Below are 55,462 nucleotides of genomic sequence, written 5' to 3' on the forward strand. Positions count from 1 at the left end.
ACGGGTTCGTCTACCTCGTGTCGGTGGCCGACAGCGGGGAATTGACGCGCGCGTCTGCCGATTACGCGCGCGAGCATCTGCAGCTCGCTTACGCGTCCACCGTGCACGGTGTGCAAGGTGACACCGCCGACGCCTCCGTCGTCGGACCCGACGTGGATGCAGCCGGGCTCTATGTCGGTCTCACCCGCGGGCGCGAGTACAACACCGCGATCGTCGTCGCGCGGACGGAAGCTGACGCTCACAAACTCCTCGCCGACTCGATGCGGCGTGGCATCCCCGAGCTGACGATGCAGGATGCCTTGCGCGCAGCCCAGGCGGAGCTGTGGCGCGCGGCGCGTGAACGGGAGGCCGCGACGGTCACGGTGCCGGTGGTCGGGGCGCCGACGCGGGATGGGGGATGGAGAGATACGCGCCGGCTGGTCTGCCTCTTCAACCGCCCAGCACGCGGAGTAGTAGTCGTAAGCCAGCGGGAACGTGAGGCCAGGCAAGGCGATCAGCGCGGCGACACCTCATGCCATCCGGACTCGTCGCGCGCCCTAAACTTCGCGGCGCAGGGCGTCGAACGCGGCTACATCGGGGATCGAAACCGGATCGTTCGACCAGGTCGATCCTTCGCGAACTGCCGACGCGACTGCCGCAATCTGCGCCGGATCGAGGCGCGGCGGTTGCATCCTCAGCCACTGTAGAAGTTGGGGTGCGGCCAGCACCGTCACGTCCTCGGGTTGCTCACGAATCTTAATTTCCTTAGCGTCGACGATGACGATAGCGCCGCGCACAGCGACGTCCGTGCCAGTTCCACCACTACCCCAAACGCGGACATCACATTGCCGTTGCTTAGATATGTTGATTGATGCCAGTCATCGTGCACCGGGAGGCAACGTGGCATCGATCTCGTCGTGGAGTGTGGCGGACTTCAAGTCCCTTGGGTCAGCGACCCTAGCTCTTCCGCACCTAACGGTCCTTGCAGGAGCGAATAGTTCAGGCAAGTCTTCAGTACTGCAGTCGATCCTCCTCTTAGCGCAATCCATTACTCGCGGTGGGAATCTAGTCATGAACGGGCCACTGGTACGCCTCGGCGAGCCCGCCGACGTCGTTAGAGAGGGTCAGGCGGCGGTTGAACTTCGATTCACGGTACAAGGCGGGCCTCCCGCAGTGGTTGAGCCTCCGCGCGCGCTGAAGTTCGATGTCTCATTGTCGCTCGCCCCGTCGGACAACGGGGTTGCGCTAGTCCCCACCGCGTTCGAAGTTGTGGACCCGGAAGGGACGGTGCTAGTCGCGGCGACGTCCGAGCGGATGCGGCAAGCCGACATCGACGCGTTCTCGCACACCGCCCACGGCCTCGATCTCTCGTTCCTCCGGCTAACCGTGTTCGGCGGACGTAAGGCACCCAACAGGATGTACTTGGGCTTTCTCGGCGTGGCTCCAACCCTCCTCGCACGCCACATCGATCCTCGCGTGATCGTGCGTCAGATGGAGTCCACTCTCGACGACGTCTTGTCAACCGACCGGATGACATATGAGCTCGCGCAAGAGGTCACTCAGTTGGTGCCGAAGCGGAAGTTCTTCAAAGAGCTCCACATCGAAGACCAGCGCGAGCCTGCCTCGGTTCGTATCGCGCCCACGCCGCTGTGGTCCAAGCGAGACTTCGCCGCGCTCGACGCCGCTCAGCGGAAGGAACTCGTATCGCGCGCGGCGGCGAAGCGAGCCCGAGTCGAGTGGGCTGTGATCGGTCCCGGGCTTGGATACCTCGGGTCTCCACACCGTCTGAATCGCCGCTACTACTTCGAAGGTGGAGTCGTCGAATCTGCGCTTGCTGACGAGCACTCGCTCGGGTTGACCTTCTTGGGTGCGTTCGCCTCCGCGGTGGAGGACTTCGGCGGCCAGGTGAAGTACCTCGGTCCTCTTCGCGATGAGCCGCGGGTTGTACAAGGCGCTTGGGATGAGCGCGTTCGTGCTCTCCCTGTCGGAATCCGTGGCGAGTTGACGGCAGAGATTCTTACCCGAGAAAAGGATCGAACGATCAGGTTCAACGACTGGGATGGCCAACCGAGGGAAGGAACGCTGCCTGACGCTGCCGCTCTTTGGTGCAACTACTTTGGCATCGGAGAACGAATCAACGTTCTCGATCTTGGAAAACTCGGGCGCGGCGTCAATCTGAGAGTGGACGGAGTCGATCGCGACCTCACGATGATCGGTGTCGGCGCGAGTCAACTGCTCCCGATTTTGGTGGCGAGCCTTGCCGCGGAGACAGGCAGTTTGATCCTTATCGAGCAGCCTGAGCTTCATCTGCATCCGTCGGTCCAGTCGCGACTAGCGGACTTCTTTCTTTTCGCTCGCCCCGACGTGCGGTTCATCGTTGAGACCCACAGCGAATATCTAGTTACGCGTATTCGTAGGCGTATCGCCGAGGAACGCGCAACACCGCGCGACGTGGAGGTCATGTTCGCCGAGCGTCGCGGCGGCGCCACGGAGATCCGATCCTTGGCTCTTGGAAATGGTGGGGACTTCGACGAGTGGCCCGATGGCTTCTTTGATGCGCAGGAGATCGATTTGCGCCACATAGTGAGGGCGCTCGCCTCCCGTGTCGCCAAGGCTGACAGTTGACGACGATTGTCCTCCTCGACCCCGCAATTGTCCTGGACGCGTCAGACGAGCCAGCGTTGGAACGCCTCCTTGATTGGACATCCGACGCCCGTGTGAGGCTGGGGACTCGGGCTTGGGTCCGAATTGCGGAAGACTACGGCACGAATGCGCTAATGCTGCCCGCAGCCTTGATGAGACTTGCGCATCGCGGGATCGGCGAACTACTGTCGCGCCCTCCGCTTGAATCTGATGAAGGCGACTCGTCCAAATCGCTTTCGGCGCCTTACTCGGGGCAGCCGGCGACGCACAAGTTGCTGTTGCGGGACATCGTTGGCCTGGGTGAGGTCGACGAAGAGCTCGCACTCGGTACTCACGAGAGCCTTTGGGGCGGCCCCATTAGCTCGATTTCATGTGTCCCGCCGCCTCCTTCTGACCTGCCTGTTCACCTGAAGCCAAACCTGCCTACGCCTGCTGAACTTCGGCAGCGAGCCACGGAGTACTTCGAGCGTCGCCGCATACTGATCATCGGCGGCCAAATCGACGGAGACGTCATTCGCGCGCTCGGCGATGAACTTGGAATCAAGCAGGAACTTGTGCGTTGGGTTCCCAGCGAGAAGAACAAGCGGGCTAGAAACCTCAAGGACGTGATCGGAGGGCTTCCTGTCGACGCGATCGTTGTCTGCGTGGTGGGAAAGGTGGGCCACGATGTGAGCGGCGAAGTGAAGGACAACACGCAACGACGAGCTGTCCTCCTATGCGAGTCCCGCTTCTCGTCTCAGATCCTTGATGACTTGCGGGGACTCGTTCCGTAGAGCCGGCGCTGGCGTGTTCTCAGGCCAGCCGGGCGTGAAAAACACCTTCTCGTGCCCGCAACGTCCCATCCGCGAGCACTGCCCGTATGGGGATCTTCACTCGCAACCTCATGGGGATAGCGACGCATGCCGAGCTACCCGACCGGCGTGCCGAGACGAGGGTCACCGTCTTCGTCCGGGACGAGTACCTGGTCGCCGCGCTCCAGCGCGTCGAGCGTGAGGTCGATGTCGTGAACAGCGAGGTCAGCCAACTTGCTGGGGCCAACTACGACTACGTTGTCGGGACCCGCGACCAGGGCCACATAGTCGGTGTTCGGCAGCACCACAAACTGGAGCGCCCAGCCGATGGTGTTCCCAACCTCTTGCGCCCGTTCATTGATCGCGGCACCTCTGTCGGAGTGAGTCCCACGCAGCGACAGTACTCGCCTGGTCACACGTAGACAGCGCAGTGCATCTGGCCAGCACCGCGTAACACTCGGCGACTGCACGTGCCGGCCCCGCATCCGTGCAGTGCTCGGCTGGGGATCCTCGCCCCCGCTGCCTGGAGCGTGACGTTTAGGACATCCCTGCTTCATGGGCGTGACGCTCGCACCGGCCGAAGTGCGTGCGACGATGGGGGAACTCTTTCGAGATCTGTCCGCCGCAGACGACACAGATTCCGGGCGGCACATCGGCGAGCCGACTACCGGGGGCCTTCCTCGCAACGTGATACCCGTGCTGGCCGGGGACCCGGTCGAGGATCCCTTCCGTTCCCAATGCACTGAGCATCTTCCGCAATTCCCGTTCGATCGTGTTGACCGGGAGAGTACAGGGGTAGGTGAGGGTGAGCTCGCGCAACAGTTTGGGTGCGGTCAGCATCTCCTCGGGCCGGAGCGGGACGATCACGGTGCGTATCAGTCTCCACTTCCAGATTCGGGCGGGGATGCCGACCTGCAGGTCCCCATCATCGACGAACCAGTCCGGCAGAATCAGCTCACCGAAGTACTCAAGCGCGGGAGCACCTTCGGGGCTAGCCTCCCGTCTCATGAGAAGCTCAGTCTCCCGAGGGGCGTTGCGCTCCGCGTTCGCGGTCCGCGCCCCGGCACGCGCCTGCGCAGCACGAACCCGCGCTTGACGTGTCGCCTGGCGCTGACGGTCAGCTTCGGCGCGTGCTTGCTCTGCTGCGTCGATGGTGGCGAGTGCGGTAGACGTGTCGGCGTCCAACTGATCGAGGGCAGCGTTCGTATCCCGCCCCCCGTCAGGGTGGACGAGTCGAGAGGTTCGGTAGCGAACGGGGCTTCATCGCCCGGCTGCGGGTGCGTCGTCCAGGTGCGTCCACCGAGGCTCAATTGTCCGGTCCCGTAACCGACCTGCCGGAGGACGGGGTTCACCCACAGGAGCCGGCCGGTCTCTTCGAGGGCTACCCGGTGGACGGGTGAGAGTTTCACCCGGACGATGTCGTCTCACCCGGCCCGGAGGTGAACGCCGGCGTGGACGAACAGCCACACGTCGACGATTCCCGCATGCCGGTACCAGGAGTGCCGTTCTCTAAACCTCTCTACCGGGAGGGGGGAGATCTGCACTTCGATGGCGAACCGAGTGCCGTCCGGTAACGTCACGAACACGTCCGCGATCCGCGCCCCCGCAGCCAACACCTTCTCGAACGTGACGACCGCGTTCGGGTAGCGGGTGCGCGCGCACTCGGCGAGCACCTCCTTTGACTCGATGTGATGCCAGGTCTCCGGGCCGTGGTCGGTCGCCGCGTCGTTCCGCAGGTGTCGGAAGTGGTGCCGGCGGTCTCCGCCGACGGTCGTGATGCTGGGTGCCGGGCACCCAGGCACCGGGCACATGAGCGTGGTGCGCGTGAGCGATCCGTACGTCTCCGCCTCCCCGTCCGGGAGATGCACGAGACCTGGTCCTCCATCCCGGCATGCAGCGTAGATGAACCGGGGGTCATCAGCCGCGAACGCACGAAGGTCAGAGGTCACCCCGCGACCGTATCGGCGAGCGGGGACATCGGTCGGCACCGGGGTTAGCAACGAACCGTGGTTACGCGGTTGGCGACCCGAGGAAGACCTGAATATCGGCCGCGTAACAGACAAGCCGAGCGCGCCCGCGATGCCCCGCCAGCGTGCAATGCCCGCTTGCGCATCCGCTGTCCCTCGCGCAGTCGCCTGATCGATACTTACTCGCTCATCTGATCCTGGATGGGTCCCGGCGCTACGACGTCAGCGCTCTCTGACCGTGCGAGGATGTGGCTCGTGACCCGAGCCGACAAGTATCCCGACCAAGCCGAAGCCGACATGAACCGCCTTCAAGAGGAAGCGCGCGTAGCGGACGACGCCAAGGACGAGGCAGTCGCCCGCGCCGAAGAGCTAGAGCGTCAGATAGATTCCGCCTTCATCGCCGGAGACCACGCACTAGTCGAAACGCTCCAAGATCAGCACCAGCAAGCCGAGATCGAGATCGATAACACGAAGAGAGAGTTCGAGTCGGTGATGGATCAGGTGGGCAACTCTCAGCGCTTCTGGTACGAAGAAGAAGACGACGATGACGATGAGGATTAGCCATGGCGCGCTTCGATGACGTCGACTGGTTCTGCGACCGCTGCAACTCGCACCTGAATTATCAGCTTGGGTTCGATGACAACAAGTACACGTGGAAGTGCGCGCAATGTAGCCACAAGAACAGCATTTCTAGGGACAACATCTACGCGACGGAGCAAGACTTCCGAACAGGTGGAGATCCCATCGGGTACTAAAACTGCGCTCGGGAAGTGTCGCACTCCATTCGTGTGTCCCGGTCGCTCACTACGAATCCCACCTGGCCGCGCCCGCATGGGATCCTGAAGGGGATCGGCAGATCATTGACCGGGGCCACAGAAGCTCGCGGCAGTCAGCGGCTCGCTTCGCACACCGTGCGAAGCATCAAGTGCGCGAATTTGGCGAACGCATCCCCTCTATGGTTACTCTGTGGCGAAGAATCGGTTTCCTGGGAAGACTTGCGTCTTCTGCTCTAATCCCAGTGTCGGGGTCGGGGAACATGTCTGGCCTTTGTGGTTCCTTCAGGAGTTCCACGGCGAGGGACCGTTCACTGCCGCCCGCGCGGGCAAGCCCTATGTGAAGCGGGACAAAACAACCTACACATCAGACTCCCTCCAGGGTGTTCACGTGCCAGCATGCGCCGAATGCAATGCGATCCTCAATCGGACCATCGAAGAGCCAGCAAAGCCCATCATCCGGCGAATCCTGAAGCATGCCGACTCTAGAGACAGCCTGCCGCTGACCGCGCATGAATGCGCTGCAGTCGCTCGATGGCTCCTCAAGATTGGACTGCTCTCCGCCCATCCCGCTGCCGAATACGACCACCCAGGACTACAGCGGGATCTCGACATGCCGAGACTCGCGACAGTGCGGCCCGAATGGTTGGAGTGGATGCGTGCCCGAATTGACCCGCCCGATGGCTTCTCGGTGTATGTCACCCGACGGGATTTGCGTGGCGAGGACAGTGAGGTGGACGCGCCGCAGCAGATTCTCATTCCTCGAGTAATCGTGGATGGCGTGGACCTTGACTTCATGAGCAGGTCCTTCGGACTGACTGGGGTGAATGTCAACCTGGTCTGGCATCCGGGATGGCCAATCACGCATCCTCAGGTGGATGTTGGGCGAGCTGCGCGGCTCTGGCCTGAGCCGCACCCCGTGGACTTCGGCACGCTGCCGATCGTCGCCCCCAAAGAGTTCTCGTTCTGGGTCGGCGCCGTCGGTGAGCTGGCGTACACGACGGCGTCTTTCGCTCGCGCGTCTCAGCTCCCGCTCAGTGTCGACGCGGACCCCATTGCGGCATTTTTCGGTAACGCCGGCGAGGACGTGCAAGAAGGATCGCAACCGCCCGCTGTCGCTCCGTGATCGTGCGCTCCTCGTAAAGGGATCGAGCGCGGCACGCGTGCCGGTGAGGCTACGCGCCCGCTTCCATGAGCATGCTCGTTGCAGGCACTTCGAGAGCCTAATCGCCGCGCACGAGGAAGCGGCGCGCAGGCCACGGTTCGTCGCTGCTGCGCCCTAGGCTGCAGCTGGTCTCGACGGCGGGGACCGCCCCGCGACCAAGGAGTACCTGCGTGAGGTGTTGGGAAAGGTCGACGCGGCGGATCCGCTTCTCTGTCCCCACCGGCTTCTGCCCGGCATCCCGACGCGCATGAAGGACGAGCCTCGGCCGTTTCTCGATCCGCGTGTCACCATCCGACATGTCTTTGACGCCCCCGGCGACCACATTTGTGTCAGGTTCTGCGCGCAAACCCGGTGGAGAACGTGTCGGGCGGTCGTCTTCCGCGTGAACTCGCGGATCGGAGACCGATCGAATTACATCCTTGTAGTTCGTGGAGGTCGTTCTCTCCGCAGAATCCGACCTCTAAGCCTCCTCAAAGGCCGTCTACGCGACGTTCTTCCCAGGGTTGTCTACATGCCTATCCACGCAGTCGTTCGGCCGTTGTCGGAGCGTGTGCTTAAAGTTGGAGGGCAAGCAAGAAGCCCCGATCGCTGAACTCGAGCGGGGCTCGGAAGTTGCAGCAGATCGGGGCTGAGGTGTCTTGGTAGGACTCCTCGACTCTAGGGGCCCAGATGGCCTCGACCAAACGCCGGGCGGCTCGCCTGGCCGGCGGGGATCTGCTTCCTACCCGCAGGAAGGAAGCATCATGGCGAAGGCATCGACACGGTCGTCCGGGAAGCCCTCGAAGGCCTCGCTGAGCAAGGCGGGACGGACGCTCGCGTCCAGCTCGTCGAGCAAGCCGGCCAAGTCGAAGGCCGGCTCGACGCTCGGCAAGGGCTAGGACCCATGGGGCCAGCTGGACTTCGTTCCGGCTGGCCCTCCCTGCCTACGCTTCACGTGACGAGGCGCGTCGTGACTCGCTTCCACTCTCGCGGCTATCGCCCACCTGAGCGGCGAGAAAGCAGCACCATCATGAGTAGTTCCTTCTCCTTCGACGAAGACGCCTTCCGCAAGATCGCCGAGGAAGCCGTCACCAACGTGGCCGCGGAGCAGACACGCGATCTCGAGCGTCTCCGCAAGCAATACGCGGGTCGCCCGGTCGCAGAGATCAAGCCTGCGCTGCAGGCGCTATTTGCCGGGTACGACGGCTCGATCACCGACCCGGAGCTGTCGGAATGGGCGCAACTGATCTCGGACAACACCCGGATTGAGATGACTCCTGCGCCGATCGATTGGAGCCGCTGATGGGCGGCATCGATCCCGAGTACCTCAAGCACAAGTACCTTTACGTCCCGTGGGTTGATGGCAGCAAGGTGGACACGATCGAGGGCGGCAAGGCGATCGGGCTCTATGTTGCGCAGCACTTTAAGGTGCGTCCGACGATTCTCTGCCCGTTGAAGTCGAACGCGGCGTATCACGACGAGTTCAACAAGCTCACGGTCGTCACCGAGCGCTCCGGTTTCGTTGGGGAGAACGGTGTCGTGATCGCCTGGTGCCCGACCCGCAAGGTCATGCAGAAGCTACATGGCCGCCAGAACATCGTCGTGCTCGTCGAGTGGCCAAGCGAGCGCTCCAACGCCTGGGCGAAGCTGATGGGCGCTTACAACGTGGTCACCGGCGAGGTCATGAGCACGGGCTTGTCTGAAGCCGGCCTCAAGGCGCTAGAGGGCATCGTCTCGGAGGGGTGCAACGGTTGGCACGACTCCATCGCCGAAATCCTGACCACTGCGCACCTCGAGGAGCTCGCGGCGCTCGGCGAGTATGACCGTGCCATCGTGCTCGAGTACGCCGCGCAGCACCGCGGGGAGACCAGCATTCAGCGACTCGAGAAGATCCTCGACCGTTACGAGCGCGGACTGGCGGCTGTGTAGGCCGCCATTACGCCAGAGCGCCCCGGAACGTGAACTACTCCGGGGCTCCATGCTACGTCGTTAATGGATCGCGGTGAAGCGGGCGCGGTCTCGCACGCAAAGTGCCTCTATCGCGCACTGCCCGCGAGGGGATCGATCACGAGCGCCGGCCGCGCTTCTGTCGGTCAAGGCCGATGCCGTTGTTCGGATCGGCGACCCACCCGCGAGGCGCGTCGACGAGGGCGCAACGCGAACAGCCTGGCCGGCTCCACTTCGAGTGCGTCGCAGATCGCAGTGAGGGTGGTGAAGCGGATCGCCTTCCCTCGGTTGTTCTTCAATGCCGAGAGGTTAGCGATAGTGATGCCCGTCCGTTGCGCGAGCTCGGTGAGGGTCATCCCTTTCTCCTCGAGAACCTCATCGATGAGGATCAGAACACGATGCGCACCCGGGGGAGCCTCGGCGGCCTCAGATGACGCCATCGACGTCGTCCATCAGCTGGGCGCCCGAGCGGAACGCAGCGAGGAGGGCAACTGCGATGAGGCCTCCGATGATCAGCGGGATCGGCCATTGAGGAAGCCCGATGGTGAGGTCCGAGTAGTTCGCCCCGAGAAACGCCAGGCGGTCGGACCCGCTCACCGGGCCTGCGTTGATGATGAGGTAGATGCTGGCCACTGTGCTGAGTACCCCAGCAGCGATACCGCCACTCAGGAGCACGATTGCGAGCCGCCGCAGGCCCGCCACTACGGTCGACGAAAACGGCGTTGCACGCGCCACGCTTCGCAGAATCCTGAGCAGGAGCACCGCCGCGATTGCGGCGGTGGCCGCCTCGATTATGAGCGGCGAGCCGGCTCCGATTCGCAGCCACACGTCCGCATCGCGCAGATCTCCGGTCGCACCCGATGCGAGCTGTGCTGCGTCAATCATCGGCAGCCACGTCAGCGGCAGGCCGCCGCGAGTACCCTCACCAACGAACAGCGTTCGGCCTGCGATGGCCATTGCGCCTCTTCCGGCGTCGTTGACGATGGCGATCGCTGCCACCGCGGCAATGACCCCATGGATCAGTCGATTGCGACTGCCGATACCCGCGACCAGTTCGAAGCGCTTCTTCACCGTCGACATGCTTCCTCCCGAGTGTCATCGCTTACACGACCGCGCCCATCGCGCGTGCATGATGCAACATGGGATGACATGATACGTAGCGCCGGATGCATCAGACAACGTTCGGCCGCCAGACCGGTAGAGGGAACCGGAACGAACCTCGAGTTCCAGAGCAGTCGAACTGACTCAACTGTCGAGGCCAAGAATGCGAGGGCGGTCAAGCCTTGGAGGACCGACCACGCAGTACTGATTTCGACGACGGCTCACGGCTGCCGGTGGCACTTTCACGCGTCACCCCCTCGGGCGAAGGGCAGAGCTCACCCGATAAGGATGGTGCACGTGCTCACAGCAACAGTGGCTCGGTTCGCGTATCGGCGCGACCGGACGCAAATTCAGGGCGTCGAGGTCGGCCTCGGTCGGGGGAGAACCGTGCTCCTCGGCCCGAACGGCGCGGGCAAGACCACGCTTCTCAAGGCGATCGCCGGAGTGCTCGCCTACGAAGGCACCCTCGCGATCGACGGCATCTCTTACTCGACCTCGACCCGCCGACCCAGGTCATTCCGACGCGCGGTGGGGTGGTTGCCGCAGGACGTGACGCCTTTTCCGAACCTCTCGGTTCGAGAACACGTCGCCTACGCCGGCTGGCTGAAAGGCCTGCCCATGAAGCAAGCGTGGGACCAAGCCGAGGCGGCTCTGGATGCCGTTGGTCTCGAATCGCGGGCTCGCGAACGTGCCGGGAGTCTGTCGGGCGGGCAGACGCGGCGGCTCGGCATCGCAGGAGTGCTCGTACACGACGCCGCCTATCTTCTGCTCGACGAGCCGACGGCCGGTCTCGACCCGCGCGAGCGGGAGCGGTTGGTTGAAATCCTGCGACCGATAGAGAAGGAACGCGCGGTCCTCATCTCGACCCACGACACCGACTCGCTCATCGACGATGAATCGCGCATCCATGTACTCGCGGACGGAACCACGCGATTCACCGGGACGTACGAGCAGTTCGTCTTCGGCCAGACGGGCGACACTGCGGTGGACCGGGTGCGACGCGCGTACGCATCCCTGGTGCCGGAGGACTGAGTCCATGAGGCTTCCGATCCCACTAAGACGTCATTCGGTCTTCTGGCTGCTGCTACCCACGATTCCACTGATGTGGATCGTCGCGCAGTTCTCGCCTCCGATCGGGGTTCCGCCCCAGACCTGGACCTGGGTGATCGGTCACTCCGTTCTCCTCGTGCTGGTGCCCGCGGCTGTCTCTGCGACGGGTGCGGCGCTGGAAGCAGCTCGGCTCCGCACGCGGCGTCAGGAAAATGCCGTCAACGTGCGTTCCTCCGCGTCGATCGTGTGGAACGCGATCTGGCCGAGCTACCTCTGCGGACTAGTGGCACAGCTCATCGCCATCGGAATCGTCGCCCTCAGCACAACGGGAGGCGCCGGTCGCATCCCGTGGGGAATGCTCGGCGCCATCGGCGCAATGCTGCTGTTCCACACAACGCTCGGATTCTTCATGGGCAGCCTGGTTCGCCCCATCTTCGGCGTTCCAGCAGCGCTCGCGATGAGCTACATCTGGCTCGGCTTCACGGGCACCGTCCCGTACTTCGAGCTGAGGCACCTCGCCGGGCTCGTGCTCGAGACCTGCTGCTACTACGACCAGCAGCCGCGTCCGGCATCTTTGGCGTCCGTCACCGTGTTCTCGATCCTTGCTGCGATAGGCCTCGTACTCCCCGCATCAGCGGCTCTTCGGATCGTGGCCGGGCGAACCGTGTTGGCAGCATCCGTGGGTGCGGCGCTCGTCGTGGGCGCCTTCGGGGCGGGCCTGGTCGTCGCGAATGGTCTTCCACCGTCGGCGGCGGAGCCTCGCGACCGCGGGGAGCTCGTGTGCACCGACGGTGAGGTGACCGTGTGCCTGTTCCCTGAGCAGCAGGACCCCGTGGTCGTCGCGCGCACCCAGGAGATGGTTACGCGCGTGCGCGATCAGGGGGTGATGATCCCCGCCAGAGTGGAGGCGTCGAGCGGCGCCGAATACGACCGCGACCGTATTCGTCTGCGTGCGTTCGCGGGAATGTCCGACCAGCAGCTCGCGGGGTCGCTTGCCAGCGACCTGCCCGAGACGATCTGCGACGGCGACCCGGTCGAGGTGGCGATCGAACGTGACCTCGCGAGGTCGACCGCGGTGGTCTGGATGCAGGCGACGATGCTCGGTGTCGATCTGAGCGAGGTGCCCCTCAACGGCGCTGAACCGGGTCTGACTGCTCGGGTCGGCGCGCTCGGGGCCGAGTCCGAGGCCAGCCGAGTTGCCTGGGTGAACGAAGCGATCGCCTCGCTGCGGGACTGTGCGACGACCCCGCCGGGACTGCCGTGAGACTGGCGCTGAAGACCCACCGGGTCGTCTTAGTCGGGGTGGTCCAGTTGGTAGCAGCGGTGATCGCATCGGCCTTCGGAGACACGCGGCTCGCACTGCCGGGGCTCGGCGGTGACGGCCCGCTGTCGCTGCTGGTCGCGCTGATGGCCACGCTGACAACGGCGCCGGCACTCGTTCGGGCGTGGCCGACAGAGCGCATGAACGTGGCGCGTAACGCCGGCTTGATCTCGATCGCCATGCTCTGCCTGCAGCTCGCCCCGGCTGGAGTGACCGCGGCCATCTTCGCCGTCAGCGGCTCCTCCCATGGGATCGTCTATGTCGGGATACTGCTCTGGTTGCTCGCACTTCAGCTATCGACGGGCGTGCTGGTCAGTGCGACTTACCAGGGCATCGCTCCGGCGGTCTACGTGTTCTTGTGCGCGCTCATCGGACGGATCGACTCCGCCGTTCAGCCCTGGGCTTGGCCGCTGGCGGACCCCGGTGTGCTCGCAGCCATCGTCGTGGGCGGCGGCGCGTTCGGTGTCGCCCTCGGACTCCTCGCCTGGCTCGGTCTTCACCGCGACACGAGCAGGTGAGGCGGCGGCGGACGCCGGCATGGGATCCTGTGCGCTTAGGGCTAGGCGCTGTGCGTGGAACGCCATCGCGCGGGCCGGTATCCGTAGAAGCGTGTCGCGGTCACTCTGCGGCGGGCTGCGACATCGCCGATGGCTGATCACCGGTCTCGGCTGTTTCCAGTAGATCGAACGCCACGGCACGTCGCAACCGTTGGAGGCCCGGAAGCCATGGGCGAGGTGTGACCAGCGCATCATTTGGCCTCCGGAGCATTCCGATGCCGCGTCCGCAGCGCTCGGTAGAGTGACGAAGAACATCCCTGGGGAGGGCTGGCATGACGCGCGGCTTCGCTGTCATCGATCTGGAGACGACCGGACTGTTACTACAGAAGCACGACCGCATCGTCGAAGTGGCGATCGGCGACACCGTCGTGATTACGGGCGAGACCCGTCGAGAGCGAGCGGCATGGTTCGAGATGCTCAGCCAGCGCCAGTTCGCGCCGAAGGACAGCTTGGTCAAGAAGGCGAAAGTCCTCGTCGCCGCTGACCCCGACTCGATGTCGGGCAAGGCGAGGCAGGCTCGCGCGTGGGGGATTCCCATCATCAATGAAGCGGGACTCGAAAGATTGCTCGGACTGCCGGCGAGTGGCCGGCGATGACGGGCGAGCGGTCTCATGCGGGATTCACCGAGCTGTCGCCGATCACCCGTAATCGCACGCGCCTCCCTCTATGGGCCGGTCGCATGCGCCTCGTCTTCACCCTCTGCGCGATATTCGGCGCCGCGCAGTTCCTCGTTCCGTTGATCGCCCGCGTCGCGTTCAACGGTGGTCGCGTGTGGCCCACCGATGAGGAGCACTCGCTGTGGGGGTCGGTGATCGGGGACCGCGTGCTCGGCGTTCCAGCATGGCTGACGATCGCGACCGGCGCCGTCGGGATGGCCGCTGCCGTGGCGTACCTGATCGGCAGCCGACGCGACGCCGGAGCGGACGCCCCCTACGTGAGTCTGGTCTCGCTGCTGATCTTCGGCGGCTTCCCGTGGGCCATCGCCGCCCTCAACACGGACCCGACCGGGATCGTCCGCACGCCCGGGCCGGAGGGCTATCCCATCGGATGGCACTGGGTGCTGTCGCCGGTCGCGGCCGTGGTGCTGGCGGTCGGGATCGTCGTGTCCGTCCGATCGCGCCGGAACGCGCGCGGCGCCGGAGGATAGCGGCGAACTCCCGTGCCGAGTGGGGCGCGCCCGCGCCGCCCGTGGGCTACATCCTGCTGACCCCGACGGGCGCCGGCTCCCGGCGGCGGCGGGACGGAATCACCTGATGGCTCTGCTCGTCGCACGGTTCACAGCCGTCGGCCGTCCTGACCTCGACGCCGAGGCGCGCTCGACGGCCCGCCGGCAGCGGCGGCACTGACCGCGCGTCAGCGCCGGAGGCGCCGGGCGGCGGTCAGATCGATCACGAACAGCGCCGCCCCCTGCAGCACGACGGCCAGGCCGTGGCCGCGCGCGTCGGTGGGTCGCAAGCGGCCGCCGAAGGTCGGCGTCCGGACGGCGAGATGGGCGCCCGCGGCGACGTAGCCGACGTCGAGCGCGGCGTTCACGAGCAGGATGCGGCGCAGGGTCTGCGCCTGCGGGACCTTGTCCCTCCCGCGGGTGATCGCCGCGAGCGCGAGGTCGATCGCGCCCCACATCAGGGTCTGCAGTCCGAACGCGCGCGTCCGTCCCGGCAGCGCGAGCACCCCGCCGACGAGCATGGATGCCGTGCCCCACCGCGTCAGCCGACGGACGACGGTGCGGGTCACGGTGCGCGCGGAGCTCATGGACCCATCATGGTGCGGCGGCGCCACCGCATCCCGCCCCTGTCGTTCCGCCCGCCGGCGACCTAAACTGGCCCGCACCGTCAGCGCTTCAGCACGCGCCGCTCCGCGACCTTCCGGACGACCTCGAGCAAGCCGGGCGCGTAGTCGCTCCACGAATCGGTGACCTTCGAGACGTCGATCTTGCCGGTGTGCACGTTCTCGCACAGCCGCAGCCAGGCCTCGCCGGTCGCGGCGGTGAGGGCGAAGGCGACTCCGGCGTTGATGACGCTCCCCGCGCCGGGGATGAGCTTGATGAAGCTGCGGGCGAGAGCTTGCCCGCTGATCTGCACGCCGAGCTGGGCGAGGGCGCCCGCCGACATCATCGTCGTGAGCTCGAGGTCGTAGATCGCCGCGATCCGGCCCATCATCGCGAGCTGGATCGGCGCGAGAACCATCGCGTCGGCAACCGGAACGGGAACCGCCGCCGCTCCCGCTGCGGCGCTGGCGGCACCGGCGATGACGGGGCGGGCGAGTTCGCGTTTCCACGGGAGGTTGAGCCTCTGCGCGATGCGAAAGGCGTCCTTCTCGTTGTCCGGCGAGAGGGTCAGCGTCTCGGCCACGATCTCACCGAGGCCGTGCCCCTTGCCCTTCCCGTGCTTGCCGGCGGTGGACGTGAGGATGACGCGCTCGATCGGGATGTGGATCGGCCGGCCGTCTCCGTCGACGGGCTCCTCGAGCCATTCCTGGAACTCGGTCACGTCGTCCGGAGCGGTGCGCTTGCCCGTGATCGGGTTCTTCGACCAGTCGACCTTGGTGAGCACGAGGATGACGGGCAGCCCCGCGGCATCCAGCTCTCGGATCATGTCGATGTCGGGTTGCGTCAGTCGCGGCAGCTGCGAGAGCACGCAGTACCAGACGACGGAGACCCGCTCGATGGCCGGACGCTCGGAGATCGTCCGCAGATGACCCCGCAGGATGTCTGCCGGGGGAGCGGCGGAACCGATCTCGAACCCCTCGATGTCCCAGATGCCGAGGGAGGGATCGCTGTAGTACTTCACGCCCCGAGTGACGGGCAGCCCTTTGCCGACCTTCGCGAGGTCGCGACCGAACACCGCGTTGACGAGCGAGGACTTGCCGACGCCCGTGCCGCCGATGACGGCGAGGTTGAACCGCCCGTACCGCGACTTCGCCTCGGAGTTCGCCTCCGCGAATGCGCGCTCATCGGCCTCAGTGACCTTCACCGGCTTCTTCTCCCGCTTGGCGTTCACAGGTCGATCATCCTCTCCTCGCACAATCCGGACTGATGTCGTGAACCGGCTTCGCTTCGACGCTCCGCCGCATCTCAGGCGGTGCTGTCGAGGATGAGGCGTGCCGTTTCCTCCGGCTGGTCCCAGTGCGGGAAGTGACCGCACTTCTCGAACCAGTGCAGCGTGGCATCGGGGAACAGCTCCGAGGCCCGCGCTGCCTGGCTCGGGACAGTCACTCTGTCGTTCCGCCCCCATCCGATGACCATCCTCCCCTTGAGGGAACCCGCGGGTGCCCCCTCCTGACGGGGTCCGTGAATGAGAGCGTCAAGGGCGGGATCCAGGCTGGCCGATGTCTTGAACCCGCGAAGCTCGTGCAGCACCAGATCCTGCGGCAGCTTCCACGGGTGGTGGGAGAACTGCAGCAGCAGGGCTGTGCGGCCCACGGGGTTGCCCGTGAGGAACGGCAACGCCGGTTGGATGCGGCGCACCAGCGCAACGGATGCCTTGATGCTCGCGCCGAAGACCGCCACCTGGCGGTCGTTCCAGAATCCGCCAGGATCGAGTGCGACGGTGTTGCCGGCGTGCCCTCGACGCGCCATCTCCATCACTATCCGCGCGCCCATGGAGCTGCCGACCACATCGACGTCGCCCAACTCCGCGTCGCGGATGAAGGCCTCGACGGCGCTCGTCAGCGTGGCGATGGTGGTCTCGCCGATGAGCGGCGCGGACTCGCCGCACCCCGGGAGGTCGACGGCGATCACACGGCGTTCCGCCGCCAGCGCCGGGATCACCGGCGCCCAATTGCCACTGCTGGAGCCGAGCCCATGGACCAGGAGCAGAGGCCTACCGGAGCCCTGCTGGGTGGAGTGCAACATGGGTTCACCGTAAGCCGGAGGGGCGCGACGGCGGACACTGTTGCCAGGTCGGGGCGGAGCGCATATGCGTTCATGCGGGGGCTGCCCCGAACGTGCCATCAGCCGCCGATAAGGTCGACGCATGTCGTCACGCATCTTCCGTGTAGCGGTGCTCTCACTCCTGCTGGTGATGGTGAGTGGCTGCACAGGTCAGGTCGATGACATGGACACGTCCCCGTCGCCGACAGGCTCCCGCGAGACTCCCGCCACCGATGCCGTCAGCCCGACGGCGGAGCCCGAGGTCACTCCGCCTCCGCAGCGAGCCGCGCTCCCGGATTGCGCCAATCTCATGAGCATCGAGCAGGTGCGTGTGTCCGTCAACGACGATCGCGTCGAAGGGTCGGATCCTCTCGAGGTCATCGCGGCGCCGGACGTGCTGGGGCCCGCAGCACAAGACACCTTCGACGCCGCGACAGATGTGGTGGGCTGCACATACGGCATCCCCCAAACCGACGGAGGCTTCTCCGTCACGGTTCTGGTTGTCGACGCGGAAGCGGCATCGGAGCTCGTCAACGCGCTGGGCGAATCCGACCAATACGAGCGGACGACGCGCGGCGCGATCGTCATGTTCTCCAAAGACATCCCGGAGGGCCTCGGCACCTACCTCGGCTACGCGTTCGCCGACGACGTCTGGGCGATCGTCCACGGCACGATGGTCGGTCCTACTACCTCCGTGAACGTGGCCGCGGACGCCGTCGCCGCCGTGCTGGCGCCAGCGGCGTGAACCGATCCGCGCTGGGACGGTCATGATCCTCCCCGCTACGTCTCTCGGCTAGCCTTTCTCCATGCCCGATTCCACCCGGATCACCGACGTCTCGATCGGAAGCGACGGCATCCGGCTCGGTCAGTTCATGAAGTTCGCGGGTCTGCTCGACTCGGGCGGCGACGTGAAGGAAGCCATCATCGACGGCTTCGTCACCGTCAACGGCGAGGTCGACCGCCGACGTGGACGTCAGCTGCAGACGGGCGATGTCGTCACGTATGACGGGCGCTCCGTCCGCGTTCGTCCGTAGGAGGGCGCACGGGTTCGATTCCCGTCAGCTGCAGCCAGGGCGAGGAGCGTCAGCGCCGCACCGCCCGGGTGCGAGAATCGATCGGTGACCGCAACTCTCGTCGCTCAGGGCCTCGCCGGCGGGTACGGCCACCGCACGCTCTTCGAAGGCGTCGACCTCACCGTCAGCCCCGGTGACGTGATCGGCGTCGTCGGAGCCAACGGCGCCGGCAAGTCGACACTGCTCACGATCCTCGCCGGGCGCAACGCGCCTCAGGCGGGAACCGTCAGCCTCGCACCCTCCGACGCCTTCGTCGGCTGGCTGCCCCAGGAGCACGAACGCATCGACGGCGAGACCATCGCCGCCTACATCGCCCGCCGCACCGGCTGCGCCGAGGCGACGGCCGAGATGGATGCCGCGGCATCCGACCTCGGCGACCCCACCGTCACGGGAGCCGACGACCGCTACGCCACCGCCCTCGACCGCTGGCTCGCGAGCGGCGCCGCCGACCTCGACGAGCGCGTACCGATCGTCCTCGCAGAGCTCGGCCTCGAACTCGACGCCGACGGCATCCTGATGACCTCGCTCTCGGGCGGGCAGGCCGCCCGCGTCGGACTCGCCGCCCTGCTGCTCTCGCGCTTCGACATCGTCCTGCTCGACGAGCCCACCAACGACCTCGACCTCGACGGACTCGAACGCCTCGAGACGTTCGTCCGCGGCCTCCGCGGGGGAGTCGTGCTCGTCAGCCACGACCGCGAGTTCCTCGCCCGCAGCGTCACCCGCGTGCTCGAACTCGACCTCGCGCAGAACTCCCACCGCATCTACGGCGGCGGCTACGACGCCTACCTCGAAGAGCGCGCCACCGTCCGCCGTCACGCCCGCGAGCAGTACGACGAGTTCGCCGGCAAGAAGGCCGACCTCGTCGCGCGCGCCCGCGTGCAGCGCGAGTGGTCGAGCCAGGGCGTCCGCAACGCGATGAAGAAGAACCCCGACAACGACAAGATCCGCCGCAAGGCCTCGACCGAATCGAGCGAGAAGCAGGCGCAGAAGGTGCGTCAGATGGAGAGCCGCATCGCGCGCCTCGACGAGGTCGACGAGCCGCGCAAGGAATGGCAGCTCGAGTTCACCATCGGCGCCGCCCCGCGCTCGAGCTCGGTCGTCTCGACGCTCAACGGCGCCATCGTGCGCCAGGGCGCCTTCACACTCGGACCCGTCTCGCTGCAGATCAACGCCGGCGACCGCATCGGCATCACCGGACCGAACGGCGCGGGCAAGTCGACACTGCTGCGGACGATCCTCGGGCGACAGGTGCCGGATGAAGGAACCGCGGCGCTCGGATCGAACGTCAGCATCGGCGAGATCGACCAGGCGCGGTCGCTGCTCGTCGGCACGAGGCCGTTGGCCGACGCCTTCGAGGCACTCGTGCCCGAGATGGCGTCCGGTGAGGTCCGGACGCTGCTCGCCAAGTTCGGGCTGAAGGCCGATCACGTCCTCCGTCCGGTCGACGAGCTGTCACCGGGGGAGCGGACCCGCGCCGGACTCGCCTTGCTCCAGGCGCGCGGCGTCAACGTCCTCGTGCTCGACGAACCGACGAACCACCTCGACCTGCCCGCGATCGAACAGCTCGAGCAGGCACTCGAGTCCTACGACGGCACGCTTCTGCTCGTCACTCATGACCGCCGGATGCTGGATGCCGTCAGCACCAACCGCCGCTGGCACGTCGACGGTGGGCGCGTCGCCGAGAGCTGAGATGCGCGAGGTTGTGCGTGGTTCTGTCTGGCGATTCCTCCACAGGTTCGAGTGCGCGCGCGTTCTCCACGAATAGTACGCATGTTCTAGACTGATGTCGGTGCCGGATGGCACAATGTCATACATGGGGACGAACCGATCGAGCAGCGACGAGGAGTCGTGGGCGCGCATCCGCGCCGAGCTCGACGGCGCCGTGGAGCTGCTTCGTTCGCAGGATGCCGTCGAGATCGCTCGGTTGCGGAAGCTCGCTGTCCTGGGCCGTGAAGCCCTGTCGATGTCGCGTCGGAACGGGCTGCTGGGCCGGGAGACGGATATGCAGCTGCGGGCGGTGGCGGCGGAGTTCGCAGCGATCGCCCGGTGCGGGGATCGGCGGGTGCAGAACGAGATCGGCCGGGCCCTGGAGGTCGTCGACGGGAACCCGCTCGTGCTCGCCGCGTGGGAGGCCGGCCGGCTGACGGCCAAGCATGTCGACGATGTCGTGAAGCTCGGCCGAAACATCCCGGACGAGAACCACGACGAGTGGCAAGAGGCCGCCATCGCGGTGGCGGAGCGGGATGTGCCCGCGAGGGTACATGGCGCTCTGGAGTCGTTGGCGCAGCACTTCACCGCACGCACGTTCGCGGAACGCCACAAAGCGGCTGTCGCGGACCGGGGTGTGTTCCTGCGGGACCTGGGTGACGGGATGTCGGAGCTCACCCTGCGGGGTGCGACCACCCTGCTCGTGGCGATCGACGATCGGCTCAACCAGATGGCGGTGTCGACGATCGACGCCGCGAGGGAAGCGGCGGCGGAAGCCCGGGCTGCGGGTGAGGAGCACGAGCCCGACACGCGCACCCGCCAGCAGGTTCGAGCGGACGTGCTGTGCGACCTCGGCTTGACCGGTGGGCCGGCGATCGACCCCACCCATGGTGTCGACGGGAAGACCTCGCTCGGTGCTATCCGCGCACGTGTGCAGGTGGTCGTGACGGCCGACACCCTTTCGGGGAAGGACGACCGCGCCGCCGAACTCGTCGGCGCGGGCCTGATCGACGCGGACACCGCCCGGACCCTCGCCGGGGACGCCACCCTGTGGGACCGGGTATACCTCGACGCCACGACCAAAACGGTGACGCGCGTGGACCAGTACCGGCCACCCGCGGCACTGCGGAGGATGCTGCAGGCGCGGGATCGACATTGCCGGTGGCCAGGGTGCCACCTGCCCGCGATCCGCTGCGAACTGGATCACTCGATCGATCACGCCCTCGGCGGTCCGACGTGTGAGTCGAACCTGTGCAACCTGTGCCAAAGGCACCACTCGATGAAGCAGTTCACCGACTGGCTCGTCCTCCAGCTCGGCGGCGGCATCATCCAGTGGACCTCACCGTCAGGCCGGGTCTATCGCGAAGACCTCTCGGTTCCATCAGTGTGCTTCACACCCGAGTTCGTCGCGGAACGACCTCCGCCGGAACCGGCACCCCCGTTCTGACAACGCTCGCCCCACCTCCCGCCACCCCGGCTGCTGAGCGAGCGCACCGAGTCGAAACATGGTGAGCCGCCCGGCGCATTTCATCGCTGCGCTGCGCTGCGCTGCTCGCTCAACGGTCGGGAGGCAGCCGCGCCCGGGCCCGTCTTGGGGGTGAAGCGCCCGCAGCGAGTTGCAGCCACGGGGATCCACCCGCGTTTCGTCACGTCGCTTGCGCTCCTCGCTCAAGGTCCGGGAGCCAACCCCGACCGCGGCCACCCCCCCCCGGAGGTCGAGTGAGCGCAGCGCGTCGCAACCACGGCGAGCCCACCTGCCGTCGCGCGCTATTCCTGCTGCGTGATCCGGATGAGGTAGGCGCCGGGCTCGCGCTCGCTGTCCAGCGTCACGACCAGACCGCGGTCGGGCAGATCCACCGCCGGCAGCGCCGTCTCCATCGTCGAATCGGCCGAGCACGGCACGGCCATCGACTCCACGAGCGGCACACCCGCCGACGACTCCACCGTCGCCATCACCGAGTCCGGTCCCGCACACGCGACCGAGACGCCGTACGGCCCCGGCTCCAGCGTCGAGTTCTCGTTGCGACTCGGCCCGACCCCACCCGGGTCGCCGAACGAACCCCAGAACTGCGTGACATAGGACTCCTCGGCAGACGACACGACATCGTCAAAATGCCCCGCCCAGGGATCCGGCGTCGTCGTCGGCGTCGGAGTCTCGGTGGGCGTCGCCACCGGCGACGACGCCGCGGCATCCGGCGACTCCGGCACTGGGTCCATCCCCTCCGGCCCGCATCCGCTCAGCAGCAGCGCGGCGACCGCCACCCCGCCGCCCACCATCGTCCGACTCATCGATCCGCGCATCCCGCGATGCTAGGCGACCTCGCGCGCTGCCTCAACGGGGGTGCGCGCGCTCCCTAAGCTGGACCCGCCCGCTCGGCGAAGGAGCACACGACATGACCGCAGGCGAACACCCCGCCCCGGAAGCCGCCGGCATCCCGCCCTTCCCGACCCTCGGTGGCGAAGCACCCGACGTGCCCGACGTGCTCGACGAGCCCGCGAACCCGCCGACGACCCGCCGCCGCGGACCGTACAAGAAGACGCAGGCCACCCGCGACGCGATCCTCCGAGTAGCCATGGAGGTCTTCGCCGTCCACGGGTACAACGCCGGCTCGCTTCGTGAGATCGGCGAACGCGTCGGCCTCGACCGATCGAGCCTGCTCCACCACTTCCCGACGAAGTCCGACCTGCTGCTCGCCGTCATGCATGAGCGCGACCGCCGCGCCGACGAGATCCTCGCGAGCGCGCACCCCGACACCGCGGACGACCTTCCGCGGGCCATCCTCGCCCTCGCCGAGCACAACGCCGACACTCCCGGCGTCATCGCCCTCTACTCGCTGCTCGCCGCCGAGTCGGTCACTCCCGACCACCCGCTGGGGGAGTACTTCACCGAACGCACCCGCCGCGTCCGCGCCGGACTCGAGACCTGGCTCGCGCAGGCCGAAGCCGACGGGATGCTGCGCGACGGCGTCTCCGCCTCCGTCGCCGCAACGAGCTTCTTCGCCCTCTGGGAAGGCGTCCAGCTGCACTGGGTCATCGACCCCGAACGCGTCGACGTCGTCGCCACCCTGCGCGGCTACCTCGACCTGATCTTCCGCGACTGGACTTCGTGACGAGCGCACGCGATACTCAAACTCCAGCACTCGTTGGAAATTGACGAACGCGAAGGCACGCCATGGCCGTCACCACCCTCGCCACCGGATGGCACTACCGCACGCCCGTGGGGCCCTTCGGCGGCGTGTTCGACGCCGTCCCCGTGACCCCCGTGCGCCTGCCGCACGACGCCCTGCGCGACGAGACCCGCACACCCGACGCGCCCGCGCGCGGCGCCGCGGCCTACTACCCGAACGCCGGCTACACCTACCTCCGCGACCTCGAGGTGCCCGAGTCGTGGCGAGGCCGGATCGTCCGTCTCGAGATCCAGGGTGCGATGCGGCGGGCGCAGGTATTCGTGAATGACGAGCTCGCCGGCAACCGCGCCGACGGCTACGCGCGCTTCTTCGTCGACCTCACGCCGTACCTCCGCTTCGGCGAGACCAACACGATCCGCATCGAGCTGCGCGTCGGGCAGGACTCCCGCTGGTACTCGGGCGCGGGCCTGCACCGTCCGGTCCTCCTCCACGTCGACGAGCCGGTGCACATCGAGCCCGACGGCGTCGCCATCCGCACGCTGCGGGTCGAGGACGGCGAGGCCGTGCTCGAGGTGCTCACCGAGGTCACCAACCGCTCGATGGTCACCGAGACCGTCCGGGTCACCACCGACATCCGCTTCGGCGCCGAGCTCGTCGAGCACGACGAGACGCCGCTGACCCTCGCTCCGGGCGAGACCGCAACGGCGCGTCAGCTCGTCTACGTCGAGAACGCCGCGCTGTGGTCGGTCGACGCGCCGAACCTCCACACCGCCACGGTGTCGCTCGGCGGCGCCGTCGGCGGCGGCGCCCGCGGAGACCACGCCACGCCGCATGAGGTCGCCTTCGGCATCCGCACGATCACCGTCCACCCGCGGCGCGGACTCCGCATCAACGGCGAGGAGGTGCTGCTGCGCGGCGCCTGCATCCACCACGACAACGGGCCGCTCGGTGCCGCCGCCATCGGTCGCGCCGAGGAGCGCCGCATCGAGCTGCTGAAGGCCGCGGGCTTCAACGCCATCCGGGCCGCCCACAACCCGCTCTCGGTCGCGATGCTCGACGCGTGCGACCGCCTCGGGATGCTCGTCATGGACGAAGCCTTCGACATGTGGACGCGCTTCAAGAGCCCGTACGACTACGCCGCCGAGTTCCCGCAGTGGTGGCAGGAGGACCTGACCTCGCTCGTCCGGAAGGACCGCAACCACCCGAGCGTCATCCTCTACTCCATCGGCAACGAGATCGCCGAGGTCGGCACCCCGCACGGCGCCCGCTGGGCGCGGCGCCTCGCCGAGCACATCCGGGCGCTCGACCCGACCCGCCCGGTGACGAACGGCGTCAACGCGATGCTCGCCGTCATCGACGAGGCGCCCCAGGTCATCGAGAAGCTCGGCGGGCTCAACGCCGCGATGGCCGGGGGCGGACCCTTCAACGCCGTCGCCGCCTCGCCGTCGGCCTCCGCGCGCATCGAGGAGTCGAGCGCCGCGCTCGACGTCCTGGGCCTCAACTACGCCGACGCCCGCTACGCCGCCGACGCCGAGGCGTATCCGCACCGCGTCATCGTCGGGTCCGAGACCTTCCCGTCGCAGATCGGCAGGCTCTGGCCGCTCGTGGAGCAGAACGCCAACGTCATCGGCGACTTCACCTGGACCGGCTGGGACTACCTCGGCGAGGTCGGCATCGGCAGCATCCCGTACGCCGACGACGAGAACGCCTCGGGCGCGCTCGAGCGGGAGTACCCGTGGCTCACGGCGTGGTGCGGCGACCTCGACATCACCGGCTGGCGGCGGTCCATCTCGTTCTACCGCGAGATCGTCTTCGGCCTCCGAAGCGAGCCCTACATCGCCGTGCAGCGACCGGACCGGTACGGCGTCGCCACCGGCACCCCGTCGCCGTGGTCGTGGAGCGATACCGTCTCGTCGTGGACCTGGAGCGGGTTCGACGGCAAGCCGGTCACCGTCGAGGTGTACGCCGACGGCGACGAGGTACGTCTGCTCCTGGACGGCGACGAGGTCGGGCGCGCCGCCGTCGGGGAGTCCCTCCCCAAGCTCGCGTCGATCGAGACCGATTACCGTCCCGGCGAGCTCACCGCCGTCGTGCTGCGAGACGGCCGCGAGGTCGGACGCACGAGCCTGCGCACCGCGGGTGCGCCGCGCCTCACCGTGACGGTCGACCGGGCCGAGCTGCGCGACGATGACGACGACCTCGCGTTCGTAGCGATCGAGTGGCGCGACAGCTTCGGCATCCTGGTCGCGGATGCCGACACCGACGTCACCGTCGAGGTCTCGGGCGCGGGCGTGCTCGCGGGCCTCGCGAGCGGCGCTCCGGCAACCGTCGAGCGCTTCGACGCGGCCACGCGGCGCACCTTCGACGGCCGGGCGATCGCCGTCGTGCGGCCGACCGGCCCCGGCCCGATCCGCGTGCGCGTCACCGCTCGCGGTCGGGGCCAGGAGCGCAGCGAGGAGCGCGAGCTCGAGCTCACCGTGCGGTCTGCGGACGTCTGAGACCGTCGAAGCCGTTCCGGCGTGAACGGCGCCTGAGCAGCCAATCTCGATTTGACACTTGAGATGTGATCAAACATCACAGTACAGTCATCCGCACGAGGCCCACTCAAGGGCTTCGAGCCCGATTGGAGTGGCCGATGTCTTACCCGCACCGCCTTGCCGTTCTCGCCGTTCCCGTGCTCCTCGTATCCCTCGCGGGGTGCGCAGGATCCGCGCCTGATGATGCTCCCTCCGCTGAATCGACGTACACCGGCGACGTTGCCGATGTGCGCTACCTGACCGCCTTCAACACCTTCGGTCGCGACGCATACGCCTTCGTCGCGCAGGAGAAGGGATTCTTCGCCGACCACGGCCTCAATGTCACGATCGAGCCCGGCACCGGATCGGTCGACGTGATGAAGCTCGTCGCCAGCGGCAGCGCCGACTTCGGCATCGCCGACTTCTCGGCCGTCGCCGTGACGGTCGCGAACGAGGACCTGCCGATCAGCGCCGTGGCCGCGATCCAGCAGACGACGCTCGCCGCCATCATCTCGCTCGAGGGGTACGGGATCGAGGATCCCGGTGACCTCGAGGGCAAGAGCATCGCCGACCAGCCCGGGTCGACGAACGAGGTGATCTTCCCCGCCTATGCGGAGGCCGCCGGCTTCGACGCCTCGACGGTGACGCATCTGCCCGCCGCGCCGCCCTCGCTTCCGCAGGTGCTCGCGAGTCATCAGGCCGATGCCATCGGGCAGTTCGTGGTCGGCGAGCCGCTCATCGAGTCGGTATCGCAGGGCAAGGGCGTCGTCGTCCTCCCGTACGGCGACGAGCTTCCCGACCTGTACGGCAATGTCCTCATCGCCAGCGACGACATGATCGCAGACGACCCCGAGCTCGTCTCGCGCTTCTCCGCCGCACTCCTCGAAGGGCTGCAGTACTCCATCGAGAACCCGGATGAGACGGGCGAGATCCTCAAGAAGTATCAGCCGACGCAGGATGCTGCCGTGGCGGCATCCGAGGTGGGGCTCATGGCGCCCTACGTCACCGGAGACGCTGAGCTCGGTTCGATCGACGCCGACCGCGTCGCGTCTGTCATCGACATCCTGAGCCCGGCCATCACCGGCGACGTGACGCCCGACGACATCGTGGCGTTCGATCTCACCCCGGGGGTCGACGAATGATCGCGATCGAGGGCCTCAGCCAGACGTTCCACACCCGCACCGGCACGGTCCACGCGCTGGAGGAGATCGATCTCACCGTCGCCGAGAACGAGTTCGTGACGCTGGTGGGTCGATCGGGGTGCGGCAAGTCGACGCTGCTGCGGGCGATCTCAGGGCTCGTGCCCCCGACCGCGGGACGCGTGAGCGTGGCGGGCACTCCGGTCACGTCCCCGCGGCGCGACGTGAGCTTCATGTTCCAGCGTCCCGCGCTGTTGCCGTGGCGGAACGTTCTCGAGAACGTCCTGCTGCCCGCCGAGATCCTCCGCCTCGACAAACGGGCGAGTCGGCAGCGCGCACAGGAGCTGCTGACTCTCGCCGGGCTCGACGGCTTCGAGAAGAAGCTCCCGCACGAGCTCTCGGGCGGGATGCAGCAGCGCGTCTCGCTCTGTCGATCGCTGCTCCAGCGTCCCCGGGTGCTGCTGATGGACGAACCGTTCTCGGCGCTCGATGCGCTCACCCGCACCGAACTGTCGGAGGAGCTGCAGCGCATCGTGGCCGAGGAGAGCACGACGATCGTGTTCGTGACGCACTCGATCGAGGAGGCGGTCCTGCTCGCAGACCGCGTCGTCGTGATGTCGCCGCGTCCCGGGCGCATCCGGCGCATCATCGATGTCGACATCCCCCGACCGCGCACGCTCGGACAGGGTTCGCACACGGCCCAGTCGGCGCGCGTCAGCGCCGAGCTGCATGATCTGCTGCAGCCGGCGCGGGAGGAGGCGGCATGAGCGTCGCGAGCTCGGCCACGATGACGCACTCCGTCGTCGCGCCGCGCCGGACCGGGATCGCGCTGAGCGCCATCGCGCTGCCGCTGGTCGCCGTCGTCGGCGCCATCGCCCTGTGGTGGGGAGCAACGGTCGTGTTCGCCGTGCCGACCTTCATCGTGCCGGGGCCTCAGGTTGTGGCCGAGACGCTGGTCGCGAACTTCCCCTTCCTGCTCGAGCAGGCAGGGGCCACGGTGCTCGAAACCGTGCTCGGCTTCGTTATCGCGATCATCATCGGCGTGCCTCTGGCGATGCTCATCGCCCGATACCGCGTGCTCGAGCAGATGCTCTACCCGCTGCTGCTCGCGATCAACTCCGTGCCGAAGGTGGCCATCGCGCCGGTGCTGCTGGTCTGGATGGGCTTCGGCATCACGCCGAAGGTGGTGATGGTCGTGCTCCTGTGCTTCTTCCCGATCGTGCTCTCGACGGTCGCCGGTCTGCGGTCGACCCCGTCGGACCTCGTCGAGCTGACGTCGTCGCTGTCGGCGCGTCCGCTGGAGGAGTTCACGAAGGTCCGGCTCTGGTGGGCGCTGCCGCAGATCTTCGTGGGACTGAAGAACGCCATCACCCTCGCCGTCATCGGCGCCGTGATCGGAGAGTTCGTCGGGTCGTCGTCGGGTCTGGGCTTCGTCATCGTGCAGTCGGGAGCCAGCGCGAACATGGCTCTCGCATTCGCGGCGATCCTGCTGCTGGCGGTCATCAGCATCGTGCTGTTCTATATGTTGGTTCTCGTGGAGAAGCGTCTGCTGCCGTGGGCGGAGGGGAACCGATGAGTCTCCCCTCCGGCTCGCTCGCCTTCGAGCTCACGCCGTCTCCGTCTGCCCTCGGGCACCGAACGCTGGCCGACAACGTCGCGGAAGCGCTGCACCAGGCGATCCTGCGCGGCGAGTATCCGGCCGGCACGTGGCTGCGCATTCAGGACCTCGCGGCGACCTTCGAGACGTCCTCGATGCCGGTGCGTGAGGCGCTCCGCCGTGTCGCGGCCCTCGGGCTCGTGGAGGTCGTGCCGCACCGCGGCGCGCGTGTCGTCGAACTCTCCGTCGCCGACCTGGAGGACACGTATCGCACCCGGCGGGTCATCGAAGGGGCTCTGGTGGGTGAGGCTGCCCGCGAGTTCACTGCCGAGACCGAGGCCGCCGCGGCGGCCGCGCTCGAAGAGCACGAACGGCTGATCGACGCCGGCAGCGTCGAAGCGGCGCGTCAGGCTCACACCGCCTTCCACTTCGCGATCTACCGCGCGTCGCAGTCGCGGTGGCTGCTCCGCTCGCTCGAACCCGTCTGGCAGAACAGCGAGCGCTACCGATTCGCGTCGCCGGCCGACACCTCTGCGCGCAGCCGCTCGCATCAGGAGCACACCGAGATCCTCCAGGCGTGCGCCGACCGCGATGCCGACCGTGCACGACACGCGATCGAGCTCCACCTCGACGGAGCCGTCCGCCGCATCCGCGGCGCCATGTCTGTCTGACCGGCCCGCCCGGCGGCCCAGCCGCCGCCTTCCTCACGATGTGATCAACGATCAAAGGAAACCATGTCTTCTGTGACCCTGCCCGCGGAGCATCTGCGCGGCGCGACGGCGGCGATCTTCGTCTCTGCCGGTCTCACGCGGGAGGACGCCGACGCCGTCTCGCATCACCTCGTCGGCGCCGACGAGGCGGGCGTGCCCTCCCACGGCATCCTCCTCGTTCCCATGTACATCGATCGACTGCTCGCCGGATCGGTCTCGGCAGGCGGGCCGTCGACGGTCGTCTCAGACAGCGGCGCCGTCGCCGTCATCGACGCGAATCATGTGTTCGGTCAGCTGAGCGCTGCAGCCGCGATGGACCTCGCCATCGCCAAGGCGCGCACGCACGGTGTCGGCGTCGTGACCGTCCGCCACGCGTTCCACTTCGGGCGCGCATCGGTATACGCCGACGCCGCCGCGGGGGAGGGGATGATCGGCGTCGCCGCCTGCAACACCCGTCCCATGATGCCGGCTGTCGGCGGTGCCGAACCGGTCGTCGGCAACAACCCGATCGCTATCGCGGTGCCGGGTGATGGTGCGCACGGCTTCACCCTCGACATGGCGCTGTCGGAGGTCGCGCTCGGCAAGATTCGACTCGCCGACGCGCGGGGAGAGAGCATCCCCGATCACTGGGCGACCGACGACGCAGGACGGGCCACGACCGACCCCGCTGCCGCGATCTCCGGGATGCTGCTTCCCATGGGGGGAGCGAAGGGCTTCGGTCTCGCGCTGGTGGTCGAGGCCCTCACCGGCGTGCTGTCGGGAGGCGCCGTCGGGCGCGAGGTCACCGGGCTGTACGCCGACCCGTCGGTGGCGAACGATTCGGCCCAGTTCTTCCTCGCGCTCGATGTGTCGCGCTTCGTCGAGCCGACTCAGTTCGCCGATGGCCTGCGCCGGCTCGTCGAACCGGTGCTGGAATCCCGCGCGCGTCCGGATGCGAATCCGATTCGGTTGCCCGGACACGGTGCGCGAAGACGCGCAGAGCGTGCCGAGACCGATGGTGTCGTCGTCTCGACGGCCGTGCTCGCGGCGCTGACCGACGCCGCGGAACGGGTGGGCGCCGATCTGGTCCCCTGGATGCCGGAGGCGGTGCGATGAGAGGGACGTGGGGATGACGGTGACGGTGACGGTGACGAAGGGACCGTGCGATGACGAGATCGTTCGCTGAAAGCGACCGTGCGATGAAGAGGCTCGGCGATGGGAGAAGTCCGGCGATGAAGGAGACCCTGCGATGAAGGCAGCTTTCGACGCGCGCGCCGAGGTCGTCGTGATCACCGGCGGCGCGAACGGCATCGGTCACGGGCTCGCGCACGCGATCGCGGGTGCCGGTGGCCAGGCGGTGGTGTTCGACATCACCGCGGGGGAAGCGTGGGCGGGCCCGGGACCGGGTTCGGTGGAGTACGTCGCCGTCGACGTCTCGGATCGCGAGGCCGTCGTGGTGGCCGTGAGCGAGGTCGTCGCTCGGCACGGCCGCATCGACGGACTCGTGGCGGGCGCCGCGGTGCAGCCGCGCATCGCGGTGACCGAGATGACGGCGGCCGACTGGTCGCGCGTCCTCGACGTCAATCTCGACGGCGTCGTCTGGGCTGCGCAGGCGGTGCTCCCGCACATGATCGCGCAGCGGAGCGGCTCGATCGTCGTCTTCAGCTCGGGGCTGGCGCTCGTCGGCCGAGCGGGCGCGGCGGCCTACGCGGCGTCGAAGGGCGCCCTCCTCCCGTTCGCGAAGTCGCTCGCGGCGGAGGTCGCCGAGCATCGGGTGCGGGTGAACGTGCTGGCCCCCGGTGTGATCGACACACCCCAGTTCCGTGCGGCGAACCCCACCGGCGGCGAGCGCGAGCACTGGGATCGCACGACGGGGGTCGGAACACCCGACGACGTCGTGGGACCGTTGCTCTTCCTCCTCTCCGACGCCGCCACCATGACCGGCTCCACCCTGTCCCGCGATCGTTCCTTCCCGAGGAGTTGACATGTCGAATCTCCCACCCGTCGCCGAGCCCGGCCCCGATGCGGCAGCCGTTCACCCGGTCGTGATAGCCGGCGCGGGTCCCATCGGTCTCATCACCGCGCTCGGTCTCGTCCATCACGGCATCCCGGTGATCGTGCTCGAAGACGACGCCGAGCTCTCGCGCGACACGAAGGCGGGCACGGTCCTGACGCGCACCCTCGAAGTGCTCGACCGTTATGACGCGGTCGAGCCGGTGCTGCGCGACTCGGTGCGCCTCGACGAGATCGGCGACATCGAACGGGCGACCAACGTCGCGCGCTTCTCGGTGCGCACTGAGAAGCTGGTCGACGACACCCGGTACCCGTTCGTCGTCAACATCCCGCAGAACTCGCTCGAAGCCTCCCTCTACGCCACCCTCCGCGAGCGTGCCGGCGCGGCCGTGCGCCTGCGGCACCGCGTCGAGGGCTTCTCGCAGACCGACGAGGGTGTCGTGCTCCAGGTGGCTTCGCCCGAGGGAGCCTACGATCTGCGTGCGCAGTACGTGCTCGCCTGCGACGGCGGACGATCGACGATCCGCGGACAGCTGGGGATCGCCGTCGCCGGAAAGACCCTCGAGGCGCGATACATGCTCGTCGACCTGCGCGTCGATCTCGACGTCGACAATCCGCGCGACTACCCCTACCTCGCCTACTTCTCGGATCCCGACGAGTGGATGATCCTCGTGCGCCAGCCGCACTGCTGGCGGTTCCTGTTCCCGCTGGCCGCGGGCGAGGCCGAGCCCGACGAGACGCAGCTGCGCGAGAAAGCCCTCCGCTTCATCGGCGACGTCGACGACGTCGAGGTGCTCGGGACGAACATCTACTCCGTGCATCTGCGCATCGCCGAGCGCTGGCGGGAGGACCGCGTCTTCCTGATGGGGGATGCCGCGCACCTCATCACCCCGATGTGGGCTCTCGGACTGAACACCGGCGTCCTCGACGCGTCCAACCTCCCGTGGCGTCTGGCCTGGGTGCTGCGCGGCTGGGCCGACCCGACGCTGCTGGACGGCTACGAACGCGAGCAGTCGGCCGTCGCCGTCCGCGGCTCGGCCGAGATGGCCGAGCTCGCCCGCGCCGCGATGGAGCACGTCGACGAGACCTCCGCCACGACACGCGCGGACTGGGGTTACGCCATGACGCGCACCCTGCTGGGGGTCCGCCTGGATGTCGGCGGCGCCGATGCGTGGGGGATGTCACCCGCCGGGTCCGAGCCGTCCGCCGTGCGCGTGGGGGACCGCATCCCCGACCTCGTCGTGTTCGGGCCGGATGGCGGGCGTCACCGATTGCACGACCTCGTCTCCGACAGCTTCGTGGCGCTCGTGTTCGCCGATGCGCGCCGTCGCCCTGCTCTGCCGGCCGAGGCGCCCGGGCTGGGGTGCTTCGTCGTCAGCCGCTGGGACGCCCCCCACGATTCGGGGCTGCGCGAGCGGTTCCTCTTCGACCCGGGCAGCCTCGTGCGGGAGCGGCTGGGAGTGGAGGACGACACCGTCGTCCTCGTCCGTCCCGACGGCCACGTCGCGGCGATCCTGCCGCGAGGTTCCGGCGACCCCGCCGAGGTGTACCGCTCGATCGTGCGGCCCGCGGGGGCCGCCTCGCGAAGCACAGGGACTGCTCATGGCACGCGGTGACGTCGTCTTCGCGCCCGATGGCGAGCGGATCGAGCTCGTCGACATCGGCACGGAGCTGATCCTCGACCATCCGCTCGTCCGCGTGTGGGACGTCGCACTGGAGGCGGGCGGCCGGCACTCCTGGCATCTGCACGGCAACCCGTACGTCGTCCTCTCCGTCGTCGGCTCGACGGGGCGCATGGACTGGCTCGACGGCAGCCCCTCGCGCGAGATCTCGGAGTACAGCGGCGGCGCGGTGTTCCGTCCCGTGTCACCGGTGCACCGTCTGACGAACACCGGCGACGCGTTCTATCGCAACCGCCTGGTGGAGTTGAAGCATCTGGGCGAGCTCGTGCCGACCGGACCGGTCGACGTGGGGGCCGGAGCACGAAGCGTGCACGGCGTGCGTCCGCCCGGGGCCGCTGACCCCGGTGACGGGCGGGTGCCGATCCTCGCCGACGCGCACGTACGCGTGTGGACGGTGACCCTGGCTGGCGGAGACACCGTGCACGTCGATCGGATCGACGTGCCTCACGTCGTCGCGGAATGCGACGGCGAGCTCGAGGGCGCGGCATTGCTGTCGTCCGTGCGCGTCGCCGAACGCGGAGACCTCGACCTCGAGAACACCGCCGCGCACCCGCGCATGTGGTTCATCATCGCGCTGGACTATCTGAAGGAGGACGCCCGATGACCGAGAACACCCCCGAGCCGCCTGCCGACCTGCCGCTGGTCGCGGCGCCCCCGCGGCCGTCGGCGATCGACGCCCAGGAATGGGCCGAGAATCTGTCGGAACCCGCTCGGTACGGTGGCGAGGCGCCCGACCGTTCCCGCGAGCAGTCCGGGTTCACCTCCGATGGCGAGGCCGCCCACCGCTTCCGCGAGATCCTCGTGCAGACGGGCGATCTCGCGTGGGTGGACAAGACCCTCGCGGGGCTCAGTCAGAAGGCCCTCTGGCGCAACGACGACACCGGCGCATCGATCACCCTCGTCCGATTCCTGAAGGGGTCGGGCATCCCCTCCCGGCACGCGCACGCGTCGAATCAGTTCATGTTCTGTCTGACCGGCCGCTACACCTACGTCCCGACCTCCATCACCCTCACCCCCGGCTCCTTCTATTGGAACCCGCGCGGGAGCCTTCACGGACCGACGATCGCCGAGGAGGACACCGTCCTGCTCGAGGTCTATGACGGTCCCCACTACCCGACCCAGCCCAGCTGGTACACGAACGCCGACGACGCGCGCTGAGCGCCTCACGAAAGGACACGACATGCCCAAGACAGAGGTGCGCTCCGCCGCTCTCGCCGTTCCCAACGGACACTTCGCCCAGGCCACCACCGCCCCGGCATCGGGACAACTGGTGTTCATCTCCGGGATGACCGCGCGCAGCGCCGACGGGTCCGTCGCCGGCATCGGCGACATCTCGGCGCAGACCCACCAGGTGTGCCGCAATCTGCAGGCAGCCGTGGAGGCGGCCGGCGGCACGCTGGACGACATCGCCCGGGTCGATGTCTACGTGCGCAACATGGAGGACTTCGACGCGATCCACGCCGTCCGCCGCCAGTACTTCACGGGCGTCGCTCCGGCGTCGACGATGGTGGAGGTCTCCAAGTTCGTGAATAAGGACTACCTGATCGAGATCAACGCCATCGCGGTCGTGTCCGGCGCGGACCCGGAGGGCGAGCGGTGAGGATCGGCCTCGTTCGGATCGGCGGCGCCGACCGTACGTTCGTCGTGCGGGGTGAGGATCTGATCGTCCTCCCCGCGGGAGCGCCGACCCCCGACGATGTCGTGCGCTCGGACGCCGCGCGCGCCGAGGTCGACCGGCTGAGCGCCGACGGCGTCGTCCTGACCGAGCACGAGCACGAGATCCTCGCGCCGCTGCAGCGGTTCGGACGCGACGTGCTCTGCACGGGCTGGAACTACTGGGACCACTTCGAAGAGTCGAAGGGCAAGCGCGAGGGGCAGGACCCGGCCGAACAACCGCAGCATCCGACGTTCTTCACGAAGGGCCCCGGCACCGTGATCGGTCCGCACGACGACATCCCGTTCGACCCTCACCTGTCGCAGAAGTGGGACTACGAGGTCGAGATGGCGCTCGTGATCGGGCGCGACGGCCGGTCGATCCCCGAGGATCGGGCGCTCGAACACATCGCGGGCTACGTCGTCGTCAACGATGTCTCGCAGCGCGACCTTCAGCGCGCGCACGGTGGTCAGTGGCTCAAGGGCAAGTCGATCGACGGGTCGCTGCCGATGGGACCCTGGCTCACCACGGCCGACGAGGTCGACCTCGACGCCGGACTCGAGCTGTCGTTCTCGCTGAACGGCGTCGAACTCCAGCGGGCGACGACCAGGCAGATGGCCTTCGACATCCCGCGCATCATCGCCGAGCTCAGCCATGGCATGACCCTGCGTGCCGGCGACGTCGTGCTCACGGGCACGCCGTCGGGCATCGGGAACGCGCGGGAGCCGCAGATCTTCCTCGGCGACGGCGACGTGCTCGTGTCGGAGGTCTCCGGGCTCGGAGCGCTGCGCAACACGATGCGGCGCACCTCGCTGACGGCGTACCTCGCCGGGGACCGGGGATGAGCGTCACCGACGTCCACACCCACCTGATGCCGCGGCTCTCGGCGGCCGAGGCGGCGATCGGCGGACTCGCGGTCGACGACGACGGACGTCTCGTCGCCGGCGGTCACCCGGTCGGGCCGCCGCAGCTGGCGTCGGCCGACGCGCTCGCTGCGTGGATAGCGTCGCGCGGCATCGACCAGGCGCTGGTGTCGGTGCCGCCACCGGCCTATCGCCAGTGCCTGACGCTCGACACGGCCCGCGCGTGGGTGAGGGCGCTGAACGCCGGCCTGCGCGAGCAGGTCGCGGGCCACGACGCGCTCTCCGTGCTCGACTACCTTCCGCTCGAGCATCCTGCGCTCGCCGCCGAGATCGCGCGCGGCCTCGTCGCCGACACCGCCACCGTCGGTTTCACCGGCGGAGTGGGAGGCGCCTCGCGGCCGCTCTCGGACACCGCCTTCGACCCGCTCTGGCGGGTTCTCGACGACGCGGGCCTACCCCTGCTGCTGCACCCCGGCGCGAGCCCGGACGACCGGCTCGACGAGCGCTACCTCCACAACCTCGTCGGCAACCCCATCGAGACGGCCGTCGGCGTCTCGGCGCTCCTCCTCTCGGACGTCCTCGTGCGCCATCCGGGGCTGCGCCTCGGTCTCGTTCACGGCGGGGGCGTGCTGCCGGGGCTCATCGGACGGATGCAGCGCGGCGTCGACACCGCGCGGCCCGGCGTTCCGACCGGCATCTCGGTGGCTGAGCGCGCGCGTCGGCTGTGGACCGACTGTCTGACACACGACGCGACGAGCCTGCGGGCTGCGGGCGCCATGGTGGGGACCGACCACCTCCTGCTCGGGTCGGACTGGCCCTTCCCGATGGGAACCGACGACCCGCGCGCCGATGCGGCTGAGGTGTTCCCCGATGCCATCGACGCCATCGCCGGAGTCAATGCCGCGACCTTCCTCGGTAGCGCACGCTGACAGCTCGAGGAGCGCGAGCTCGAGCTCACCGTGCGGCCGTCCCACGCGTGAGGTCGGCCACGATGGCCGGGGCGAGCGCGCGCACGAAGCGCAGGCCGCCGTCGCGGTCGTCGCCGACCGGCACGACCACGAGGCGCAGGCCCCGCTGCGCGGCGATCCGCTCGATGAGCCGGACGTCCGGGGCGACATCGGGATCGGCGACGTCCGTGACGATCACGGCGCAGATCGGAGCCCGCCCGTGCACGATGGCCTGTGCCGCGGCGTTGGCGGTGTAGCCCAGCCGTTCGCCAGCGGCGGCGACCCGCTCGACGATCGCGGGCGAAACGCGTCGTCGCGATCCGTTCAGCACCCGCGACGCGGTCGACTCCGACACCCCGGCGGCTCGTGCGACATCCTTCAGCGTGGGTGCGCGTACCCGATCGGCGGGCTCGGCGGGACGCAGCATGTCACGGCTTCGGCGAGACGGCGACGGCGGCGAACAGCAGCAGCCCGGGTGCCAGCACGACGAGCGGCGCGAACATCCACACGATGGTCGTGGCCAGCACGATCGCGAGCACGAGCATGGCCGTGCCGCGCAGGTCGGATGCCGTCCGCGCGGCCGCCGCGCGCAAAAGCACCCGCCAGCGTGCACTTGGACGCCACATCGCCGCGACGCGCAGCGCGACCGTGCCGAGGACGACCGCCGCAGCGATCGAGACGAGGCGGAGCGCTTCGCCGCCCGGCACCGCGGCCATCATCGGCGCGGTCGTGTTGACGACAAGCGCGAAGCCGACGCCGGCGGCGATCGCCCCTGCGAGCCAGCCGCGCCGGAGCGCCGAGCCCAGGTCGCGGACGAATCCGTTCAGAGCATCGTCCTCGCCGGCGATGTGCCGCCGCAGGCGCGCCCCGCCCGCCGCCGCGGCCGGGAGGGCCGTGACGACGGGCAGCGAGCACAGCGCGACGAGGAGTCCCACCCACACGACCTCGGCGAAGAGGGCGAGGCCCCGCGAGCGGAGGGCACCGGCGAACCGCGCGGACGCACTCATCCCTTCAGCCCCTGCGTCGCGACGCCGTCGACGAGGTGGCGCTGGAAGATGAGGAAGAACAGCAGCACCGGCACGAGGGCGAGCACGGCCATCGCCATCTGGGCGCCATAGTCCGACGCCGAGCTCTGGTCGACGAACAGGCGCAGCGCGATCGGCAGCGTGAACAGGTCGGGGTCCTTCAGGTACAGCAGCGGCCCGAAGAAGTCGTTCCACGTCCAGATGAAGGCGAAGATCGCGCTCGTGACGAGGGCGGGCTTGAGCAGCGGCAGCATGATCGACGCGAAGATACGGCCGTGCCCGGCGCCGTCGATGCGCGCCGCCTCATCGAGCTCGCGCGGCATCCCGCGCAGGAACTGCACCATGAGGAAGATGAAGAACGCCTCTGTCGCGAGGAACTTCCCGAGCAGCAGCGGTGTGAACGTGTTCACCATGCCGAGGGTGTTGAACACGATGTACTGCGGGATGATCACGACGTGGAACGGCAGCAGGAGGGTCGCGATCATCAGCCCGAAGTAGACCTTGCGGCCCGGGAAGTCGATGCGCGCGAACGCGTACGCCGAGATCGACGACGAGGCGACGACGCGACCACCGACAGCACCGCGAGCACGACGGAGTTCTGGAAGAACCGCCAGAACGACACGCCGCCGATCCCGTCGAGGGCGCGCGCGTAGTTGTCGAGCGTGACCTCGGTGGGAAGCAGGTCGGCGTTCCCGACGATCTGAGCCGACGGCTTGAACGTCGAGAGGATCATCCAGGCCACCGGGTAGAGGATCACGACGAGGGTGAGCAGGACGACGCCGTAGAAGACGGCATCCTTCCACGTGAACCGCGAGCGGCGACGAGACACCGCAGCGCGGTCGGCGGCGCCGGTCACGATGTTCCGGGTGATGGTCATCGTCCCTCGTCCCCTCCGTAGTGGACCCACATCTTCGAGCTTCGGAAGAACAGGATCGTGATGAGCGCGATGACGACGACGAGCACCCACGCCATCGCCGACGCGTACCCCATCTGGAAGTCGCGGAATCCGCGGAAGTACAGATACAGCGTGTAGAACAGCGTCGAGCGGGCAGGCCCGCCGGTGCCGCCGGAGATGATGAACGCCGAGGCGAACACCTGGAACGCGTTGATCGTCTCGAGCAGCAGGTTGAAGAAGATCACCGGCGAGAGCATCGGCAGGGTGATGTGCCAGAACTTGTGGCGCGGCTGCGCCCCGTCGACGGATGCCGCTTCGTACAGCTCCGCCGGCACCTGCTTGAGGCCCGCGAGGAAGATCACCATCGGCGCGCCGAACTGCCAGACGGTCAGCAGGATCAGCATCGGCACGGTGCGGGCCGGGTCGCCGACCCAGCCGCCGGCGTCGACGCCGAAGAACTGCTGGATGCTGTCGACCGGACCGTCGTCGATGAACATCGCCTTCCACACCACCGCGATCGAGACCGAGGCGCCGACGAGCGAGGGCAGGTAGAACGCCGACCGGTAGAACGCGCTGCCGCGGAGCGCCCGGTTCAGGACCATCGCCACGGCCAGCGCGGCGACGAGCTTGAGCGGCGTGCCCACGAGGACGTACAGCGCTGTCACGCGCCACGCCTGGAGGTAGTCCGGGTCGCCGAACAGGCGGACGAAGTTGTCGAGCCCGACCCACTCGGGCGGTGCGAACAGGTTGTAGTCGGTGAAGGCGAGGTACAGCGACGCGAGCATCGGACCGGCCGTCAGCAGCACGAAGCCGAGCAGCCACGGCGCGAGGAAGGCGTAGCCGGCGAGCGTGTCGCCGCGTCGGCGCCGGCGCACCCGGCCGCGCGCCGGCGGGGGAACCGCCGGCGACGCGGATGCTTCGGGGGGAGCGGTGAGGGTCATCGCGGTCCTCAGACTCCCAGGGCGGATTCGGCCTCGGTGAACCAGCGCTCGGCCGCCTCGTCTGCGGTCAGCACGCCGTAGGAGACGTCTTCGCTGATGGCGACGAAGGTCTGCTCGAGCGTGCCGAGGCCGCGGACGGCGGCGGGCGACGCGCCCTCGATGTTCTCGGCGACCGTCTCTTCGAAGGCCAGCACCTGCGCGTCGAGCTCGGTGGGGACCACCCCCTCGCGCGCCGTCTCGGAGGAGGGCACACCGCGCGACATCCCGAAGATCTCGCCCACCCGCGGGTCGTTGACGATGAAGTCGACGAACCGGGCCGCGGCGGTCGGGTTCTCGCTGTTGCCGGCGATCGACATCATGACGCCGGGCTTGAGGAACAGGCCCGTCGCGCCGTCCTCGGCCACGGGCGGCGGCACGAGGGTCAGCTCGGGAGCGGCCGGCCCCTCGCTGAAGCGGGGCAGAAAGTTGTCCCAGCTGATGTCGGTCGCGACCGCGGCGGCGCCGAGCGGGTCGACGCCCTCGAACTGCGCGAGGCGCTCGGGCGGGAGCACCGAGCCCGACGAGACGAGATCGGCGCTGCGCGACCACCACTCGGCGAGGTCCTCGCGCTCGAAGCCGAGCGCGCCGTCGTCGATGAGCGACTTGCCCTCCTGGGCGAGCCAGATCTGGAACATCCAGAAGTACTGCGTGTAGTCGAGACCGCCGTAGACGACGGGGTCGCGATCGGCGCCGGCGGCGGAGATCTCGCCGAGGAAGGCGTCGTACTCGTCCCAGCTGAGCGGCTCGCTCGGCACCTCGATGCCGAGCTCCTCCAGCATCGGCACGTTGAACATCGACGCCTGCGAACTGCTGGCGGAGGCGAGGCCGAACGTCTCGCCCTCGACCTCGCCCGCGGTCACGAGCGTCTCGTCGATGCCGTCGACCGAGATCTCGTCTCCGAAGAAGTCGTCGAGGGGTGCGACGTGACCGAACGAGCCGTACTCGTTGAGGTATGCGAGATCCATCTGTATCACGTCGGGGAGGGTGCGACTGGCCGCCTCGGTGTTGCGGGCAGTCCAGTAGTCGCCGAACCCCGCGTAGCTCGTGCGGATCGTGACGTTCGGATTCTCCTCCTCGTAAATGTCGATCGCCGCCTCGTAGCGCTCGGCGCGCGAGGCGTCGCCCCACCAGGCGAAGTTCAGGGTGACCGGAGCATCAGGGTCGGTGTTCTCTTCGGGACTGCCGCCGGCGCATCCGCTGACGACGATCGCCGTGGCCGCGACGATCGCGCCCGCGCCGAGGACGTGTGCGCCGCGTCGTGCTGTGGACCTTGTCATGTGAGCCTCCTTGCTCGCCATCGGGATGCCGCTCGGGCGGCCAGCACGAATCTATGCACGTTCGCTCCGGCGACGTGCACAAGCGGACAAAAGCGATCAGCGCGACCCGCTCGAACGGCGGACGGTCAGCTCGGGGAGCAGAGCGAGCTGACGTGGCGCAGCGCGCTCCTCGCGCTCGGCGACACGCTCCATGACGATCCGCAGGGCCTGGCGCCCGAGATCGTGCCGGGGAGCGGTGACCGCGGTGAGGGGAACCATCGCGAGCCCCGCCAGGTCGTCGTCGTAGGCCACGAGCGCCAGATCGTCGGGAACGCGGATGCCGCGGTCGGCGGCGATCTCGACGAGCCGCGTCGCGTGCAGGTCGGTGTGCACGAGCGCCGCCCGCGCACCCGCCGAGAGGCACTGCTCGAGGAACGCCGTGAGAGCGGTGTCGAGCTCGCTCGAGCCGTCGTCGCCCTTGGGAAGCGATGCGATCGGCGCGGGCGCGAGCCCCAGCCGTGCCGCGGCGCGGTCGTAGCCCTCCCGGATGAGCGGGGCGGTGGGCGTGCGGTCGAACATCGCCAGGGCGACGGCGGAGTGACCGAGATCGGCGAGATGCTCGATGGCCAGCACCGCACCGCGCTCGTGATCGCTGCGCGCGCAGTCGAAGGCGGCCAGAGCGGTCGATTCGAGGCGGCGTTCGAGGAACACGAGCGGAACGGGGACGCCCGCGGCCCATTCGGCGAGATCGGTCTCGGCGCGTCCGCGCAGCGTCGGAGCGACGATGATGCCGTCGACGCCGAGCGCGACCAGGCGCTCGACCTGGCGCTGCTCGAGATCGGCGCGGTACTGCGACGTCGCGAGCACGATCCGGGCGCGAAGGGTGTGCGACGCGGCATCCATCCCGCGCACGATCGGGGGGAAGTGGCTGACCGAGCTCGGCACCACGACCCCGATGCGCGAGCGCGCGGACTGCGGCGACGGGGGAGCGCTCGACGCGATCGCTCCGCCGTGCACCCGCACCAGGCGTCCCGCCTGTTCGAGCTCGACGATGTCGCGGCGCACGGTGACCTGAGACACGCCGAGCGCCGCGGCGGCGCGGGCGGCGGACACCGCCCCGTGCAGGTCGATCTCGCGGAGGAGATGCTCGTGGCGCTCGCGGGCGAGCGGAGAGGATGCGGTCATGCCGGGCGCTCCAGTGCGTCGGGGGCGGATGATCGGAAATGTCCGATGTTCGACTCGAGAACGAGAGCGTACTTCACAATGCTCGTGTGATGGAGCCTCGTGTGACGGACAACGGTGTGCGAACAGAGACCGACGACGATCGACCCCTGCGCACGCGGGCGGGCCTCGACCGTCTCGCGAAGAGGATGCTCGACGCGGTCGCCGCGCACACCTCTCCCGGCGGCGCGCACATCCTCGTTCCGGGGCCCGCGAGCGCCTCGGGCCGGCGCAGCGACGGGCTCGAGGGCTTCGCGCGGACGTTCCTCCTCGCCGCCGTGCGGGTCCGGGGCGCCGACGGTGCGGGCGCCGAGTCGCTCGCCCCGTTCGCCCGCGGCCTGCGCGCCGGCGTCGACCCGGCGTCCGCGGAGCGGTGGCCGACGATCGCGGAGCGTCGGCAGGCGGTCGTCGAGGCGGCATCCGTCGCGATCGCCCTGTCGGAGACGCGTCCGTGGCTGTGGGACCTGCTCGACGACGGCGACCGGGCCCGTACGGTCGACTGGCTCGCGGGCATCATCGGCACGAGCGGCTACACGAACAACTGGACGTGGTTCCAGACGGTGATCGAGACGTTCCTGCGGTCTGTCGGCGGACCGTGGAGCGCCGCCGACCTCGACCGCAACCGCGAGATCCAGGAGAGCCTCTACGTCGGCGAAGGTTGGTACTCCGACGGCGCGAGCCCGGCGGGCACACGACAGAGCTTCGACTACTACGCCGGCTGGGCGTGGCACGTCTATCCGCTCCTGGCGGCGCGGATCGCGGGCGTCGAGCTCGCCGACGAGCATCGCGACCGGCTGCGCGCGTTCGTGCCCGAGGCGATGGCGCTGATCAGCCCGGACGGCCGGCCCGTGCTGCAGGGCAGATCGGCGACCTATCGCTTCGCCGTGCTCGCGCCCCTCTGGACGGCCGTGATCGCCGGCGTCTCGCCGCTCGCGCCGGGCGTGACGCGCACCGTCGCCGCGAGGACGATCGGCTCGTTCCTGCAGCGGGGCGCGCTCGACGACTCCGGCCTGCTGACGATCGGCTGGCACGGCCGCTTCGCCGGCGTGCGTCAGCCCTACACGAGCGGTGGCTCGCCCTACTGGAGCGCGAGCAAGGGACTGCTGGGCCTGCTCCTCCCGGACGGTCATGCCGAGTGGACCGCGTCCGAGCCGGTCGAGCCGGAACCGCGCGACGAGGTGCGCGCTCTGGTCGCCCCGGGGTGGATCGTCTCGCGCACGGCCGACGACGGCATTGTGCGCCTCTACAACCACGGCTCCGACGGCTGGCGCCACACCGCGGGCGGGGCACGCGCGGACAACCCGTTCTACCACCGCGTGGCGTACTCGAACGCGACGTCGCCCGAGCTCTCGCGTCGATCGATCGCCGAGCCGGTCGAGTGCCACGTGGCACTCCTCGACGAGCACGGCGCACCGTCGCACCGCGACGCGATCGAGCGGGTGCACCTGTCGGACCGGGTCGCCGTCTCGCGCTCCCGCGTCCACTGGTTCGACGGTCCGGATTCCGCGGCCCCCCTCGACGCCGCGCTCGCCGTCTCGCAGCGCGGCGGACCGGAGCTCACCGTCGCCTCGGTGGTCAACGGCCCGTCCGAGGTCCGCCTCGCCTGGTGGCTGCCGCCCCGGGAGGCCGAGCAGCCCTCGGCGATCGCCGACCTCGACGCGGCGTGGCGCGCCGAGCCCGGTCCCTGGCGGATCCGCTTCGGCGGGTGGGCGGTGCCCGAGGGAGGCGACCTGCAGAGCGCACTCGACGACGTCTCCGGGCTCGAGAGCGCCGAGACGGTTCGTCGGAGCGGCGGCTCGCCGGTCGCCGCGTCGACGACCGAGGCCACCGTCACCCCCGTGCGCACCTCGCGCGACCCCGTGCCGCCCGGTCGGGTCGTCGCTGCGGTCGTGACGCTCACCGGCTCCGTCGGAGACGCGGTCGGCGCACGCTGCGAGGCGGTGGACGGCGGCATCCGCGTGCGCTGGTCGGATGGGCGGATCGAAACGGTGCCCGTTCCGGATGGAGTGAGCCTGTGACCCGCGCGCGCGTCGCGTTCGACATCCCCGAGACGGCGCTCATCGACGAGCTGTTCTCCGCCGACGCTCTCGAGCGTCTGGGCTCGGTGGCCGACATCGTCGATCCCGGGTCGGCGTCCGTGCTCATCACGGGGTGGGGCTCGGCCGCGCTCACGACGGACGAGCTGGAGCGCCGCCCGGCGCTGCGCGTCGTGGTCCACGCCGCGGGCACCGTCAAGCGCCTCGTCACGCCCGCGGTGTGGGAGCGCGGCATCCGGGTCTCGAGCTGCGCGGGCGCGAACAGTCTGCCCGTCGCGGAGTACACCCTCGGGACGATCCTCCTCGGAGCCAAGGACGCGTTCGAATCGGCGCGGCGCTACCGGCTCACCGGCGACATGCACGCGGCCAGGCCGGGTGCCGACGCCGGCGCGTACGACATCACCGTCGGCGTCGTCGGTGCGTCCCGGATCGGCCGCCGGCTCGTCGAGCTGCTCGCGCCCTTCGACATCGACGTCCGCGTCTACGACCCGTCGGTCGAGTTGCCCGCCGGCGGTCGCGTGCGGCAGACCTCGCTCGACGAGCTGCTCGCCGCATCCGACATCGTCAGCCTGCACGCACCATCCCTTCCCGAGACGTACCGCATGATCGGCGCCGCCGAACTGGCGATGATGCGCGACGGGGCGCTGCTCGTGAACACCGCCCGCGGCGCCCTGGTCGACACCGCCGCGCTGACGGCGGAGATCGCCGCGGGGCGGCTGCGCGCCGTGCTCGATGTGACCGACCCCGAGCCGCTCCCGATCGATCACCCGCTGTTCTCACTCCCGGGGGCGACGATCACGCCGCACATCGCGGGCTCGCTCGGGAACGAGCTCGGGCGCCTCGGCGAGCAGGTCGTCGACGAGATCGTGTCGTTCGTGCGCGCCGGCATCCTCCGTCACGAGATCACCCGCGCCGAGCTGCCGCTGATCGCCTGACCGCGCCTCGGACCGCGGCGCGGGCAGTGTCGTCGCCCGGTGTTACGATCGCCGTCGGGCGAGCTATCGGCGCCCGTCACGACGCCCCCCGGCGCGGGAGGGACGAACTATCCGCCGCGCCCGCGAGATGCAGGAAGCGACGCATGCCGTTCCACAGCAAGCACACCCTCGAGAGCTGGGTGGGAGAATTCCATGCGAGCCGCGTGGCCGGAGATCTCGTCAAGGTGATCATCCAGGATGGCTCGGAGGGCGCCGACACCGGTCTGGTGCTGGTTCCGCTGCGGAACGCGACGACGACGGTCTACATGGAGCCGGCGGCCGGGTCCGATCTGAGCTGGCGCGTCACGATCGAGCCCCAACCGGATGCGACCGTCCTGAGCAGCCACGAGCTCAGCTCCCTCGCGTCCGAGCTGCAGGTCGCGGCCGAGCTGTGCGCCTATCTCGAGAAGAGGTCGCTCGGGCACTTCGAGCCCGAGTCGCGACCCTGAGGCGCGCGGCGAGCCGACCTTCTCAGAGGTTGTCGTAGTCGCTCCACGACTGCTGGGTCCGGTCGAAGTCGGGGTCCTCGGTGGCGACCGCCGCGTCGGTGCCGCGGCGTCGCAGCTGGTCCGCGAGGCGGCCGAGTCGGGCGACGAGCAGGTCGTCGCGCAGCTCGGGGCCGTCCCACTCGATCCGCCGCGCGGTGAGCTGGCTCGCGGGGCCCACGAGCACCTCCCACCGCGCCTCGTCACCGCCGGCGTCGATGACGGGGATGTCGATGGTCGCGGCCGTCGCCGCCTGCGCCAGGGCGGCTGCGTAATCCAGCAGCGCCCGGGCGATCTCGGTCCCGGTCACCACGGAGTCGCCCGCGTAGTGGATCGTGTCCATGCATTCCGGGATACCCGCGGTCATCGGTCCTGGCGAGAGGGCTGGCGCAGCGGCGAAGCGTGCGCTACGCCGTGCGCTGCGCGACCGGGATCGCGAGCAGCAGCCGTTCGAGCGTGCCGGCCATGTCGACGCCCGGATCGAGCATCCACTGCAGCTGCAGGCCGTCGCTGACCGCCTGCAGGATGCGGGCCCACGCCTCGGCCTCGGCGGCGCTCGCGGCATCGTCCGGATCGACCCGCAGGTGCGCGACGACGAGGTCGCGGAACGTCGCGGTGCGCTCGACGAAGTACGGGTGCGCCGGATGCTGCGGGTCCGCCGCGTCGACCGAGAGCTGTGAGAACAGCTGCACGAGACCGGGCACCTCGGAATTGTGGCGGACGGTCGCGAGGAACCGCGCGAAGAACACGTCCGTCCCGGTGTCGGGATCGGCGAGGGCGGGGGAGTCCATCTCGTCGCGCTTCCGCAGGACCTCGACGAAGAGGTGCTCCTTGCTCTCGAAGTAGTGGAGCAGGCCCGCCTGGCTGAGGCCGACCGCCTGCGCGATCTCCTTGATGGAGGCGCCTCGATAACCCTGCTGGGCGATCACCTCCAGCGCGCGCGTGAGGATCTCCTCGCGTTTGGCGATGCCCTTGGCGTAGGAGCCGCGTTCGCGACGTTTCGTCATACCCCCTATTTAAACCCGCCGGTAGGGTCGGAGTGGCCCGCAGCCGGCCCGCCGAGCGGCCGCCGACCTCACCGACAGAAGGGTGCCCGATGACCAGTGCACTGCCCGAGCCCCGCCGGATCGATCCGGCATCCGTTCCCGAGCTGGGCTGGGGGATCGTCGGCACCGGCATCGCCGCGAAATTCGTCCACGCGATCCACGCGCACACCGCGCAGCGTGCCGTCGCGGTGACCGCACGAGACACGGTCAAGACGCGCGCGTTCGCCGACGAGCACGGCATCGCGGGCGTGCACGGCTCGCTCGACGACCTGCTGGCCGACCCCGCCGTCGACGTCGTCTACATCGCGACGCCGCATCCGCTGCACCGCGAGCAGGCGCTCGCCGCGATCGCGGCGGGCAAGCACGTGCTCATCGAGAAGCCGATCGCGATGTCGGCGGACGAGGCCCGCGAGATCCTGGATGCCGCGCTCGCCGCCGGCGTGCTCGCGACCGAGGCGATGTGGACGCGCTACCTGCCGCAGGCCGACGTCATCCGCCAGGTGATCGACAGCGGCGTGCTCGGTGACATCGCGCTCGTCCGAGCCGACTTCGGCTTCGCCATGCCGTACCTGCCCGAGAACCGCATGTGGAATCCCGAGCTCGGCGGCGGGGCCCTCCTCGACGCGGGCGTCTACCCGATCTCGTTCGCCTCGTCGGTGATCGGCGCGCCCGACCGGATCGTCGCGCTCGGCACCACGGCGCCGACGGGCGTCGACTCGAGCGCCAACATCGTCGTCAGCACGGCCGGCGGAGCGCAGGCGGTGCTCTCGACGTCGCTGCTGGCGTGGATGCCGGTGGACGCCTCGATCAACGGCTCGGCGGGCCGCCTCGATGTGCTGAGCCCGTTCTTCGGCCCGACCGGGGTGCGCCTGACGATCGGCTCGGACGAGCCGGTGACCTGGCGGGACGACAGCCTGCCCGAGCTGCACGACGGCCTGGCATACCAGGCCACCGCGTTCGCCTCGTACGTCGCCGCGGGCCTCGTCGAGTCGCCGGTGCACCCGCACGACGAGATCGTGTCGGTCATGGCCACGATCGACGAGGCGCGCCGCCAGATCCGGGAGACTGTCTGATCATGACCATCCAGCACACCGTCGTCTTCCGCCTCGCGCATCCCGCGGGCTCCGCCGCCGAGGCGGACTTCCTCGAGGTCGCGCGGCAGACGCTCACGGCGATCCCCGGCGTGAGCGCGTTCACCGTCAGCCGTCAGGTGAGCCCGAAGAGCGACCTGGCCTGGCAGTTCTCCATGGAGTTCGCCGACCAGGCCGCCTACGACGCCTACAACGTCCACCCCGCCCACGTCGACTTCGTCGAGTCGCGCTGGACGAGCGAGGTCGCCGCGTTCCAGGAGTACGACTTCGTGGTCGGGCCGGCGTGAGCGCCGCCGCCAGCGACGACGCGCAGATCGCCCGGCTCGAGGCGGAGGACCGACGCCTCCGGTTCGACCGCTTCGAGCACGCGGATGCGTACGCGGTCGGTCAGCTGATCATCGAGCTCGCGTCGACACGAGCTCTGACGATCACCGCAACCGTCTGGTTGGGTGAACAGCTTGCGTTCGCGGGCGCGCTCGCGGGCACGAGCGCCGACAACGACAGCTGGATGCGACGCAAAGCCGCCGTCGTGCGCCGCTTCGATGCGAGCTCGCAGCTCGTGCGCCTGCGGTGGGCGTCGTACGGCGTCACTGCGCCCGCGCTGGCGCTCGGACTCGACCCCGCCGTGTACTCCTTCAGCGGCGGCGCCGTTCCGATCCGCATCGGGGCGACGCAGGTCGGCGTGGCCGCCGCATCCGGGGTGAGCGACGAGGTCGAGCACGCGCTCGTGATCGAGGCGCTCGAGGGCCGGCTGGGCCTCAGCGCGCGCTGAGGCCGCCCGCGATCACGCGCGGCGCACGGATGTGCTCGGCCGACGCGATCTCTGCGCGACCGGCGACACGATCGGCGCGGACCCGGCTGTCGACGAAGAAGTCCGTCTCGCCGTTCCACGGCAGGATCTCGATGCGCAGCGGCCGGCCGGCGAGGTCCAGCACCGCGAGGTCGAGCTCCCATGTCCGGCCGTACCAGAACTGGTCGGCGACGAGCTCGTCGCCGACGTAGGCGCGCGCGACGTCGCCGAACCAGGTCAGGCGCAGCACGTTCGCGGCATCCTCGCCCTCGACGAGCTCGGCGACGAGCTCGGACGGATCGATCTCGAAGACCGCCGCCTGGGCCCATTCCTCCTCGAGCGGAGCGCCGAAGCGGTTCGCGGTGCCGCCGCGTCGGAGCGCCGGGGCGCCCGAGGCCTCACGGACGGTGCGCACGGAGACGGACGCGTCACCCTCGATGGGCGGAAGCGTCAGCCGCGAGAAGACGCCCGCGGGGGCGCCGCCCGCCAGCGCGGGGATGGTGAGGAGCTCGGTGGCCGCGCTCCAGCGCTCGAGGAGCAGACCCTCGGCGCCGAACGTCAGGCCGCCGTCCCACAGCGCCACGACGCGCCGACCGTCGACCTCGCCCGCCCAGACGCGCGCGCTCGACGCGGGGTCGAGGATCACGAGCCGTGTCGAGCCGACCGTCACGACGCAATCGGGTCCCGGCGCGGTCGTCGGCACCCATCGCTTTCCCTCCGACGTCTCGATCTCGCGGGCGCCGGAGATCACGGCACCGTCATCGACGCGCAGGTCGAGCTCGACGGGGATGCCCGCTGTCGTCCCGAAGATCACGACGAGACCGTCGGCCGTGTCGATGCGGGTGATCGGCTGCACCGTGCCCGACAGCGCGGCGACATCACCGTAGGGCTGCGCGATCGGCCAGAACGCGGCGGCTCCCGACGGCAGGTCGATCGGGGCCGACGGGAAGCGCGAGCCGTCGGGAAGCGTCAGCTGCACGTTCGAGAGCGGTGGCAGGGCGGCGGCCGCCGGCTGGTGGTTGTTGACGAAGACGTAACCACGGCCGTCGGCCACCCGCACGGCCGAACGCACCCCGGCATCCTCGATATCGGTGAAGGCTGCCGGCAGCTCCAGGAGCTCCGCTCCCCACTCCTGCAGGAACAGGTGCTGCGTGCGCAGCCGGTGATAGTGCGGACGGAGAGTGCCGGCCGCCCCGATGGGCGCGAAGAAGTCGTAGTCCTTGCGCGGCAGATCGTTCGGGTAGGCCGTCTCCTGCGACTCCTGCATGCCGCTCAGGCGGCCGCTCGCCTGCGTCGTGCCGTGGTAGACGTAGTACCCCTGCCACGCCGAGCGTCCGCCGAGCTTGGTCAGCGCGAGCGCGGCGATGTCCTCCGGGTCGACATGGGGGCGACGGTGGTAGGCGACGGCCATGCCGCCGCCGAGCTCGCACGTGATGAACGGATACCGGTGGTCGTCGCGTCCGTCGGTCTCGGGCGCGTCGCGCACGTCGGCGCCGACGCTGAGGTCGTCGCGCACGTCGCTGAAGATGAAGTGCATCCGCGAGAACGCCGGCAGCTCGACGTCCGACTCCTCCCAGAAACCGTCGGAGTATCCCGCGTACACCGAGATGAGCTCGTCCTGCGGCACCTGGGCACCGCCCCATCCCGTCGCGACCCAGAACGGGGCGGTCATGCCCACCGACTCCGCGAGGCGCCGCAGCGTCGCAAGGTGTTCGGGCTGGTCGTAGAGCTCGTTGTCGACCTGCACGGCGATGATCGGCGCGTCGGGGGCGTCGTCCGAGCGGAACTGCCCGCGCAGCTGCGCCTCGATGTCGGCGTACCATTCCTCGACGAGCTCGAGGTAGGCGGGGTCGTTCGTGCGGTGCTTCACCGGCAGCGCCTGCAGCCAGTCGGGGAATCCGCCGTTGCGCGCCTCGCCGTGCGCCCAGGGGCCGATGCGCATGACGACGTTCAGGCCGACGCGGCCGGCGGTCTCGACGAACCGGCGGACGTCGAGATGATCCGCCCAGCTGCGCTCGCCCCGGATCTCCTCGTGGAGGATCCAGATGAGGTAGGTCGCGACGGTGTCGATGCCGCCCGCCTTCATCTTGCGCAGCTCGTGCTCCCAGCGCTCCGGGACGTCGCGACTGAAGTGGTACTCGCCCATGACGGGGAACCAGCGCTCGCCGCCTCGGATCAGGGAGGTCGCATCGATCTCGAGGCCGGCGCCGCCCTGGCGGCTGATCGTGGGCGCGGCGGAGGAGGGGGAGTTCGTCGGCATGCGTTCGACGATACGGGCGCGCGGCTCGGCCGCATCAGCACAATGCGCGCGCCGATATGGACGTTCCTGCGGTGTCAGCCCTTGTGCTGCGCGCGGTAGGTCGTGGGGTTCACGCCGTGCACTCGGCGGAAATGCCGGGAGAAGTACAGCGGGTCGGCGTAGCCGACGGCCGTGGCGACGTCGGCGATCGGCAGCTCGGTCGTGTCGAGCAGCTCGCGAGCGCGCGCCATCTTCACACCGGTGTGGAACGCCCCGGGCCCGCCGCCCGTCGCACGCCGGAACAGCGCGCTCAGGTGCGACGGCGACATGCCCACGAGATCGGCGAGCTCCGCCACCTGGATGGATCCGTCCACCCGTGCCTCGAGGTAGCGCATCGCCCGCTCGAGCGGCGAGCCGTCGGCCGGCAGCACGCTGTCGGCCTCGATCCGGGTCAGCAGGTGCCAGGCGAGACCGGATGCCGAGAGCAGGTGCGCCTGCGAGAGGCGGCGTTCGAGCAGCGAGACGATCTCGTCGAACAGGGCCGACACGCGGTCGACCGACCGCAGGCGCGTGAGCGGGCGCGGCGCGCCGAGCATCGACGACGACAGCTCCGCCACGTCCGAACCGCGCAGGTGCATCCACCAGATCGTCCATGGGTCCGTGTGCGACGCCTGATAGACGTGCGCCCGGTGCGGCGGGATGATGACGCAGGCGCCCCGGGTCAGCGCGTGCTCCTCGCCGTCGATCGACACCGACCCCGACCCCGAGACGCAGAGGATGACGATCGTCTCGCCGGCGCCGTGACCGCGAACGCGACGGTGTCCGGCCGCAGCCGGGAAGTATCCGGCATCCGTCACGGTGAGACGCCGCGTCCCGGGCCGGTCGAGCGCCGCATCGACCTGCGGGCGCGGGACGACGACGAGGCGCTGATTGTCGAAACCGTCGATGCGGTAGTGCGGCTGGCTCTGCGGGCGGTTCGCTGATTCGTCCATGTATGTCCTCGTTCTCACCATATCCCCGCCGTCTTCGCCCGCCTAACGTGGCCGAGGACGTCGCCGACGTCGCCCATTGCCGCACCGAAGAGGAAAGGTCAGCGATGACCCTTCAGCACCCCGCACCGCACCAGCACGCCCCGGCGGACGACGCCCGGTCCGAACGGCTCGTGCTGCCCGACGCCGACGCCGACCTCGCGTCGGAGATCGCCGCGGGCCGCGCCGTCGCGTGGAGCGAGCCGGTCGAGATCCTCACCTACGAGGCGGGGACGCCGAGCCCGTACCCGATGTTTCTCGACCAGCGCGTCTACCAGGGCTCGAGCGGCAAGGTCTATCCGCTCCCGTTCACGGAGTCCGTCGCCGACGAGCCGGTGCGTCGTAGCTGGCAGGCTGTGCACCTCGAGAACGCCTACGTGCGGGTCATGGTGCTTCCCGAGCTCGGCGGCCGCATCCACATCGGCTTCGACAAGACGACCGGCTACGACTTCTTCTACCGCAACAACGTCATCAAGCCCGCGCTCGTCGGGCTCGCCGGGCCGTGGATCAGCGGGGGAGTCGAGTTCAACTGGCCGCAGCACCACCGCCCGGCGACGTACCTGCCCGTCGAGACCGCCATCGAGCACGATCCCGACGGCGCCGTGACGGTGTGGTGCCACGACCACGACCCGTTCGCGCGCATGTCGGCGCAGCACGGCATCCGCCTGCGACCCGACAGCTCGGTCGTCGAGCTGGTCGTGCGGCTCCACAACCGCACGAAGGAGCGTCAGACGTTCCTCTGGTGGGCGAACGTCGCCGCGCGCGTCGGCGACGACTACCAGTCGTTCTTCCCCGAGGACGTCCGCTACGTCGCCGATCACGCCCGTCGCGCGCTGACGGCGTTCCCCGAAGCGGATCGTCCCTATTACGGCGTCGACTACGCCGAGCGCGCGGCCGTCGAACCCGGCGCGGACCGCATCGACTGGTACCGGAACATCCCGGTGCCGACGTCGTACATGATCGTGGATTCGAACGAGGACTTCTTCGGCGGGTACGACCACGGGGCCGGTGCCGGCTTCGTGCACTGGGCCGAGCGGCGCGTCTCGCCCGGCAAGAAGCAGTGGACCTGGGGCGACGCGCCCTTCGGCCATGCGTGGGACGCGCAGCTCACCGACGCCGACGGACCGTACGTCGAGCTCATGGCCGGCGTCTACACCGACAACCAGCCCGACTTCAGCTGGCTGCTGCCGGGCGAGACGAAGACCTTCACCCAGTACTGGTACCCGATCCCTGCGATCGGTCCGGCCTCGCAGGCCACTCCGGATGCCGCCGTGCACGTCGACCGCGTCGAGCGCGGCGACATCGCGGGGCCCGTGGTGCGGGTCGCCGCCGCTGTCACGAGCCCGCAGACCCGCGCCGCGCTCCGCATCCTCTCGGGGAACGAGGTCCTCGCCTCGCGCGTGGTGGACCTCCGCCCGGGCGAGGTCGCCGAGCTGTCGGCATCCGATGACGCGGCGGACGACCTGCGCGTCGAGCTGACGGATGCCACGGGCCGCCTGCTCGTGCGCTGGGAGCCGATCGCCGTCGCCGACGAGGAGCCGTGGGTCGCCGAGGAGCCGCCGCTCGCGGAGCAGATCGACTCCGTGGACGAGCTCTACCTCACGGGACTGCACCTCAGCCAGTACCGTCACCCGACCCGTTCCCCGCTGCCGTACTGGCACGCGGCCCTGCGCCTCGACCCGGGCGACGTCCGCACCAATCTCGCCCTCGCAGACCTCGACTACCGCGCCGGCCGCTACGACGTCGCACTCGATCGCGTCGAGCGCGCACTCGCCCGTCTGACGCGGCGCAACGCCAACCCGATGGATGCCGAGGCCTTCTACCTTCACGGTCTCGTCCTCCTGCGGCTCGGGCGCCGGATCGACGCCGAACGCGCGTTCGGCAAGGCGGCGTGGGATGGCGCGTGGGCGGCCGCGGCCGGCTTCGCGCTGGCGCAGTCGCTCGCCGCCCGGTCGCAGCATCGCGCGGCGTTCCGAGTGCTCGACGAGCTCGACCAGGTCGCCGGACACGACACCCGCCGCACCGCCCTGCGGGCTATCCTGCTCCGGCGGGCCGGGGCGGGCGAGGCCGCCGACGCGGTGCTGACCGCCGCGCGGGCGCTCGATCCGCTCGATGCCTGGCTGCGGATCCTGGACGGCGCCGAGGTGGCCGATCCCGGCATCCTGCTCGACGTCGCCCTCGACTTCCGCGACAGCGGCGAGCACGCCGCCGCGGCCAAGCTGCTCGCCCGCGTGGCCGGCGCCGATCCCGGACCGGCCGCGAACCAGCGCGCCATCGCTTCCTACCTCGCGGCCCAGCTCGCCGACGTCGCGGGCGACACCGAGGTCGCCGCCGCGGAGCGCGCGCGTGCGCGCCGTTCGGACCTCACCCGGGCCTTCCCGGCCGGACTCGACGCCGCCGATGCCCTGGCGGCCGCGCTGGACGCCGAGCCCGACGACGCCGTGGCGCACCATCTGCTCGGCACCCTCCTCTACGCGCACCACCGTCGCTCCGAGGCGAGTGCTCACTTCGCCCGGGCGATCGAGATCGGCGACGAGAGCCCCGTGCTGCTGCGCAACGCGGGTCTCGCCGCCTACAACGTCGATGCCGACGACGAGCGCGCCTGGTCGCTCTACGATCGGGCGGTCGCAGCCGCTCCGGGCGATGCGCGCCTGCTGTTCGAGCGTGATCAGCTCGCGATCCGGCTCGGGCACGGCGCGGCCGAGCGCCTGGCGCTCCTCCGCCCCCGCGAACCCCTCGTGCTCGAGCGCGACGACCTCACGATCGCGTACGTCGATCTGCTCGTCGCCGAGGGCGACGCGGCGCGGGCGTACGAGATCCTCACCACACGGTCGTTCCATCCCTGGGAGGGCGGCGAAGGGCTCGCGATCGCCGCGTGGGACGCGGTCCACGACGCGCTCGGGATGCCGCAGACCGACCCGCCCGCGACCCTCGGCGAGGCGCGGAGCCCCTACACCGCTCCGGTCGCCCGGCACGAGGACGGCGCGACGGACTACTTCGCGACGAGCCTGCCGGAGCTGCTCCTGTTCGCCCGGGAGCCTGCTGTCGATTCCGTGATCGATCCGTCGTTTCGTCCATGAAAGCCAGCGATTCACCCATCGTGCCGGCGTCTCGGCCGACCTAGCCTGAAGCCCGAGTTCGACGCCGAACTTCCGCACCGAGCACCACGCGCGATCGCGACGACCCCCGATCCCGTCGCACGCACCACCCGCACCTCCGGCGAGCCCTGCACCGAGCCGCCGGATCTCACGAGGAACAAAGGAGAACCATCGTGAACACGTCCCTGAAGAAGCCCGTCATCGCTCTGGCAGCCCTGACCGTCTCGGCCCTCGCCCTCGCCGGATGCTCCGGCGACAACGGCTCGGGCTCGGGCGGCGGCGACGGCGACCAGGTCACCCTCGTGGTCTGGGAGTCCCTCGAGGGCCGCTCGGACTTCATCAAGCAGGCCGGCGAGGCCTACACCGAGCAGAACCCGAACGTCACCATCGAGTACAAGAACGTCGAACTCGGCGACGCCCCCGCGCAGATCGCGCTCGACGGCCCGGCCGGCGTCGGGCCCGACGTGTTCGCCGCCCCGAGCAACGCCACCGGCGAGCTCGTCGCCGGAGGACACATCCTCGCGGTCGCCGGCGCGGACGAGCTGAGGGATGAGCTGCTCGAGGGCGCCGTCCAGAACGTCACGTACGACGACGAGATGTGGGGCGTGCCGGTCACGATCGACACCTACTCGCTGTTCTACAACAAGGCGTACGTCACCGACCCGCCGAAGACCTGGGACGACGTCGTCGCCTTCTCGAAGCAGTTCGCCGCCGAGAACCCCGGCAAGTACGGCTTCGCCATGAACCCCGGCGTCGTCTACTACGCCGGCTCGTTCCTGTTCGACGCGCCCGACAACCTGCCGTTCGGCGAGAACGTCGACGACCCGAGCCAGCCCAACACCGACACCGCTGCCACGGCCGAGGGCGCTGCCGAGCTCGTGAAGCTCCGCGAGGTGCTGGACGTCGCCGCCGACGACCTCGACGACGCCACCGTCGACACGCTGTTCGAGAGCGGGCAGTCCGCGATGACCCTGACCGGGTCGTGGAACATCCCCGTCTTCGACGACGCCGGTCTCGACTACGCCGTCACGACGATGCCCGCGGCAGCCGGATCCGACCAGCCCTCGGGATCGTTCTCGAACTCGCGCACGATGTACGTCTCGGCCTACTCCGAGCACACCGAGGCTGCGCAGGACTTCGCCGCCT

At 69.0% G+C, this 55,462-nt stretch carries 57 protein-coding genes and 1 pseudogene (2 of these 58 cut by a window edge); 40 read left to right on the forward strand and 18 right to left on the reverse strand.

The window, feature by feature from the left end; all coding sequences use genetic code 11:
- From F6B42_RS15025 to F6B42_RS14835, 4 genes are all read left to right on the forward strand, one after another.
- Positions 1–686 carry the end of an ATP-dependent DNA helicase gene (locus F6B42_RS15025; protein WP_223878523.1) on the forward strand. It extends 1,078 nt beyond the left edge of the window, so only the last 686 of its 1,764 coding nucleotides appear in the window; its start codon lies off the left edge, out of view; the stop codon is at positions 684–686.
- Between the two features lie 364 nt (positions 687–1,050).
- Positions 1,051–2,604: an AAA family ATPase gene (locus F6B42_RS13215; RefSeq protein WP_150420140.1), complete on the forward strand. Its 1,554-nt coding sequence runs from the start codon at positions 1,051–1,053 to the stop codon at positions 2,602–2,604.
- A 152-nt stretch (positions 2,605–2,756) separates the two neighbouring features.
- Positions 2,757–3,395 carry a DUF2325 domain-containing protein gene (locus tag F6B42_RS13220; RefSeq protein WP_150420141.1) on the forward strand — a complete coding sequence of 213 codons (639 nt, stop codon included), beginning with the start codon at positions 2,757–2,759 and terminating at the stop codon, positions 3,393–3,395.
- A gap of 86 nt (positions 3,396–3,481) precedes the next feature.
- Complete coding sequence (locus tag F6B42_RS14835) at positions 3,482–3,835, forward strand: hypothetical protein (protein ID WP_191089364.1); 354 nt, start codon at positions 3,482–3,484, stop codon at positions 3,833–3,835.
- Positions 3,836–3,950: 115 nt separating this feature from the next.
- On the opposite strand, the gene F6B42_RS13230 is transcribed toward F6B42_RS14835, so the two are convergent.
- Both F6B42_RS13230 and F6B42_RS13235 read right to left on the reverse strand, forming a co-directional pair.
- Positions 3,951–4,598 (reverse strand): hypothetical protein, encoded by a 648-nt coding sequence (locus tag F6B42_RS13230; protein ID WP_150420142.1) that lies wholly within the window; start codon positions 4,596–4,598, stop codon positions 3,951–3,953.
- Positions 4,599–4,837: 239 nt separating this feature from the next.
- Positions 4,838–5,362, reverse strand: a complete 525-nt coding sequence (locus tag F6B42_RS13235) for a competence protein CoiA family protein (RefSeq protein WP_150420143.1) — start codon at positions 5,360–5,362, stop codon at positions 4,838–4,840.
- A gap of 273 nt (positions 5,363–5,635) precedes the next feature.
- Here F6B42_RS13235 and F6B42_RS13240 point away from each other — a divergent pair, with 273 nt between their 5' ends.
- The 5 genes from F6B42_RS13240 (at position 5,636) to F6B42_RS13260 (ending at position 9,226) form a co-directional block, all read left to right on the forward strand.
- Positions 5,636–5,941 (forward strand): hypothetical protein, encoded by a 306-nt coding sequence (locus F6B42_RS13240; protein WP_150420144.1) that lies wholly within the window; start codon positions 5,636–5,638, stop codon positions 5,939–5,941.
- Between the two features lie 405 nt (positions 5,942–6,346).
- The gene (locus tag F6B42_RS13250) at positions 6,347–7,279 is read left to right on the forward strand and encodes a hypothetical protein (protein ID WP_150420146.1); all 933 of its coding nucleotides are present in this window, start codon (positions 6,347–6,349) and stop codon (positions 7,277–7,279) included.
- Positions 7,280–8,061: 782 nt separating this feature from the next.
- Complete coding sequence (locus F6B42_RS15080; protein ID WP_263405929.1) at positions 8,062–8,196, forward strand: hypothetical protein; 135 nt, start codon at positions 8,062–8,064, stop codon at positions 8,194–8,196.
- Between the two features lie 131 nt (positions 8,197–8,327).
- Entirely contained in the window at positions 8,328–8,600 is a 273-nt protein-coding gene (locus F6B42_RS13255; RefSeq protein ID WP_150420147.1) for a hypothetical protein, read from the forward strand.
- Positions 8,600–9,226 (forward strand): hypothetical protein, encoded by a 627-nt coding sequence (locus F6B42_RS13260; protein WP_223878503.1) that lies wholly within the window; start codon positions 8,600–8,602, stop codon positions 9,224–9,226. Before F6B42_RS13255 ends, F6B42_RS13260 begins: the two co-directional genes overlap by 1 nt.
- Before the next feature lie 164 nt (positions 9,227–9,390).
- Here the strand turns inward: F6B42_RS13260 and F6B42_RS13265 are convergent, their stop codons facing one another.
- On the reverse strand, positions 9,391–9,684 hold the full coding sequence (locus F6B42_RS13265; protein ID WP_150420148.1) for a helix-turn-helix domain-containing protein: 294 nt from the start codon (positions 9,682–9,684) through the stop codon (positions 9,391–9,393).
- Entirely contained in the window at positions 9,671–10,315 is a 645-nt protein-coding gene (locus tag F6B42_RS14840; protein WP_191089365.1) for a hypothetical protein, read from the reverse strand. Before F6B42_RS14840 ends, F6B42_RS13265 begins: the two co-directional genes overlap by 14 nt.
- 327 nt (positions 10,316–10,642) lie before the next feature.
- Here F6B42_RS14840 and F6B42_RS14845 point away from each other — a divergent pair, with 327 nt between their 5' ends.
- The 5 genes from F6B42_RS14845 (at position 10,643) to F6B42_RS13290 (ending at position 14,420) form a co-directional block, all read left to right on the forward strand.
- Positions 10,643–11,377: an ATP-binding cassette domain-containing protein gene (locus tag F6B42_RS14845; RefSeq protein ID WP_191089366.1), complete on the forward strand. Its 735-nt coding sequence runs from the start codon at positions 10,643–10,645 to the stop codon at positions 11,375–11,377.
- Between the two features lie 70 nt (positions 11,378–11,447).
- Positions 11,448–12,659 carry a DUF7224 domain-containing protein gene (locus tag F6B42_RS13275; RefSeq protein ID WP_150420150.1) on the forward strand — a complete coding sequence of 404 codons (1,212 nt, stop codon included), beginning with the start codon at positions 11,448–11,450 and terminating at the stop codon, positions 12,657–12,659.
- Positions 12,656–13,234, forward strand: a complete 579-nt coding sequence (locus F6B42_RS13280; protein ID WP_150420151.1) for a hypothetical protein — start codon at positions 12,656–12,658, stop codon at positions 13,232–13,234. The genes F6B42_RS13275 and F6B42_RS13280 overlap by 4 nt, the downstream gene beginning before the upstream one ends.
- Before the next feature lie 311 nt (positions 13,235–13,545).
- On the forward strand, positions 13,546–13,869 hold the full coding sequence (locus tag F6B42_RS13285) for a hypothetical protein (RefSeq protein WP_150420152.1): 324 nt from the start codon (positions 13,546–13,548) through the stop codon (positions 13,867–13,869).
- An 83-nt stretch (positions 13,870–13,952) separates the two neighbouring features.
- Entirely contained in the window at positions 13,953–14,420 is a 468-nt protein-coding gene (locus F6B42_RS13290) for a hypothetical protein (protein WP_150420153.1), read from the forward strand.
- A gap of 206 nt (positions 14,421–14,626) precedes the next feature.
- Here F6B42_RS13290 and F6B42_RS13295 read toward each other — a convergent pair whose 3' ends face one another.
- The 3 genes from F6B42_RS13295 to F6B42_RS13305 all read right to left on the reverse strand — a co-directional run bounded on the left by F6B42_RS13295 (position 14,627) and on the right by F6B42_RS13305 (position 17,126).
- Positions 14,627–15,025, reverse strand: coding sequence for a DUF6992 family protein (locus F6B42_RS13295; RefSeq protein ID WP_150420154.1), 399 nt, complete (start codon positions 15,023–15,025; stop codon positions 14,627–14,629).
- 80 nt (positions 15,026–15,105) lie between these two features.
- Positions 15,106–16,272 carry a DUF697 domain-containing protein gene (locus tag F6B42_RS13300; RefSeq protein WP_223878504.1) on the reverse strand — a complete coding sequence of 389 codons (1,167 nt, stop codon included), beginning with the start codon at positions 16,270–16,272 and terminating at the stop codon, positions 15,106–15,108.
- 74 nt (positions 16,273–16,346) lie between these two features.
- A complete protein-coding gene (locus F6B42_RS13305; protein WP_150420155.1) occupies positions 16,347–17,126 on the reverse strand; it encodes an alpha/beta fold hydrolase in 780 nt (259 codons plus the stop codon).
- A gap of 121 nt (positions 17,127–17,247) precedes the next feature.
- Here F6B42_RS13305 and F6B42_RS13310 point away from each other — a divergent pair, with 121 nt between their 5' ends.
- From F6B42_RS13310 to F6B42_RS13325, 4 genes are all read left to right on the forward strand, one after another.
- Complete coding sequence (locus F6B42_RS13310; protein ID WP_150420156.1) at positions 17,248–17,889, forward strand: hypothetical protein; 642 nt, start codon at positions 17,248–17,250, stop codon at positions 17,887–17,889.
- Between the two features lie 61 nt (positions 17,890–17,950).
- On the forward strand, positions 17,951–18,178 hold the full coding sequence (locus F6B42_RS13315) for an RNA-binding S4 domain-containing protein (RefSeq protein ID WP_150420157.1): 228 nt from the start codon (positions 17,951–17,953) through the stop codon (positions 18,176–18,178).
- A gap of 84 nt (positions 18,179–18,262) precedes the next feature.
- Positions 18,263–19,906 carry an ABC-F family ATP-binding cassette domain-containing protein gene (locus tag F6B42_RS13320; RefSeq protein WP_150420158.1) on the forward strand — a complete coding sequence of 548 codons (1,644 nt, stop codon included), beginning with the start codon at positions 18,263–18,265 and terminating at the stop codon, positions 19,904–19,906.
- Between the two features lie 124 nt (positions 19,907–20,030).
- Positions 20,031–21,371 carry an HNH endonuclease gene (locus F6B42_RS13325; protein ID WP_223878505.1) on the forward strand — a complete coding sequence of 447 codons (1,341 nt, stop codon included), beginning with the start codon at positions 20,031–20,033 and terminating at the stop codon, positions 21,369–21,371.
- 320 nt (positions 21,372–21,691) lie between these two features.
- Here F6B42_RS13325 and F6B42_RS13330 read toward each other — a convergent pair whose 3' ends face one another.
- Positions 21,692–22,225 carry a hypothetical protein gene (locus tag F6B42_RS13330; RefSeq protein ID WP_150420159.1) on the reverse strand — a complete coding sequence of 178 codons (534 nt, stop codon included), beginning with the start codon at positions 22,223–22,225 and terminating at the stop codon, positions 21,692–21,694.
- A gap of 92 nt (positions 22,226–22,317) precedes the next feature.
- On the opposite strand from F6B42_RS13330, the gene F6B42_RS13335 reads away from it, so the two are divergent.
- The 14 genes from F6B42_RS13335 to F6B42_RS13400 all read left to right on the forward strand — a co-directional run bounded on the left by F6B42_RS13335 (position 22,318) and on the right by F6B42_RS13400 (position 36,134).
- On the forward strand, positions 22,318–23,034 hold the full coding sequence (locus tag F6B42_RS13335; RefSeq protein WP_150420160.1) for a TetR/AcrR family transcriptional regulator: 717 nt from the start codon (positions 22,318–22,320) through the stop codon (positions 23,032–23,034).
- 62 nt (positions 23,035–23,096) lie between these two features.
- On the forward strand, positions 23,097–25,550 hold the full coding sequence (locus tag F6B42_RS13340) for a glycoside hydrolase family 2 TIM barrel-domain containing protein (protein ID WP_150420161.1): 2,454 nt from the start codon (positions 23,097–23,099) through the stop codon (positions 25,548–25,550).
- Positions 25,551–25,816: 266 nt separating this feature from the next.
- Positions 25,817–26,710, forward strand: a complete 894-nt coding sequence (locus tag F6B42_RS13345) for an ABC transporter substrate-binding protein (protein WP_223878506.1) — start codon at positions 25,817–25,819, stop codon at positions 26,708–26,710.
- Complete coding sequence (locus tag F6B42_RS13350; RefSeq protein WP_150420163.1) at positions 26,707–27,474, forward strand: ABC transporter ATP-binding protein; 768 nt, start codon at positions 26,707–26,709, stop codon at positions 27,472–27,474. Before F6B42_RS13345 ends, F6B42_RS13350 begins: the two co-directional genes overlap by 4 nt.
- Positions 27,471–28,283 (forward strand): ABC transporter permease, encoded by an 813-nt coding sequence (locus F6B42_RS13355; RefSeq protein WP_223878507.1) that lies wholly within the window; start codon positions 27,471–27,473, stop codon positions 28,281–28,283. Before F6B42_RS13350 ends, F6B42_RS13355 begins: the two co-directional genes overlap by 4 nt.
- Positions 28,280–28,975: a GntR family transcriptional regulator gene (locus tag F6B42_RS13360; protein ID WP_150420164.1), complete on the forward strand. Its 696-nt coding sequence runs from the start codon at positions 28,280–28,282 to the stop codon at positions 28,973–28,975. The genes F6B42_RS13355 and F6B42_RS13360 overlap by 4 nt, the downstream gene beginning before the upstream one ends.
- 63 nt (positions 28,976–29,038) lie before the next feature.
- Complete coding sequence (locus tag F6B42_RS13365; RefSeq protein ID WP_150420165.1) at positions 29,039–30,109, forward strand: Ldh family oxidoreductase; 1,071 nt, start codon at positions 29,039–29,041, stop codon at positions 30,107–30,109.
- 133 nt (positions 30,110–30,242) lie between these two features.
- Positions 30,243–30,977 (forward strand): SDR family NAD(P)-dependent oxidoreductase, encoded by a 735-nt coding sequence (locus F6B42_RS13370; protein ID WP_150420166.1) that lies wholly within the window; start codon positions 30,243–30,245, stop codon positions 30,975–30,977.
- Position 30,978: 1 nt separating this feature from the next.
- The gene (locus tag F6B42_RS13375; RefSeq protein ID WP_150420167.1) at positions 30,979–32,622 is read left to right on the forward strand and encodes an FAD-dependent monooxygenase; all 1,644 of its coding nucleotides are present in this window, start codon (positions 30,979–30,981) and stop codon (positions 32,620–32,622) included.
- On the forward strand, positions 32,609–33,292 hold the full coding sequence (locus F6B42_RS13380) for a hypothetical protein (RefSeq protein WP_150420168.1): 684 nt from the start codon (positions 32,609–32,611) through the stop codon (positions 33,290–33,292). The genes F6B42_RS13375 and F6B42_RS13380 overlap by 14 nt, the downstream gene beginning before the upstream one ends.
- Positions 33,289–33,846, forward strand: a complete 558-nt coding sequence (locus tag F6B42_RS15030) for a cupin domain-containing protein (protein ID WP_223878508.1) — start codon at positions 33,289–33,291, stop codon at positions 33,844–33,846. Before F6B42_RS13380 ends, F6B42_RS15030 begins: the two co-directional genes overlap by 4 nt.
- A 22-nt stretch (positions 33,847–33,868) precedes the next feature.
- Positions 33,869–34,288: a RidA family protein gene (locus tag F6B42_RS13390; protein ID WP_150420169.1), complete on the forward strand. Its 420-nt coding sequence runs from the start codon at positions 33,869–33,871 to the stop codon at positions 34,286–34,288.
- Entirely contained in the window at positions 34,285–35,187 is a 903-nt protein-coding gene (locus F6B42_RS13395) for a fumarylacetoacetate hydrolase family protein (protein WP_150420170.1), read from the forward strand. Before F6B42_RS13390 ends, F6B42_RS13395 begins: the two co-directional genes overlap by 4 nt.
- A complete protein-coding gene (locus F6B42_RS13400) occupies positions 35,184–36,134 on the forward strand; it encodes an amidohydrolase family protein (RefSeq protein WP_150420171.1) in 951 nt (316 codons plus the stop codon). Before F6B42_RS13395 ends, F6B42_RS13400 begins: the two co-directional genes overlap by 4 nt.
- 25 nt (positions 36,135–36,159) lie before the next feature.
- On the opposite strand, the gene F6B42_RS14850 is transcribed toward F6B42_RS13400, so the two are convergent.
- The 6 genes and pseudogenes from F6B42_RS14850 to F6B42_RS13430 all read right to left on the reverse strand — a co-directional run bounded on the left by F6B42_RS14850 (position 36,160) and on the right by F6B42_RS13430 (position 41,493).
- Positions 36,160–36,579 carry a LacI family DNA-binding transcriptional regulator gene (locus tag F6B42_RS14850; RefSeq protein WP_191089367.1) on the reverse strand — a complete coding sequence of 140 codons (420 nt, stop codon included), beginning with the start codon at positions 36,577–36,579 and terminating at the stop codon, positions 36,160–36,162.
- 1 nt (position 36,580) lies between these two features.
- Entirely contained in the window at positions 36,581–37,159 is a 579-nt protein-coding gene (locus F6B42_RS13410; RefSeq protein ID WP_150420172.1) for a hypothetical protein, read from the reverse strand.
- Positions 37,156–38,054, reverse strand: a pseudogene (locus F6B42_RS13415) (carbohydrate ABC transporter permease). The gene F6B42_RS13410 and the pseudogene F6B42_RS13415 overlap by 4 nt, the downstream one beginning before the upstream one ends.
- On the reverse strand, positions 38,051–39,013 hold the full coding sequence (locus F6B42_RS13420) for a carbohydrate ABC transporter permease (protein ID WP_150420173.1): 963 nt from the start codon (positions 39,011–39,013) through the stop codon (positions 38,051–38,053). The pseudogene F6B42_RS13415 and the gene F6B42_RS13420 overlap by 4 nt, the downstream one beginning before the upstream one ends.
- 8 nt (positions 39,014–39,021) lie before the next feature.
- The gene (locus F6B42_RS13425) at positions 39,022–40,329 is read right to left on the reverse strand and encodes an ABC transporter substrate-binding protein (protein WP_150420174.1); all 1,308 of its coding nucleotides are present in this window, start codon (positions 40,327–40,329) and stop codon (positions 39,022–39,024) included.
- A gap of 96 nt (positions 40,330–40,425) precedes the next feature.
- Positions 40,426–41,493, reverse strand: coding sequence for a substrate-binding domain-containing protein (locus F6B42_RS13430; RefSeq protein ID WP_150420175.1), 1,068 nt, complete (start codon positions 41,491–41,493; stop codon positions 40,426–40,428).
- Positions 41,494–41,582: 89 nt separating this feature from the next.
- Between F6B42_RS13430 and F6B42_RS13435 the strand changes: the two genes are divergently transcribed.
- The 3 genes from F6B42_RS13435 to F6B42_RS13445 all read left to right on the forward strand — a co-directional run bounded on the left by F6B42_RS13435 (position 41,583) and on the right by F6B42_RS13445 (position 44,988).
- Complete coding sequence (locus F6B42_RS13435) at positions 41,583–43,547, forward strand: DUF2264 domain-containing protein (RefSeq protein ID WP_223878524.1); 1,965 nt, start codon at positions 41,583–41,585, stop codon at positions 43,545–43,547.
- Positions 43,544–44,500, forward strand: coding sequence for a hydroxyacid dehydrogenase (locus tag F6B42_RS13440; RefSeq protein ID WP_150420177.1), 957 nt, complete (start codon positions 43,544–43,546; stop codon positions 44,498–44,500). Before F6B42_RS13435 ends, F6B42_RS13440 begins: the two co-directional genes overlap by 4 nt.
- A 143-nt stretch (positions 44,501–44,643) precedes the next feature.
- Positions 44,644–44,988 (forward strand): hypothetical protein, encoded by a 345-nt coding sequence (locus tag F6B42_RS13445; protein WP_150420178.1) that lies wholly within the window; start codon positions 44,644–44,646, stop codon positions 44,986–44,988.
- 22 nt (positions 44,989–45,010) lie between these two features.
- Here the strand turns inward: F6B42_RS13445 and F6B42_RS13450 are convergent, their stop codons facing one another.
- Positions 45,011–45,367 carry a hypothetical protein gene (locus F6B42_RS13450; protein ID WP_150420179.1) on the reverse strand — a complete coding sequence of 119 codons (357 nt, stop codon included), beginning with the start codon at positions 45,365–45,367 and terminating at the stop codon, positions 45,011–45,013.
- A gap of 64 nt (positions 45,368–45,431) precedes the next feature.
- Positions 45,432–46,031 (reverse strand): TetR/AcrR family transcriptional regulator, encoded by a 600-nt coding sequence (locus F6B42_RS13455; RefSeq protein ID WP_150420180.1) that lies wholly within the window; start codon positions 46,029–46,031, stop codon positions 45,432–45,434.
- An 89-nt stretch (positions 46,032–46,120) separates the two neighbouring features.
- On the opposite strand from F6B42_RS13455, the gene F6B42_RS13460 reads away from it, so the two are divergent.
- Genes F6B42_RS13460 through F6B42_RS13470 form a run of 3 tightly spaced genes read left to right on the forward strand, consistent with a single transcriptional unit; the run spans position 46,121 to position 47,933 of the window.
- Positions 46,121–47,143: a Gfo/Idh/MocA family protein gene (locus tag F6B42_RS13460; RefSeq protein WP_150420181.1), complete on the forward strand. Its 1,023-nt coding sequence runs from the start codon at positions 46,121–46,123 to the stop codon at positions 47,141–47,143.
- A gap of 2 nt (positions 47,144–47,145) precedes the next feature.
- The gene (locus tag F6B42_RS13465) at positions 47,146–47,448 is read left to right on the forward strand and encodes a Dabb family protein (RefSeq protein ID WP_150420182.1); all 303 of its coding nucleotides are present in this window, start codon (positions 47,146–47,148) and stop codon (positions 47,446–47,448) included.
- Complete coding sequence (locus tag F6B42_RS13470) at positions 47,445–47,933, forward strand: heme-degrading domain-containing protein (protein ID WP_191089368.1); 489 nt, start codon at positions 47,445–47,447, stop codon at positions 47,931–47,933. The genes F6B42_RS13465 and F6B42_RS13470 overlap by 4 nt, the downstream gene beginning before the upstream one ends.
- Here F6B42_RS13470 and F6B42_RS13475 read toward each other — a convergent pair.
- Together F6B42_RS13475 and F6B42_RS13480 are read right to left on the reverse strand one after the other, a co-directional pair.
- The gene (locus F6B42_RS13475; RefSeq protein WP_150420184.1) at positions 47,920–50,211 is read right to left on the reverse strand and encodes a beta-galactosidase; all 2,292 of its coding nucleotides are present in this window, start codon (positions 50,209–50,211) and stop codon (positions 47,920–47,922) included. The two genes, F6B42_RS13470 and F6B42_RS13475, sit on opposite strands and share 14 nt — an antisense overlap.
- 74 nt (positions 50,212–50,285) lie before the next feature.
- Complete coding sequence (locus F6B42_RS13480; protein ID WP_150420185.1) at positions 50,286–51,182, reverse strand: AraC family transcriptional regulator; 897 nt, start codon at positions 51,180–51,182, stop codon at positions 50,286–50,288.
- Between the two features lie 104 nt (positions 51,183–51,286).
- Between F6B42_RS13480 and F6B42_RS13485 the strand changes: the two genes are divergently transcribed.
- Entirely contained in the window at positions 51,287–54,298 is a 3,012-nt protein-coding gene (locus F6B42_RS13485) for a DUF5107 domain-containing protein (protein ID WP_191089369.1), read from the forward strand.
- Between the two features lie 191 nt (positions 54,299–54,489).
- Positions 54,490–55,462 carry the 5' portion of an extracellular solute-binding protein gene (locus F6B42_RS13490; RefSeq protein ID WP_191089370.1) on the forward strand. 251 nt of this gene lie beyond the right edge of the window, so 973 of the gene's 1,224 nt are visible here — the first part of the coding sequence; it begins with the start codon at positions 54,490–54,492; its stop codon lies beyond the right edge, outside the window.

The organism is Microbacterium radiodurans (assembly GCF_008710705.1).
In the GTDB taxonomy this organism is placed as follows: Bacteria; Actinomycetota; Actinomycetes; order Actinomycetales; family Microbacteriaceae; genus Microbacterium; species Microbacterium radiodurans.

What these genes read in the sequence shown, in the direction of transcription:
- F6B42_RS13335 (WP_150420160.1), top strand. Translation starts at nt 22,318, where the DNA reads ATGACCGCAGGCGAACACCCCGCCCCGGAAGCCGCCGGCATCCCGCCC.
- F6B42_RS13450 (WP_150420179.1), bottom strand. Translation starts at nt 45,367, where the DNA reads ATGGACACGATCCACTACGCGGGCGACTCCGTGGTGACCGGGACCGAG.
- F6B42_RS14835 (WP_191089364.1), top strand. Translation starts at nt 3,482, where the DNA reads ATGGGGATCTTCACTCGCAACCTCATGGGGATAGCGACGCATGCCGAG.
- F6B42_RS13295 (WP_150420154.1), bottom strand. Translation starts at nt 15,025, where the DNA reads ATGAGCTCCGCGCGCACCGTGACCCGCACCGTCGTCCGTCGGCTGACG.
- F6B42_RS13325 (WP_223878505.1), top strand. Translation starts at nt 20,031, where the DNA reads ATGGGGACGAACCGATCGAGCAGCGACGAGGAGTCGTGGGCGCGCATC.
- F6B42_RS13305 (WP_150420155.1), bottom strand. Translation starts at nt 17,126, where the DNA reads ATGTTGCACTCCACCCAGCAGGGCTCCGGTAGGCCTCTGCTCCTGGTC.
- F6B42_RS13310 (WP_150420156.1), top strand. Translation starts at nt 17,248, where the DNA reads ATGTCGTCACGCATCTTCCGTGTAGCGGTGCTCTCACTCCTGCTGGTG.
- F6B42_RS13475 (WP_150420184.1), bottom strand. Translation starts at nt 50,211, where the DNA reads ATGCCGACGAACTCCCCCTCCTCCGCCGCGCCCACGATCAGCCGCCAG.
- F6B42_RS13375 (WP_150420167.1), top strand. Translation starts at nt 30,979, where the DNA reads ATGTCGAATCTCCCACCCGTCGCCGAGCCCGGCCCCGATGCGGCAGCC.
- F6B42_RS13480 (WP_150420185.1), bottom strand. Translation starts at nt 51,182, where the DNA reads ATGGACGAATCAGCGAACCGCCCGCAGAGCCAGCCGCACTACCGCATC.
- F6B42_RS13330 (WP_150420159.1), bottom strand. Translation starts at nt 22,225, where the DNA reads ATGCGCGGATCGATGAGTCGGACGATGGTGGGCGGCGGGGTGGCGGTC.
- F6B42_RS13360 (WP_150420164.1), top strand. Translation starts at nt 28,280, where the DNA reads ATGAGTCTCCCCTCCGGCTCGCTCGCCTTCGAGCTCACGCCGTCTCCG.
- F6B42_RS13380 (WP_150420168.1), top strand. Translation starts at nt 32,609, where the DNA reads ATGGCACGCGGTGACGTCGTCTTCGCGCCCGATGGCGAGCGGATCGAG.
- F6B42_RS13290 (WP_150420153.1), top strand. Translation starts at nt 13,953, where the DNA reads ATGCGCCTCGTCTTCACCCTCTGCGCGATATTCGGCGCCGCGCAGTTC.
- F6B42_RS13420 (WP_150420173.1), bottom strand. Translation starts at nt 39,013, where the DNA reads ATGACCCTCACCGCTCCCCCCGAAGCATCCGCGTCGCCGGCGGTTCCC.
- F6B42_RS13350 (WP_150420163.1), top strand. Translation starts at nt 26,707, where the DNA reads ATGATCGCGATCGAGGGCCTCAGCCAGACGTTCCACACCCGCACCGGC.
- F6B42_RS13365 (WP_150420165.1), top strand. Translation starts at nt 29,039, where the DNA reads ATGTCTTCTGTGACCCTGCCCGCGGAGCATCTGCGCGGCGCGACGGCG.
- F6B42_RS13390 (WP_150420169.1), top strand. Translation starts at nt 33,869, where the DNA reads ATGCCCAAGACAGAGGTGCGCTCCGCCGCTCTCGCCGTTCCCAACGGA.
- F6B42_RS13460 (WP_150420181.1), top strand. Translation starts at nt 46,121, where the DNA reads ATGACCAGTGCACTGCCCGAGCCCCGCCGGATCGATCCGGCATCCGTT.
- F6B42_RS13455 (WP_150420180.1), bottom strand. Translation starts at nt 46,031, where the DNA reads ATGACGAAACGTCGCGAACGCGGCTCCTACGCCAAGGGCATCGCCAAA.
- F6B42_RS13220 (WP_150420141.1), top strand. Translation starts at nt 2,757, where the DNA reads ATGCTGCCCGCAGCCTTGATGAGACTTGCGCATCGCGGGATCGGCGAA.
- F6B42_RS13260 (WP_223878503.1), top strand. Translation starts at nt 8,600, where the DNA reads ATGGGCGGCATCGATCCCGAGTACCTCAAGCACAAGTACCTTTACGTC.
- F6B42_RS15080 (WP_263405929.1), top strand. Translation starts at nt 8,062, where the DNA reads ATGGCGAAGGCATCGACACGGTCGTCCGGGAAGCCCTCGAAGGCCTCG.
- F6B42_RS13430 (WP_150420175.1), bottom strand. Translation starts at nt 41,493, where the DNA reads ATGACCGCATCCTCTCCGCTCGCCCGCGAGCGCCACGAGCATCTCCTC.
- F6B42_RS13355 (WP_223878507.1), top strand. Translation starts at nt 27,471, where the DNA reads ATGAGCGTCGCGAGCTCGGCCACGATGACGCACTCCGTCGTCGCGCCG.
- F6B42_RS13285 (WP_150420152.1), top strand. Translation starts at nt 13,546, where the DNA reads ATGACGCGCGGCTTCGCTGTCATCGATCTGGAGACGACCGGACTGTTA.
- F6B42_RS13275 (WP_150420150.1), top strand. Translation starts at nt 11,448, where the DNA reads ATGTGGATCGTCGCGCAGTTCTCGCCTCCGATCGGGGTTCCGCCCCAG.
- F6B42_RS13315 (WP_150420157.1), top strand. Translation starts at nt 17,951, where the DNA reads ATGCCCGATTCCACCCGGATCACCGACGTCTCGATCGGAAGCGACGGC.
- F6B42_RS13340 (WP_150420161.1), top strand. Translation starts at nt 23,097, where the DNA reads ATGGCCGTCACCACCCTCGCCACCGGATGGCACTACCGCACGCCCGTG.
- F6B42_RS13465 (WP_150420182.1), top strand. Translation starts at nt 47,146, where the DNA reads ATGACCATCCAGCACACCGTCGTCTTCCGCCTCGCGCATCCCGCGGGC.
- F6B42_RS13485 (WP_191089369.1), top strand. Translation starts at nt 51,287, where the DNA reads ATGACCCTTCAGCACCCCGCACCGCACCAGCACGCCCCGGCGGACGAC.
- F6B42_RS13435 (WP_223878524.1), top strand. Translation starts at nt 41,583, where the DNA reads ATGGAGCCTCGTGTGACGGACAACGGTGTGCGAACAGAGACCGACGAC.
- F6B42_RS15030 (WP_223878508.1), top strand. Translation starts at nt 33,289, where the DNA reads ATGACCGAGAACACCCCCGAGCCGCCTGCCGACCTGCCGCTGGTCGCG.
- F6B42_RS13215 (WP_150420140.1), top strand. Translation starts at nt 1,051, where the DNA reads ATGAACGGGCCACTGGTACGCCTCGGCGAGCCCGCCGACGTCGTTAGA.
- F6B42_RS13265 (WP_150420148.1), bottom strand. Translation starts at nt 9,684, where the DNA reads ATGGCGTCATCTGAGGCCGCCGAGGCTCCCCCGGGTGCGCATCGTGTT.
- F6B42_RS13410 (WP_150420172.1), bottom strand. Translation starts at nt 37,159, where the DNA reads ATGAGTGCGTCCGCGCGGTTCGCCGGTGCCCTCCGCTCGCGGGGCCTC.
- F6B42_RS13400 (WP_150420171.1), top strand. Translation starts at nt 35,184, where the DNA reads ATGAGCGTCACCGACGTCCACACCCACCTGATGCCGCGGCTCTCGGCG.
- F6B42_RS14850 (WP_191089367.1), bottom strand. Translation starts at nt 36,579, where the DNA reads ATGCTGCGTCCCGCCGAGCCCGCCGATCGGGTACGCGCACCCACGCTG.
- F6B42_RS13425 (WP_150420174.1), bottom strand. Translation starts at nt 40,329, where the DNA reads ATGACAAGGTCCACAGCACGACGCGGCGCACACGTCCTCGGCGCGGGC.
- F6B42_RS13445 (WP_150420178.1), top strand. Translation starts at nt 44,644, where the DNA reads ATGCCGTTCCACAGCAAGCACACCCTCGAGAGCTGGGTGGGAGAATTC.
- F6B42_RS13370 (WP_150420166.1), top strand. Translation starts at nt 30,243, where the DNA reads ATGAAGGCAGCTTTCGACGCGCGCGCCGAGGTCGTCGTGATCACCGGC.
- F6B42_RS13255 (WP_150420147.1), top strand. Translation starts at nt 8,328, where the DNA reads ATGAGTAGTTCCTTCTCCTTCGACGAAGACGCCTTCCGCAAGATCGCC.